The 57,671-nt window shown below is 71.2% G+C and carries 48 protein-coding genes (2 of these 48 cut by a window edge); 14 read left to right on the top strand and 34 right to left on the bottom strand.

Annotated elements, in window-relative coordinates:
• The 5 genes from CUC05_RS17600 to CUC05_RS17580 all read right to left on the bottom strand — a co-directional run.
• Positions 1–1,098: the 5' portion of an NADH-quinone oxidoreductase subunit D gene (locus CUC05_RS17600; protein WP_240606275.1), read on the bottom strand. 84 nt of this gene lie to the left of the window's left edge; the window shows 1,098 of its 1,182 coding nt (coding positions 1–1,098); its start codon is at positions 1,096–1,098; the stop codon falls past the left edge of the window.
• Positions 1,091–2,059: an NADH-quinone oxidoreductase subunit C gene (locus tag CUC05_RS17595; RefSeq protein WP_108667434.1), complete on the bottom strand. Its 969-nt coding sequence runs from the start codon at positions 2,057–2,059 to the stop codon at positions 1,091–1,093. Before CUC05_RS17595 ends, CUC05_RS17600 begins: the two co-directional genes overlap by 8 nt.
• 13 nt (positions 2,060–2,072) lie before the next feature.
• On the bottom strand, positions 2,073–2,642 hold the full coding sequence (locus tag CUC05_RS17590; RefSeq protein ID WP_108667455.1) for an NADH-quinone oxidoreductase subunit B: 570 nt from the start codon (positions 2,640–2,642) through the stop codon (positions 2,073–2,075).
• Complete coding sequence (locus CUC05_RS17585) at positions 2,612–2,995, bottom strand: NADH-quinone oxidoreductase subunit A (RefSeq protein ID WP_108667433.1); 384 nt, start codon at positions 2,993–2,995, stop codon at positions 2,612–2,614. Before CUC05_RS17585 ends, CUC05_RS17590 begins: the two co-directional genes overlap by 31 nt.
• A gap of 230 nt (positions 2,996–3,225) precedes the next feature.
• Positions 3,226–4,584 (bottom strand): S8/S53 family peptidase, encoded by a 1,359-nt coding sequence (locus CUC05_RS17580; protein ID WP_157965701.1) that lies wholly within the window; start codon positions 4,582–4,584, stop codon positions 3,226–3,228.
• A 125-nt stretch (positions 4,585–4,709) separates the two neighbouring features.
• Between CUC05_RS17580 and CUC05_RS17575 the strand changes: the two genes are divergently transcribed.
• The gene (locus tag CUC05_RS17575; protein WP_108667431.1) at positions 4,710–7,421 is read left to right on the top strand and encodes a CHAT domain-containing protein; all 2,712 of its coding nucleotides are present in this window, start codon (positions 4,710–4,712) and stop codon (positions 7,419–7,421) included.
• A 436-nt stretch (positions 7,422–7,857) separates the two neighbouring features.
• Here CUC05_RS17575 and CUC05_RS17570 read toward each other — a convergent pair whose 3' ends face one another.
• Positions 7,858–8,553 carry a hypothetical protein gene (locus CUC05_RS17570; protein WP_108667430.1) on the bottom strand — a complete coding sequence of 232 codons (696 nt, stop codon included), beginning with the start codon at positions 8,551–8,553 and terminating at the stop codon, positions 7,858–7,860.
• Between the two features lie 109 nt (positions 8,554–8,662).
• Between CUC05_RS17570 and CUC05_RS17565 the strand changes: the two genes are divergently transcribed.
• Both CUC05_RS17565 and CUC05_RS17560 read left to right on the top strand, forming a co-directional pair.
• Positions 8,663–9,106 (top strand): SRPBCC family protein, encoded by a 444-nt coding sequence (locus tag CUC05_RS17565; protein WP_108667429.1) that lies wholly within the window; start codon positions 8,663–8,665, stop codon positions 9,104–9,106.
• 115 nt (positions 9,107–9,221) lie between these two features.
• A complete protein-coding gene (locus CUC05_RS17560) occupies positions 9,222–10,610 on the top strand; it encodes a glycoside hydrolase family 10-like protein (protein WP_108667428.1) in 1,389 nt (462 codons plus the stop codon).
• A gap of 24 nt (positions 10,611–10,634) precedes the next feature.
• On the opposite strand, the gene CUC05_RS17555 is transcribed toward CUC05_RS17560, so the two are convergent.
• From CUC05_RS17555 to CUC05_RS17480, 16 genes are all read right to left on the bottom strand, one after another.
• Complete coding sequence (locus tag CUC05_RS17555) at positions 10,635–11,339, bottom strand: hypothetical protein (RefSeq protein WP_157965700.1); 705 nt, start codon at positions 11,337–11,339, stop codon at positions 10,635–10,637.
• 63 nt (positions 11,340–11,402) lie between these two features.
• Complete coding sequence (locus CUC05_RS17550) at positions 11,403–12,440, bottom strand: polyprenyl synthetase family protein (RefSeq protein ID WP_108667426.1); 1,038 nt, start codon at positions 12,438–12,440, stop codon at positions 11,403–11,405.
• Positions 12,441–12,504: 64 nt separating this feature from the next.
• Positions 12,505–14,277, bottom strand: a complete 1,773-nt coding sequence (locus CUC05_RS17545) for an NADH-quinone oxidoreductase subunit N (RefSeq protein ID WP_108667425.1) — start codon at positions 14,275–14,277, stop codon at positions 12,505–12,507.
• The gene (locus tag CUC05_RS17540) at positions 14,274–15,797 is read right to left on the bottom strand and encodes an NADH-quinone oxidoreductase subunit M (protein WP_108667424.1); all 1,524 of its coding nucleotides are present in this window, start codon (positions 15,795–15,797) and stop codon (positions 14,274–14,276) included. The genes CUC05_RS17545 and CUC05_RS17540 overlap by 4 nt, the downstream gene beginning before the upstream one ends.
• Positions 15,797–17,812 (bottom strand): NADH-quinone oxidoreductase subunit L, encoded by a 2,016-nt coding sequence (nuoL, locus tag CUC05_RS17535; RefSeq protein WP_108667423.1) that lies wholly within the window; start codon positions 17,810–17,812, stop codon positions 15,797–15,799. The genes CUC05_RS17540 and nuoL overlap by 1 nt, the downstream gene beginning before the upstream one ends.
• Entirely contained in the window at positions 17,809–18,126 is a 318-nt protein-coding gene (nuoK, locus tag CUC05_RS17530) for an NADH-quinone oxidoreductase subunit NuoK (RefSeq protein WP_108667422.1), read from the bottom strand. The genes nuoL and nuoK overlap by 4 nt, the downstream gene beginning before the upstream one ends.
• Complete coding sequence (locus CUC05_RS17525) at positions 18,123–18,899, bottom strand: NADH-quinone oxidoreductase subunit J (protein ID WP_108667421.1); 777 nt, start codon at positions 18,897–18,899, stop codon at positions 18,123–18,125. Before CUC05_RS17525 ends, nuoK begins: the two co-directional genes overlap by 4 nt.
• The gene (nuoI, locus tag CUC05_RS25400) at positions 18,896–19,564 is read right to left on the bottom strand and encodes an NADH-quinone oxidoreductase subunit NuoI (RefSeq protein WP_205712408.1); all 669 of its coding nucleotides are present in this window, start codon (positions 19,562–19,564) and stop codon (positions 18,896–18,898) included. The genes CUC05_RS17525 and nuoI overlap by 4 nt, the downstream gene beginning before the upstream one ends.
• 4 nt (positions 19,565–19,568) lie before the next feature.
• Complete coding sequence (locus CUC05_RS17515; protein ID WP_108667420.1) at positions 19,569–20,981, bottom strand: complex I subunit 1/NuoH family protein; 1,413 nt, start codon at positions 20,979–20,981, stop codon at positions 19,569–19,571.
• Positions 20,981–23,422: an NADH-quinone oxidoreductase subunit G gene (locus CUC05_RS17510; protein WP_108667419.1), complete on the bottom strand. Its 2,442-nt coding sequence runs from the start codon at positions 23,420–23,422 to the stop codon at positions 20,981–20,983. Before CUC05_RS17510 ends, CUC05_RS17515 begins: the two co-directional genes overlap by 1 nt.
• On the bottom strand, positions 23,415–24,758 hold the full coding sequence (gene nuoF, locus CUC05_RS17505) for an NADH-quinone oxidoreductase subunit NuoF (RefSeq protein WP_108667418.1): 1,344 nt from the start codon (positions 24,756–24,758) through the stop codon (positions 23,415–23,417). The genes CUC05_RS17510 and nuoF overlap by 8 nt, the downstream gene beginning before the upstream one ends.
• Positions 24,758–25,657, bottom strand: a complete 900-nt coding sequence (locus CUC05_RS25395) for an NADH-quinone oxidoreductase subunit NuoE family protein (RefSeq protein WP_205712407.1) — start codon at positions 25,655–25,657, stop codon at positions 24,758–24,760. The genes nuoF and CUC05_RS25395 overlap by 1 nt, the downstream gene beginning before the upstream one ends.
• Before the next feature lie 235 nt (positions 25,658–25,892).
• Positions 25,893–27,242, bottom strand: coding sequence for an NADH-quinone oxidoreductase subunit D (locus tag CUC05_RS17495; RefSeq protein WP_108667417.1), 1,350 nt, complete (start codon positions 27,240–27,242; stop codon positions 25,893–25,895).
• A 90-nt stretch (positions 27,243–27,332) separates the two neighbouring features.
• Complete coding sequence (locus tag CUC05_RS17490) at positions 27,333–27,974, bottom strand: NADH-quinone oxidoreductase subunit C (protein WP_108667416.1); 642 nt, start codon at positions 27,972–27,974, stop codon at positions 27,333–27,335.
• A gap of 67 nt (positions 27,975–28,041) precedes the next feature.
• Positions 28,042–28,749: an NADH-quinone oxidoreductase subunit NuoB gene (locus CUC05_RS26045; RefSeq protein ID WP_205712406.1), complete on the bottom strand. Its 708-nt coding sequence runs from the start codon at positions 28,747–28,749 to the stop codon at positions 28,042–28,044.
• 4 nt (positions 28,750–28,753) lie between these two features.
• Positions 28,754–29,119, bottom strand: coding sequence for an NADH-quinone oxidoreductase subunit A (locus tag CUC05_RS17480; protein WP_108667415.1), 366 nt, complete (start codon positions 29,117–29,119; stop codon positions 28,754–28,756).
• Between the two features lie 258 nt (positions 29,120–29,377).
• Here CUC05_RS17480 and CUC05_RS17475 point away from each other — a divergent pair, with 258 nt between their 5' ends.
• From CUC05_RS17475 to CUC05_RS17460, 4 genes are all read left to right on the top strand, one after another.
• Positions 29,378–30,829 carry an MFS transporter gene (locus CUC05_RS17475; protein WP_108667414.1) on the top strand — a complete coding sequence of 484 codons (1,452 nt, stop codon included), beginning with the start codon at positions 29,378–29,380 and terminating at the stop codon, positions 30,827–30,829.
• A 176-nt stretch (positions 30,830–31,005) separates the two neighbouring features.
• Positions 31,006–33,285, top strand: a complete 2,280-nt coding sequence (locus CUC05_RS17470; RefSeq protein ID WP_108667413.1) for a cell wall-binding repeat-containing protein — start codon at positions 31,006–31,008, stop codon at positions 33,283–33,285.
• A gap of 99 nt (positions 33,286–33,384) precedes the next feature.
• Entirely contained in the window at positions 33,385–34,215 is an 831-nt protein-coding gene (ppk2, locus tag CUC05_RS17465; RefSeq protein WP_108667412.1) for a polyphosphate kinase 2, read from the top strand.
• Positions 34,216–34,257: 42 nt separating this feature from the next.
• Positions 34,258–35,967 (top strand): S8 family serine peptidase, encoded by a 1,710-nt coding sequence (locus CUC05_RS17460; protein ID WP_108667411.1) that lies wholly within the window; start codon positions 34,258–34,260, stop codon positions 35,965–35,967.
• Here the strand turns inward: CUC05_RS17460 and CUC05_RS17455 are convergent, their stop codons facing one another.
• A complete protein-coding gene (locus tag CUC05_RS17455; protein WP_157965699.1) occupies positions 35,968–37,248 on the bottom strand; it encodes a BaiN/RdsA family NAD(P)/FAD-dependent oxidoreductase in 1,281 nt (426 codons plus the stop codon).
• Between the two features lie 56 nt (positions 37,249–37,304).
• Here CUC05_RS17455 and CUC05_RS17450 point away from each other — a divergent pair, with 56 nt between their 5' ends.
• The gene (locus tag CUC05_RS17450) at positions 37,305–39,722 is read left to right on the top strand and encodes a WD40/YVTN/BNR-like repeat-containing protein (protein ID WP_157965698.1); all 2,418 of its coding nucleotides are present in this window, start codon (positions 37,305–37,307) and stop codon (positions 39,720–39,722) included.
• Between the two features lie 44 nt (positions 39,723–39,766).
• Here CUC05_RS17450 and CUC05_RS17445 read toward each other — a convergent pair whose 3' ends face one another.
• Entirely contained in the window at positions 39,767–40,285 is a 519-nt protein-coding gene (locus CUC05_RS17445) for a phosphonate C-P lyase system protein PhnH (RefSeq protein ID WP_157965697.1), read from the bottom strand.
• A gap of 234 nt (positions 40,286–40,519) precedes the next feature.
• Here CUC05_RS17445 and CUC05_RS17440 point away from each other — a divergent pair, with 234 nt between their 5' ends.
• Positions 40,520–43,081 carry a cell wall-binding repeat-containing protein gene (locus tag CUC05_RS17440; RefSeq protein ID WP_108667407.1) on the top strand — a complete coding sequence of 854 codons (2,562 nt, stop codon included), beginning with the start codon at positions 40,520–40,522 and terminating at the stop codon, positions 43,079–43,081.
• Between the two features lie 15 nt (positions 43,082–43,096).
• Here CUC05_RS17440 and CUC05_RS17435 read toward each other — a convergent pair whose 3' ends face one another.
• Positions 43,097–44,830 carry an acyl-CoA dehydrogenase family protein gene (locus CUC05_RS17435; RefSeq protein WP_108667406.1) on the bottom strand — a complete coding sequence of 578 codons (1,734 nt, stop codon included), beginning with the start codon at positions 44,828–44,830 and terminating at the stop codon, positions 43,097–43,099.
• A 190-nt stretch (positions 44,831–45,020) separates the two neighbouring features.
• On the opposite strand from CUC05_RS17435, the gene CUC05_RS17430 reads away from it, so the two are divergent.
• Entirely contained in the window at positions 45,021–45,989 is a 969-nt protein-coding gene (locus CUC05_RS17430; RefSeq protein ID WP_108667405.1) for a glycine betaine ABC transporter substrate-binding protein, read from the top strand.
• A gap of 73 nt (positions 45,990–46,062) precedes the next feature.
• On the opposite strand, the gene CUC05_RS17425 is transcribed toward CUC05_RS17430, so the two are convergent.
• Genes CUC05_RS17425 through CUC05_RS17415 form a run of 3 tightly spaced genes read right to left on the bottom strand, consistent with a single transcriptional unit; the run spans position 46,063 to position 48,793 of the window.
• Positions 46,063–46,866: an ABC transporter permease gene (locus CUC05_RS17425; protein ID WP_205712404.1), complete on the bottom strand. Its 804-nt coding sequence runs from the start codon at positions 46,864–46,866 to the stop codon at positions 46,063–46,065.
• Positions 46,863–48,071, bottom strand: a complete 1,209-nt coding sequence (locus CUC05_RS17420; protein WP_276308915.1) for an ABC transporter ATP-binding protein — start codon at positions 48,069–48,071, stop codon at positions 46,863–46,865. The genes CUC05_RS17425 and CUC05_RS17420 overlap by 4 nt, the downstream gene beginning before the upstream one ends.
• Positions 48,068–48,793 carry an ABC transporter permease gene (locus tag CUC05_RS17415; RefSeq protein ID WP_205712403.1) on the bottom strand — a complete coding sequence of 242 codons (726 nt, stop codon included), beginning with the start codon at positions 48,791–48,793 and terminating at the stop codon, positions 48,068–48,070. Before CUC05_RS17415 ends, CUC05_RS17420 begins: the two co-directional genes overlap by 4 nt.
• 145 nt (positions 48,794–48,938) lie before the next feature.
• On the opposite strand from CUC05_RS17415, the gene CUC05_RS17410 reads away from it, so the two are divergent.
• Positions 48,939–49,736: a DUF427 domain-containing protein gene (locus CUC05_RS17410; protein WP_108667403.1), complete on the top strand. Its 798-nt coding sequence runs from the start codon at positions 48,939–48,941 to the stop codon at positions 49,734–49,736.
• A 202-nt stretch (positions 49,737–49,938) separates the two neighbouring features.
• Here the strand turns inward: CUC05_RS17410 and CUC05_RS17405 are convergent, their stop codons facing one another.
• Positions 49,939–50,214, bottom strand: coding sequence for a hypothetical protein (locus CUC05_RS17405; RefSeq protein ID WP_108667402.1), 276 nt, complete (start codon positions 50,212–50,214; stop codon positions 49,939–49,941).
• Positions 50,215–50,304: 90 nt separating this feature from the next.
• Between CUC05_RS17405 and CUC05_RS17400 the strand changes: the two genes are divergently transcribed.
• From CUC05_RS17400 to CUC05_RS17390, 3 genes are all read left to right on the top strand, one after another.
• Entirely contained in the window at positions 50,305–50,568 is a 264-nt protein-coding gene (locus CUC05_RS17400) for a hypothetical protein (RefSeq protein ID WP_108667401.1), read from the top strand.
• 63 nt (positions 50,569–50,631) lie between these two features.
• The gene (locus CUC05_RS17395; RefSeq protein ID WP_108667400.1) at positions 50,632–51,162 is read left to right on the top strand and encodes a hypothetical protein; all 531 of its coding nucleotides are present in this window, start codon (positions 50,632–50,634) and stop codon (positions 51,160–51,162) included.
• A 75-nt stretch (positions 51,163–51,237) separates the two neighbouring features.
• Complete coding sequence (locus CUC05_RS17390) at positions 51,238–52,515, top strand: acetyl-CoA hydrolase/transferase family protein (RefSeq protein ID WP_108667399.1); 1,278 nt, start codon at positions 51,238–51,240, stop codon at positions 52,513–52,515.
• A 32-nt stretch (positions 52,516–52,547) separates the two neighbouring features.
• Here CUC05_RS17390 and CUC05_RS17385 read toward each other — a convergent pair whose 3' ends face one another.
• The 5 genes from CUC05_RS17385 to CUC05_RS17365 form a co-directional block, all read right to left on the bottom strand.
• Positions 52,548–52,913, bottom strand: a complete 366-nt coding sequence (locus CUC05_RS17385) for an Hpt domain-containing protein (RefSeq protein ID WP_108667398.1) — start codon at positions 52,911–52,913, stop codon at positions 52,548–52,550.
• A complete protein-coding gene (locus CUC05_RS17380; RefSeq protein WP_108667397.1) occupies positions 52,906–54,468 on the bottom strand; it encodes an EAL domain-containing protein in 1,563 nt (520 codons plus the stop codon). The genes CUC05_RS17385 and CUC05_RS17380 overlap by 8 nt, the downstream gene beginning before the upstream one ends.
• A gap of 57 nt (positions 54,469–54,525) precedes the next feature.
• The gene (locus tag CUC05_RS17375) at positions 54,526–56,757 is read right to left on the bottom strand and encodes a hybrid sensor histidine kinase/response regulator (protein WP_108667396.1); all 2,232 of its coding nucleotides are present in this window, start codon (positions 56,755–56,757) and stop codon (positions 54,526–54,528) included.
• A gap of 2 nt (positions 56,758–56,759) precedes the next feature.
• Positions 56,760–57,350, bottom strand: coding sequence for a putative pterin-binding protein (locus tag CUC05_RS17370; RefSeq protein WP_108667395.1), 591 nt, complete (start codon positions 57,348–57,350; stop codon positions 56,760–56,762).
• Positions 57,351–57,456: 106 nt separating this feature from the next.
• Positions 57,457–57,671 carry the end of a signal peptidase I gene (locus CUC05_RS17365; RefSeq protein WP_157965696.1) on the bottom strand. Its footprint extends 1,030 nt past the window's final position, so only the last 215 of its 1,245 coding nucleotides appear in the window; its start codon lies off the right edge, out of view; the stop codon is at positions 57,457–57,459.

The raw sequence follows: 57,671 nt of genomic DNA, 5'->3' as shown, positions 1-57,671 counted from the left end.
CGGGATGGCCTGGACGTTGGAGAACGAGGGCGTGCGCATCTTCATGCGCCACGGGGTCTTCTGCCCGTCGCTGACCAGGTAGTAGCCGCCCTGGCCGAGGGGGTTCTCGGTGCGGACGTGGATGGCGCCCTCGGGGGCCTTCACGATCTTGGGCAGCTTGACGTTGACCGGGCCGGCCGGGATGTTGTCGAGGACCTGCTCGATGATGTCGACGCTGGCCTTCATCCGCTCGATGAGGCAGTAGAAGCGGTCGTAGCTGTCGCCGTTGGTGCCGGTCGGCACGTGGACGTCGACCTTGTCGTAGGCGGCGTAGGGCTGGGAGACCCGGACGTCCTCGTTGATGCCGGTGGCGTGCAGGGCGCACCCGCTCACGCCGTAGTCCAGCGCGACGTCCTGCGGCAGGATGCCGACGTTCTTGGTGCGGGCGATGAAGATCTCGTTGCCCAGCAGCAGGTCCTCGTACTGCTGGATTGCGCCCTTCATGCGCTGGGCCATGTCGGCGCTGGCCTGCAGGAAGCCGCGGGGCAGGTCCTCCTTGAGGCCACCCACACGTGTATAGGTGTAGTGCAGGCGCCCGCCGGTGGCGGCCTCGAGGATGTTCTGGATGTCCTCGCGCTCACGGACCGTGTAGAACATCGGCGTCAGCGCGCCGAGCTCCAGGGCGTAGGAGCCCAGCAGCAGCAGGTGGTTGAGGATCCTGTTCCACTCCGCCATCATCACGCGGATCCACTGGGCCCGTTCGGGGACCTCCAGCTCCATCATGGTCTCCACCGCGATGGCGACGCCGAGCTCGTTGCAGAACGCGCTCAGCCAGTCGTGGCGGTTGACCAGGGCGATGATCTGGCGGTAGTCACGCGCCTCGGCGAGCTTCTCGAAGCCGCGGTGCATGTACCCGATGACCGGCTGGGCCTTCTTGATCTGCTCGCCGTCGAGGTCGATGACCAGGCGGAGCACACCGTGGGTGGCCGGGTGGGCGGGGCCCACGTTGAGGTTCATCGACGTGGTGTCGAGCTCCGCTCCGCGGAACTCCACCAGCATGCCCTCCTGCGGACCGCCGGGGATGACCGGGGCGTTGGGTCGGGCCAGGGTCTCACTCATCGGTGCTGCCCTTCTCGTCGGGGTTCTCGTCGTCGTGGACCGAGGGACGCGCGGAGGAGTCCTCGAGGTCGTGGACGCCCTCGGCCTCCACGCCGGGCGTGCCGCTGTCCTGGGCGGGGCCGCCCTCGGCGACCTCTGCCTCGCGCTCGGGTTCGATCACGGGTTCGTCGGCGCCGGGTGCGTCACCCGGTGCCGGTGTGGCGGTGTCGCCGTCGACGGCACCAGCGGCCGCGTCCTTGGCCTCCGGGGTGTCGGCGATCTCCGCTGCCCCCTCGGGCTCGCCGGCGTCGGCGGCGGGGGCTGCCCCGGCCTGCTCGGCAGCCTTCTGCTCGGCCTTCCGCTTCCGCGCCTCCGCGGCCTTGGCCTTGGCGCGCTCGGCCTTGGCCTTGGCGGCAGCAGCACGGTCGCCCGGGTCGGCACCGGGGGCGGGGGCGGCGGCCTTCGGCTTGGCGTCGGCGTCGTCGTCGTCGCCGCCCGGTTCCTTGGCGCCCGGCCACGGCTTGACCTCCCGGGAGGTCAGCAGGAACTCCTTGCGGAGGGGCCAGCCCTCGAAGTTCTCCACCGTCAGGATGCGGGGCAGCAGGCCGGGGTGGCCCTCGAACACGATGCCGAACATGTCGTAGGCCTCGCGCTCGTGCCAGTCGGCACCGCGCCACACGTCGGTGAGGGTGGCCACGCGGGGCTCGTCACGGCCGCCGGGGACCATGGTCTTCAGCAGCACGCCGTCGCGGGTGATGTGGTTGTAGACGCGCACCACGACGCTGAAGCCGTCCTCGCGTTCGTCGACCCCACCGAGGAAGTCGAAGAAGGTCATGCCCAGGGTCTGCTTGCAGAACCGGGCGACCTGTGGGTAGGCCTCGGGGTCGACGGTGACCGTCAGCTGGTCGTGGGCGACGTCGGCAGCGAGCACGCGTTCGCCGAGCTCGTCGCGGAAACGATCCGCCAGTGCGTTGGGAGTCATGTGGTCAGCGGGCCTACATCGGGTCCGACAGCGGGTGACGGGTGGGGTCGCCACCGCCGACGACGATCGGCTGGCGGGCGTCGCGCTCGGCGTAGCGGTCCTTCAGGGACTCGTTGCCGATCAGCTCCTGCAGGTGGACGATCCCCTCCAGCAGGGCCTCCGGGCGCGGGGGGCATCCGGGGACGTACACGTCGACGGGGATGATCTGGTCGACGCCCTTGGTGACGGAGTAGCTGTCCCAGTAGGGGCCACCGCAGTTGGAGCAGGACCCGAAGCTGATGACGTACTTCGGCTCGGGCATCTGGTCGTAGAGCCGCTTGACGGCCGGGGCCATCTTGTCGGTCAACGTGCCCGCGACGATCATCACGTCGGCCTGCCGGGGGGCGTGGGCGAACGGGATGACCCCGAGGCGGATGAAGTCGTGACGAGCGGTGGATGCGGCGATGAACTCGATCGCGCAGCACGCCAGCCCGAAGTTGTAGACCCAGAGCGAGTACTTGCGTCCCCAGTTGAGGACGAAGCGCAGCGGCTTCGGGACTTCTACCTGGTCGCTCAGACCCACTTCAGCACACCCTTCTTGTATTCGTACGGCAGCGTGACGGTCACGAAGAACAGGAAGACCAGCATCACGCCGAGCACGAAGCCCTGGTCCGGACCGGCCGTCTCCAGGTAGTTGGCCCAGGGGAACACGAACAGCGTCTCCACGTCGAAGATGACGAACATGAAGGCGAACATGTAGTACCGGATGTTGGTCTGGGACCACCCGAACCCGACGGGATCGATGCCTGACTCGAACGCCACGCGCTTCTCGCCGTATCGGCCGTACTCGCGCTTGGGGCTGACGAGTCGGCCGAGCAGGAAGGCGACAGCGACAAGCGCGATGCCGGCGACCAGCAGCGCGATCACCGTGCCATAGGCCTCGTAGTACTCGGTCATGATTCTCCTGTGGAGGGGGACGTCACGCGCGGCTCGATGGGTGTCGCCGGGTGCAGAGGGCACCGACGCGTGCACCCCATGAGGGGCCGCGGGGGCATGAGTCTACGAAATGGGTAGAGGGGCTGCCGAATCCTCGGCCCCGGCACGCCACGACGGGGCACCCTCGGTGACAGGCGAACGGGCTCCCTGCACGCCCCGCAGCCGCCCGGGGCGCCCCGTTCCTGCGGGGATCACATGTCGTCGCGCCGGATGGCGTACCCGAAGTCTCTCGTGCGCCGACCCCTCCCCCGCAGCCACGTGACGGCGTCCTGGGCCGGAACGGAGGGGTCCTCGGCCATCCTCCGGGCCAGCCAGCCGGCGATCAGCGGGGCGGCGAAGGAGGTGCCGGACCACAGCGCGAGGGGGTCGGTGCCGAAGGTCTCGGGCTGCGGGTCGAAGCGCGGGTTCTCCTCCCCCGGCACATGGGTGCTGACCAGCCCCTCGCCGATGGTGGAGAAGTCCACCCAACGTCCCCGGGTCGACCAGCTGGCCGGGGTGACGCCGTCGTGGGCCAGCGCGGCCACGCCGAGCACACGCTTGGAGGCACCCGGCCACTTGGGTTCGGTGTTGCCCACGTTGCCCGCGGCCGCGACGACGAGGATGTCGGGCGACAGGGCGTCGAGGACCTGCTCGATGGCGACGGGCGGGTTGCCGTCGACGGTGGTGGTCCCGAACGAGAGGTTCAGCACGCCGCGGGGACGCGCCCAGCCGTTGGCGGCCGAGACCGCGGCGATCCAGTCGGCCGCTCGCTGGATGGCGGCGGCGACGTCGGCCTCGCTGCCACCCCCGACCGCGGTGAGGGCCCTGAAGGACCCCAGGTGCACGTCTGGGTAGGCCTGGCGCACCATGCCGAGGGCGAACGCCCCGTGGCCGGCGGCCGGATCCAGCATCGGCGGGGCGGTGACGGTGACGTCGGCCATGGTGATGCGATCCACCGCCGAGGTGCCGTGCTCGACGTGGGCCAGCCAGCCGCCGGGCCCGGCATGCACGCCCTCCGGCACACCGGTGTCGACGACGGCGACCGGCGTGGCCGACTCGTCGTCGCCCTTCGCCGGGTCGTGCGCCCGCATGCCCGACGTGGGGTGCTCCGGGCTGGCCCCGGCCTTGGCGGTCCACCCGCGCAGCGCGACGAAGTGGTTGGCGGAGCCCGCGATCCCCTTGTCGGCCATGACCTCCAGGGCCCTGTCGAGGTCGGCGGGGTCGCCGCCGAACGTCACGATGGCCCCGCTCCGGCTGCGTTCCCGGTACCCGACGCCGGCGAGGACCTCCTCGGCCGTCTCGTGGTCGTCGCGGTCGTCGGCCCGCACGATGACCTCGCCCTCGACGACGGGGATCGGCACGATCGAGCCGCCGGGCGCCTCCACCAGCTGCAGCCGTGGGATCTCGAGCCCGCTGACCGCGCGGCCCGCCCACTCGTTGTGGGCGGCGACGCTCTCGCGCATCACCCGGGCGTGCCACTCGTCGTCGGCGAGTCGCTCCAGCGCCCGCGCCTGCCGGGCGATCCGTTCCTTCTCGTCGGGCGTGCGGTCGTCGATGTTGTCACTGGCCACGTCGGTCACCCCTCAGGTGTCGTGTGTGCGATGGCGTTCGCCATCGAGGGACGATAGACGTCCCCGGCGCCTCCTGAGTGGTGGCGAGCGCTGGTGATACGTGCTGGTCTACCGTGCGAGCCTCGATGGCCGCTTCCACTCCCCTTGCCGAACGCGCCGAGGCCGTTGCCGAGCTCGTCCTGGCCGACCCCCACGCGGGGCTGGCGCTGGCCGAGGAGGTCGCGGATCGGGCGCGTGAGGAGGGCGCCGACGAGCCGCTGGCGGTGGTGCTGCGCGCCGCGGCGTGGGCGGCGAGAGAGGTCTTCAGCCACGACCGTGCCGAGGCCCTCCTCGACGAGTGCATCACCGTGTGCGAACGGGCCGGGCTGGCCGAGCGCCTGGTCGAGGCACTGGTGACCCGGTCGGCCGTCCACCTCGAGCTCGGCCGCACGGAGCTGGCGCGGGCCGACGTCGATCTGGCCGGCGTGCACGCGGCCCCCGCCCAGCAGGCCGAGGTGGCCTTCGCCCGTGCGCTGGTCCTGCAGACCGCCGGGGACACCCCCGCGGCGGTCGCCGGGTACGAACGCGCCCGGGACCTGCTGGTGGGTGACGACGCGAACCTGGCCGGCAAGATCGGCAACAACCTCGGCGAGCTGCTGACGATGCTGGGCCACCACGCACGTGCCGAGGAGGTCCTGGACGAGGCGGCGCGGATCGCCGCACCGTTCCGCGGCGGCCTGTACCTGGCCATCACGGCGAACCGGGCCGAGCTGGCGCTGCGTCGGGGCACACCCGCCCTTGCCATGAGCCGCTACGCCGAGGTCGAGCAGCTGTGCATCGAGCTGGGGGTGCCGCTGGCCGAGCTGTACCGCGAGAAGGCCGACGCGCTGTCGTCGATGTACCTGCTGGAGGAGGCTGCCGAGGCTGCCGCCATGGCCGTCGCCGAGGTCCGCCGGGCGGGTGGCGTCCCGATCCTCCTCGTCGACACGCTCCTGCCCCTCGCCCGGGCGGCGCTTGCCCGCGGCCGGTGGGACGAGGCGGCCGCCGCAGCCGCCGAGGCCGCCGAGCTGGCCGCCGCCCAGGAACGACCCGGACGGCAGGCCGAGGCGACGTTGCTGGCGTTGCGGGCACGGGCGGGCCGCGGCCCCTCGCCCGACCTGCTGCCGGAGATCGAGGCGACCGAGGCACGGCTGCGCACCCTCGGGCATCGGTTCGCCGCCGTCGACGCCGCGCTGCTGCTGGGTGACGTCGCCTTCGAGGTGGACGATCCGGCGGCGGCCGGCCGGGCCTGGCAGCGGGCAGCCGAGGGCGGGGACCCGGACGGTGGCGCGATCGAGGACGGCTCGGCGATGATGCGGGTGCAGCGCCACCGGGCGCTGGCGGGTGCGGCGCGGGTGGGCGGCGACGTGGACCGCTGCCTGCAGCACTGCCGTGCGGGGCTGGTGGAGCTGGAGGGGTACCGCGCGACCGTGGGGTCGGCCGAGCTGCGGTCCCGGGCCGCGGCCCACGGGACGGTCCTTGCATCGACGGGGTTGGCTGCCGCGATGCATGCCGGGGACGCCGAGCTGGTCTGGGAGTGGATGGAGCGCAGCCGGTCGGTCCCGCTCGTCGGGCCGAGGACCGCCGACCCGCAGGTGACCACGTGGCTGGCGGAGATCCGTGCGCTGGAGTCCGCCCTGTCGGACCCCGAGCTGGCCGAGGACGGGCAGGCGGGCGATCGGGTGCGCGAGCTGTCGGCCCTCGAGCGGCGGGTCCGGGAGCGGCTGTGGGCCAGCGACGACGGCCCCGGGAGTGACGGGGTGGGGGCCGGCGGGGTTGGGGGCGGCGGGGTGGGGGCCGGCGGGGTTGGGGCCGACGGTGACGCCGGGGCGTGGCTGGACGGCGTCCACGAGCGGCTGGGCCCCGACCGCGCGCTGGTCCAGGTCCAGCGACACGGCGGGGGGTTGGTGGCGGTCGTCACGTTCGGCGGGGACGTGGACGTGGTCGAGCTCGGGCCGGCTGACGTCGTGTCGTCGGCGACGACGCAGCTGGGGGCGGCGCTGCAGCGGCTGACGACCTCGCGGTCGGCACGGATGGTGGACAGCGCCCGCCGCAGCGCCGGACGGGTGGTGGAGGACCTGGCGCGGGTGGTCTGGTCACCGCTGGTCGCGTCGCTGGCGGGGGCCGAGGAGGTCGTCGTCGTGCCACCCGCGGACCTGCTGGCGGTGCCGTGGTCGATGCTGGGCGGGCTGGCCGACGTCCCGGTCGCCCTGGACGTCTCGGCACGGTCGTGGATGGCGTCGGTGGACCGCCGGGCCGCGTCGGACCGGGTCGTCCTGGTCGCCGGGCCCCGTCTGGACGCGGCCGAGGACGAGACGGCACGGCTGGCGGAGGTGTTCGGCGACGCCACCCTGCTGGTGGGCGAGTCCGCGACGGGCCGGGCGGTGCTGGCTGCCGCCGAGGGTGCCGGGCTGGTGCACCTCGCGTGCCACGGTCGGCTGCGGACGGATTCGCCGTTGTTCTCCTCCGTGGAGCTGGCCGACGGGCCGCTGACCGTGCACGAGGTGACCGCGTTGGGCCGGCCGGCCCATCGCTGGGTGCTCGCCGCGTGCGAGCTGGGCCATCCCGGCGACCTGGTCGGTCCGGAGCTCGAGGGGATGGTCGGTGCGCTGCTGGCCAGCGGGGCTGGCGCCGTCGTCGCGTCCACGGCGAGCCTGCCCGACGGGGTGTCCGGCCCGGTCATGGCCGCCCTGCACACCGAGCTGGCCGCCGGCGCGACGATGGCCCGCGCCCTGTGGACCGCGCGCCGCACCCTCGACCCCTCCTCCCCCCACGCCTGGGCCGCCGCCCTGATGCTGGTCTGCTACGGCGGCGGCTGAGGACCCGAGCCGGCGACGAGGGAGCCTCGTGAGGCCCGGAGGCCGCCGCGCCCCCGGATGGAATCGACTCCACGTCCGGATGGAATCGCCGGGTTCACCGTGTTCGACGGCGTTGTCGCGGGGCCGAGGCCGATGGATTCGCCTCCGCCACGTACGGCACGATGCCAGCTCGGAGGCGATTCCATCCACGGGGGTGGGGTCGGGCGGCGGCCGCCATCCACGGGCTGGGGGTCGGGCGGCCGCAGTGCTGGCGGATCCTGGCCCAGGCCCTGACGGAATCCGACCCGGGCGTCGAGCCGGTGGTGCGTGACCCCCGGGGGTGCCCCGACGGATGTTGACCCACTCCGGGCCCGAACTACACCGGAGTGGGTCAAGATCCGCCAGGGGAGGGGGGGCTGCGGATGGGCTGCTCGGCGGGAGGAGGAGGGGCGGGGCGTCAGTGGTGGCGGGCGGCCAGGAACGGGATGGCCAGGACGGCGCCGAAGACCAGCCGGGAGGTCAGCAGCAGGGAGGCCTCGCGCAGCTCGAGGACCGGCGACAGGGCCGGTGAGAGGGCGTACAGGTCGACCGCGAAGACGCCGGCCGCGAACACCAGCGCGGCCACCAGCACGACCCGAGGGCCGCGGAGGCGAGGGGCGACCAAGGCGAACAGCGTGCCGAGCACGATGCCGATCACCGCGTTGATGGCCACGCCGAGCAGCGGGCTGCCGCCGGACAGGCCCCCGCCGCCCTCGACCAGCACGGTCAGGAGCCGGAGGGGACGAACCGCTTGGTCGCCGCCCTGGGCCGATGCCCACATCTGCAGCAGCATCGCCGCACCGATGGCGACCGGGCCCCAGAGGACCCCGCGACGCAGGGCACGGTCGAGCCCATCGGATCCCCCGCCGCTGGGCGACGGTGTCGACGACGGCGACGGCGACGGCGAGGACGGTCGCGAGGGAGCTGCGGCCGGCGTGGCGGGCCGGGCGGTCGCGACAGGGGCGGCCTCGGGCGCGGCGGGCGCCGCAGGTGCGGGACGAGGCGCGGGCGCAGGTCGTTGGCTGACGCCCGTGCCCGGCACGGGTGGCGGCATCCCTGCGGGCGCCGGTCCCGGCGGGTCGAGGGTGATGGTGCGGGCGGTGTCGGTGGCCATGGGGGTGTCTCTCGTCGTCGTCATCCATGGTTCGGAGCCGACCCGCCGTCGTCTTGCCGTTGGATCCGAGGAATCGTCCGACGCGGCCCACGTCGGTACAACTGACGCCATGACCGACACCCTCACCGCATCCGCGTCCGCCGTCGTCGACGCCCCGGCCGACGAGGTCTTCGCGTACATCTGCCGACCGACCGCCCACCCCGACATCAGCGGCGACCGCTCCGTCAGGGGAGGGGTCACGGGCCCCGAGCAGCTGTCGGCCGAGGGCGACCGCTTCGGCATGCGGATGAAGATGTACGGCCTGCCGTACCGCATCACCAGCACGGTCGTGGAGTTCGAGCCCGGCCGGAGGATCGCGTGGTGCCACCCCGGCAGGCACCGCTGGCGCTGGGAGGTCGAGCCGCTGGAGGACGGCCGGTCGAAGGTCACCGAGACCTTCGACATGTCGACATCCCCCATCAAGCCGGCCCTTCGCCTGCTGGGCTACCCGGGGGCACACCAGGCCAACGTCGAGCGCAGCGTCGCCAACGTCGCCCGGCACTTCGCCGACTGACCGGTCCGCGACCATCCGCGGGGTCGGCCACCCCTCGACCGCGTTACTGTTGGGCCGATCAGGTAGTGGCGGGCCGGAACAGGCGGCCGACCCCGAGCAGGACTCCTCCCCAACGATGGTCTCCAGAGACGTCGACCGCGTGGTCGTCGCGATGGCAGCAGCGATCCTGTCGCTGCTGCTCGCGGGTGTGCTCGTCCTCCAGCAGTCCACGCCCGCGCCCGCCCTCAGCCTGATCACGCTGGACCGCGACCTGCCGGAGGAAGCCGCGACGGCCCTGGCGGAGGTGCCCCCGTCGTTGCCCCTGGTCGGTCCCGAGGAGGTCGCAGCGCCCACACCCGCGCCCGTCCCGGCGCCCACGGCCCAGCCGACTCCCGTCGTGACGGCCGCGCCGACCGCGCAGCCGGCCGCGGTGGCCGGGCCGAGCTTCCCCTCCCCCATCCGTGGGGTCTGGGTCCACGTGCTCGACGGCACCCTGCTGACGCGCGGCTCGATCGACCGGATGCTCGACGACGTGGTCAACGCGGGCGGCAACACGGTCGTGGTGGAGGTGGCCCGTCGCTACGACGCCTACTACTCCTCGAACTTCCTCGACCGGGGGCAGGACCCCGGCTTCGAGCCGGGCCTGGACGTCCTGCAGGCCGTCATCGACGGGGCGGCGCCGCGGAACCTCAGCGTGCACGCCTGGTTCACCGCGATGCCGGCATGGCAGCCCGAGACGGCCACCACCCCCGAACCGCACAACTGGACCTACACCCAGCACGGCGCACCGGCCCCCGACGAACAGAAGTGGCTGACCCGCAGCGCCACCGGCGAGTGGGGCGACTACCTGGACCCCGGCCACCCCGATGTGCAGAACCTCGTCATCGCCACCGCGGCCGAGCTGGCGAGCTACGACGTCGACGCGGTGCACGTGGACTACCTGCGCTACCCGGGTGCGGAGTGGGGCTACAACCCCGTCGCCCTGGGCCGGTTCCAGGCCGAGACGGGCCGCACCGACATCCCCGCGCCCGAGGACCCGCAGTTCTCCGACTGGCGGCGACAGCAGACGACCGACATCGCCATCCGCATGCGCGAGGCGGTGCAGCAGGTCGACCCCACCGTGGGCGTGTCGGCGGCCCTGATCGCCTGGGGCGACGGCCCGGTCAACGGCCGTGTCTTCGAGCAGACCCCCGCGTGGACCCAGGTGTTCCAGCCCTGGCCGCAGTGGATGGCCGCCGGGATCATCGACGTGGCCATGCCGATGGCCTACTTCCGCGAGTCACGGCACGCCAGCTTCCACCGCAACTGGATGTCCTACATCGCGGGACTCCGGCAGGCCACCGGCGTGCTGACCGCGCCGGGCCAGGGGTCCTGGCTGAACGACGTGGACCAGTCGTTGCTGCAGCTGACCGAGGCGGCGCCGTTCATGGACGGCGAGGTGCTGTTCAGCTACCAGCAGACCGCCGCCGGGGATGACCCGAAGGCGCTGCTGCCGGCGCTGGCCGGCTCGCTCTGGAGCCGGTGATCCGACGGGCCCGACACGGGGAGGTCAGGTCGGCAGCTCGGTGTAGAGCTCGCGGACGGTCTCGACGTCCTCGCCGGACAGGTCCACGATCGTTGCGGTGACGACCTGCTCGACCGAGGCGTTGGACAGCCGGGCCGTGTTGGCGACGGCCTGCGACACCAGCCGCTGGGCGTCGGCCAGGTCGAAGCGCCAGCGGTCGTCCTCGAGGTGGAACCGCCAGCGCAACGACGTCGGCTCGAGGGTGCCGTTGGACAGCACCTCGGCGACGGCCAGCTCGTCGTTGACCCGGCTGATGTCCCCCAGCTCGCCGAGGGAACGGTCCTGCCCGGCCAGCCCGGCGTCGACCAACGCGGCGTACGGGTCGTCGGCCTCCAGCAGCTGGGGGCGCAGGCGGTAGGTCAGGACCAGCAGCTGCTCGGCCGCCGGCAGCTGGCGGACGGTCTCCTCGTCGGCGGTACGGGCCAGCTCGACGACGCGGGCCTGGTCCTCCAGCGACTCGCTCGTGACGTGGGCCATCGCCGCCTCCGCGTCGCCGCGGGTCACCGCCGCCCGGTAGGTGATGAACGAGGCGGTCACCTCGGCGTTGAGCTGGCGGTCCGTCGGCAGCTCCTGCGGCGTCGCGTCGGTCAGCTCCTGGGTGTTCCCCGTGCACCCCGCGAGCACGAGCAGCACGATCAGCAGAAGGCTCGCGGGCGTCGGTCGTCCACTCCGGGACAGGCACGGCGTCATCGGGGAGACTCTACCCGTCCCGCCGGGACGGCCCGGTCGACCTTTCGTGCCCCCGACCGTGGGTCAGCTGGCGCGGTCGGCGGCGTAGGCCGTCAGGTAGCGCAGGCCGTCGAGGGCTGCCTGGCGCTCGGCGGGGACGACGAGCTCGGCCAGGGCGTCGGTCGCCGCAGCTGCTTCGTCCCGAGCGGCCTGGCGTGCCCGCTCCAGCGCCGGGTGGGCACGGAGGATGCCCAGCGCCTTGTCGACGTTGGCCTCGGTCGGGTCGTCCAGCAGCGCCGCGAGCGGCGAGTCCGGCCCCTCCTCCTCCAGCGCCATCAGGACCGGCAGCGTGTGCACGCCCTCGCGGAGGTCGGTGCCGGGCACCTTGCCGGACTCCGTGGACTCCGAGGCGATGTCCAGCACGTCGTCGGCCAGCTGGAACGCAAGCCCGAGGTGGGTGCCGAAGCTGGTCAGGGTCTCCACGGCGTTGGGACCCTGACCCGACAGCAGCGCTCCCAGCCGACACGACGAGCGGATCAGCGAGGCGGTCTTGCCGTCCAGCACGGCCATGTAGTGCTCGCGGCTGGGCGGGATGCGGACCGCACCGTGGGTGGCGGCCTCCAGCGACCCCTGCACCTCCAGCACCTGTCCCTCGCACAGCTCGGCGATGGTGCGGGCCATCACGCGAGTGACCTCGACACCGAGCGTCGCGGACAGCTCCGAGGCGCGGGCCAGCAGGAAGTCGCCGGTCAGGATGGCCACGGTGTTGGACCACTTGACGTGGGTGGCCGGGGTGCCGCGACGGGTGTCGGCCGCGTCGATGACGTCGTCGTGGTACAGCGTCGAGAGGTGCACCAGCTCGACGATGACGCCAGCGGAGATCAGGTCGGGGTGGGTGGCCTGCGCGCCGCCGAGCATGCCGGACAGCAGCACCAGCATCGGCCGGAACCGCTTGCCGCCTGCGTCGATGAGGTAGCGGGCGGCGTCCTCGACGAAGGGGTTGGTCGCATGGACCGTCTCGCGCATCTGCGCCTCGACGGCCAGCAGGCCCGGGCGCAGGTCGACGCCACGGTCAGCGCCCTTCGCGGTCAGGTCATCCAGGGCAGCAGCGGAGATGGCCATCAGCGGATGATCCTCGGAACCGGACCCACGAGGGTCCGGTCAGCAGGGGTCGGGGCGGGGTGGGTCACCCAGCAAACGTACCTGCCTGCTGCGCGAGGCTCACCAGCGCACCGGGCAGGACACCGAGGACGACCACGGCCACCGCAGCAAGGCCGATTCCGAGCATCGCCGCGTCGGATCGGGGCGGGTCGGCGATGGCCAGGGACGCCGTCGACTCGTCCTCCACGAACATCGAGGCGATGATCCGCAGGTAGAAGAAGGCGGCGATGACGCTGGAGACGACACCGACGATGACCAGCAGCAGCTGACCGGCGTCGATGCCCGCCCGGAAGATCGCGAACTTGGCGGTGAAGCCGGCGGTACCGGGGATGCCGGCGAGGGAGATCAGGAACAGGCCCATCGCCATGGCGGGCTGCGGGTACCGGCGGCCGAGACCACGGAGGTCGTCGAGGGTGACGGCCTTCTTGAGGCGACGCTCGAAGAACGCCACGACCCCGAACGAGCCGACCGACATGAAGGTGTAGACCAGCAGGTACAGCAGGATCGCGCCGACGGACTCGCGGCCGGCGTTGCGGGTGCCGTCCGCCCCGAGGGGGCTGATGGACACCAGGCCGATGGCGACGTAGCCGGCGTGGGCGACCGCGGAGTAGGCGAGGATGCGCTTGACGTCGGTCTGCACGATCGCCAGCACCGCACCGCCGATCATGGTGACGACGGCCACGCCGATGATGACCGGCGCCCAGATCCACTGGAGGGGCGCCAGGGCACCGACGAACACCCGGACGAACGCGGCGAACGCGGCGGCCTTGGTGGCCGCGGCCATGAAGCCGGTGACCGGCGTCGGGGCGCCCTGGTAGACGTCGGGGGTCCAGAAGTGGAACGGCACCAGCGCGGTCTTGAACGCGAAGCCGACCAGCAGCATGACGAGCGCGACGACGGTCAGGCCGTCGGGGGCGGTCAGCGACGCGAGCGCCCGACCGACCTCGGGGATGTTCGTCGACCCGGCCACGCCGTAGCACAGCGCGATGCCGTACAGCAGCAGGGCCGAGGAGAACGCCCCCAGCAGGAAGTACTTCATCGCCGACTCCTGGCTGTTGAGGTCACGCTTGGCGAGGCCAGCCATGACGTACAGCGCGAGGGAGAGGATCTCCACGGCGATGAAGACGAGGATCAGGTCGTTGGCGGCGGCCAGCAGCGTCATGCCGGTCGCGGCGAACAGCAGCAGCGGGTAGTACTCGCCGCGGTGGATCTGGCGCTCCTCCATGTAGGCGAAGCCGATGGGGATGGTGATCATCCCGGCCAGGCACACCGAGAAGCGGGTGAACAGGGCGACACCGTCGACGGCGGCCATGCCGGCCAGCAACGAGTCGGTGCCGACCAGGGCCACGGCGTCCTGCCCGCCGCTGACGGCGACGAGCTGCCCGGCGTAGGTCTGCCACTGCCAGATGGTCACGCCCAGCGCGGCGGCGAAGCCGAGGAAGCTGATGACGGCGCCGAGGCGGCGGGGCGTGTCCTTGAGCCATGCGGTCAGGCCGAACTGCACGACCGCGCCGATGGCGACGATGCCCGCCAGCAGGGGCACGTTGGACCCGCTGGTGGAGGCGTTCTGCCAGTAGGCCGCCCCGCAGCACGCGAGGATGACGCCACCGGCGACGAAGGAGGCCTGCAGGCGGTTGCGGTTGTTGCGGCCGGTCGGGGTGACGCCGGCGGTGTCCAGCAGCAGCGCCAGGATGCCGACGCCGAACAGCACCAGCTCGGGGCTGATCGCCGCCCACGGGAAGTCGACGATCTGGGCGCCCGTCTGGGCCAGCACGGGGTGCACGAACAGGGAGGTCACTGGTCCTCACCCTCCAGGGCGGTCTCCGCCTCGGTGGCGGGGGCGTCCGCGGCGGCCAGATCTGCGTCCACCTGCTGGATCACCGCCTCGACCGAGGGGTTGACGATGTCGTACAGGGGCTTGGGGTACAGGCCGATGGCCAGCATCAGCACCACGAGCGGCGCCATGACGGCGATCTCCCGGGTGTTGAGGTCGGTCATGGTGGTGGCGTGGCCACCGATGGGCCCGTGGAACATGCGCTGGTAGGCCCACAGCAGGTACAGGGCGGCGAAGATCACGCCGAACGCGGCGGTGATCGCGGCCCACGGCACCGTCTGGTAGGTCCCCATCAGGATCGGGAACTCGCCCACGAAGCCGTTCAGGCCCGGCAGGGCGATCGAGGACATCGTGGTCAGCAGGAACAGCCCACCGAAGATCGGGGTGGCCTTCATCAGGCCGGAGTACGCCGCGATCTCCCGTGAGTGGGTGCGCTCGTACATGAACCCGATCAGCAGGAACAGCGCGCCCGTGGTGATGCCGTGGTTGACCATCTGCACCACCGACCCGCTGGCCGCGGTGGGCTGCAGCGCGAAGATGCCGATGGCGACGAAGCCGAGGTGGGCGACCGAGGAGTAGGCGACGAGCTTCTTGATGTCGGACTGCACCATGGCGACCAGCGCCCCGTACAGCACGCCGATCACGCCGGCGGCCAGGATCGGCCCGACGTAGAGGTCGGTGGCCTCGGGGAACAGCGGCAGGTTGAACCGCAGGAAGCCGTAGCCGCCGATCTTCAGCATGACCGCTGCGAGGACGACCGAGCCGACCGTGGGCGCCTCGGTGTGGGCGTCGGGCAGCCAGGTGTGCAGCGGGAACAGCGGAAGCTTGATGGCGAAGGCCAGGAAGAAGGCCCAGAACAGCCAGATCTGCTCGCCCCGGGTCAGGTCGACCGCCAGCACGTCGGCGTAGGCGAAGGATCCACCGGCCTGGAACGACAGGTACAGGATGCCGATGAGCATCAGCAGCCCGCCGACCAGGGTGTACAGGAAGAACTTGACCGATGCGTAGCGCCGGTTGGCCCCGCCCCACACGCCGATCAGCGCGTACATCGGGACCAGCATGATCTCGAAGAACAGGTAGAAGAGCACCAGGTCCAGCGCCATGAAGACGCCGATCAGGGCGGCTTCGAGGACGAGGAGGGCGATGAAGAAGCCCTTGGCCCGGTCGGTGTGCTCCCACGAGGCCAGCACGACCAACGGGAAGATGAACGTGGTCAGCAGGACCAGCAGGACGCTGATGCCGTCGAGCCCGAGGATGTAGGTGATGCCCCACTCGGGGATCCACGACTTGGACTCGATCATCTGCATGTCCGCGGTGCCGACGGCGAAGTCGGCCATGACCACGATCGACACCAAGAAGGTGGCGACGGTGCCGACCGCAGCGCCGAGGCGGAACACGGGGACGTTCTCGCGCGGCACGAAGGCCAGCAGGAGCGCCGCGACCGCGGGCACCGCGACCAGCAGGGTGAGGATGTTGCCGGACATCAGACGGAGCCTCCGATGAAGGCGAACGCCACGAGCGCGCCGAGGAAGATGGTTCCCGCGACGATGCCCAGGGCGTAGGAGCGGACGTAGCCGGTCTGGGTGCGACGTGCCTGGCCGGCGAAGGATCGGGTCAGGCCGGCGGCGCCGTTGACGATGCCGTCCACCCCGCCCTTGTCGACGCGGGACAGGCCGCGGGCCAGCGCCCCGCCGACCCGGACGGTGAAGAACTCGTAGAACTCGTCGACGTAGAACTTGTCACGGGCGATGGACACGAGGCCGCCACCCACGCCGATGGTCCGGACCTTCTCGGCGTCGGTGCCGCGGAACATCCAGATGGAGATCACGACGCCGATCGCGGCGACGGCGAGGGCGGCCGGCAGGTGCCAGCTGACGGGGATGATCTCGCTGGTGTGGTGGAAGGCCTCGACGGTGTCGCCGAGCCAGCCGTGCAGCCAGCCGTCCTTGGGGGAGGTGTTGAGCAGGCCACCGAAGGCCGCCGCGACGGCCAGGAGCAGCAGCGGCAACGTCATGGACGGCGGGGACTCGTGCGGGTGGAAGACCGCCTTGCCCGCGTCGTCGGTGACCCCCTCCCAGCGCGAGGGACCGGTGAAGATCAGCAGGAACCAGCGGACCATGTAGAAGGCCGTCATGCCGGCGACCACCAGGCCGAGCACCCAGAGCGCCTCGGTGCCGGCGGTCTCGGCCGCAGCCGCGAGGATCTCCTCCTTGGAGAAGAAGCCCGAGGAGAACGGGAAGCCGGCGATCGCGAGGACCGCGATCAGCGAGGTCGTGCCGGTGATCGGCATCTTCTTCCAGAGGCCGCCCATCTGGCGGATGTCGGTGCGGTCGGCCATGGCGTGCATCACCGAGCCGGCCGCGAGGAACAGCAGCGCCTTGAAGAAGCCGTGGGTCAGCAGGTGGAACACGCCGGCGGTGTAGTCGCCCACGCCGACGCCGATGAACATGTAGCCCAGCTGGCTGACGGTGGAGTACGCGAGGATCTTCTTGAGGTCGACCTGTGCGCAGGCGATGGCGGCCGCGACGAAGGCGGTGGCCCCGCCGACCCAGGCGACGATCAGCCCGATGTCGGGGATCGCGGCGTACAGCGGTGAGGTGCGGGCGATGAGGTACACACCCGCGGTCACCATCGTGGCCGCGTGGATCAGCGCCGACACGGGGGTCGGGCCGGCCATGGCGTCGGGCAGCCAGACGTACAGCGGGATCTGGGCGGACTTGCCCGTCGCGCCGACGAACAGCAGCAGCCCGATGGCGACCAGCGTGCCGGTCGCGGCGGTGCCGATCGCCGGGAGGACCTCGGCGAACTCCAGGGACCCGAAGGTCGCGAAGACGATGAACATCGCGACCATGAAGCCGACGTCACCGATGCGGTTGGTGACGAACGCCTTCTTGGCCGCGGCGGCGTACTCCTTCTTCTCGAACCAGAAGCCGATGAGGAGGTAGGAGGAGAGCCCGACCAGCTCCCAGCCGACGAACAGGACGAGGAAGCTCGATCCGAGGACCAGCACCAGCATCGAGGCGGCGAACAGGTTCAGGTAGGCGAAGAACCGTTCGTACCGCGCGTCGTGGGACATGTAGCCCAGCGAGTAGATGTGGATCAGCAGGCCGACCCAGGTGACCAGCATCAGCATCACGGCCGAGAGCGGGTCGACGAGCATCGACCAGTTGACCGTGAAGCCGGCGATGTCCAGCCAGGCAGCGACGTCGACCACGAAGGTGCGGTCGCCCGAGGGGTGGCTCAGCAGCTCCAGCAGCACCAGCGTCGCCATGGTGGCGGAGAAGCCGATGGCGGTGATCGCCACGCCGGAGGTCAGGCGCCCGAGGCGGCGACCGAACAGCAGCAGCAGGCCGGCGCTGATGGCGGGCACGACCGGGATCAGCCACGCCAGGTCGATGACCGACCCGGCAGCTGCGGTGGAGATGTGCTCGAAGGGATGCCCGCCGGCCTCGGTCGCGAGGACGGGGACGAGCAGCGGGGACAGCAGGGAGCCGGTCACGAGCGGAGCCGATCTGCGTCGTCGGCGTCGATGGACGCCCGGAGTCGGAACAGGTTCACGATGAGGGCGAGCCCGACGGTGACCTCGGCCGCAGCGACGACCATGACGAAGAAGGACAGGACCTGTCCGTCGAGGTTGCCGTTGATGCGGCTGAAGGCGACCAGGGTCAGGTTGACCGAGTTCAGCATCAGCTCGATGCACATGAACATCACGATCAGGTTCCGGCGCACGAGGACGCCCACGAGGCCGATCGAGAACAGGGCAGCAGCCAGCAGCAGGTAGTAGCCGGCCGGGACGCCCGCAGCGGGACTCACAGCCCACCCCCTTCGGTGTGGTCGTCGAGCTCGGCGGCCGGGGTGGCGGTCTCGCCGGAGGGGATGGACACGGGCACGTGGGGGGTGCCCGGCTCGGCGGCGATGCCGGAGTCGACGAGGTCGGTCAGGTTGTCGGTGCGTCGGCCGAGGACCATCGCGCCGATGGCGGCGATGACCAGCAGGACGCTCGTGACCTCGAACGGCCACACGTACTTGCCGAAGATCAGGCGGCCGAGCTGGGCGACGTTGCCACCCTCGGCGGCGTTCTGGCCCTCCAGCCCCACGCAGGGTCGGGCGGCCGCACCCTGGTCGGCGATGGACTCCTCGACGGCCCCGGAGATGTTGCAGGCGCTGTCGGTGCCCATGTAGGGCCCGGCCACGGTCGCGGTCAGCCCCATGAACAGGCCGACGCCGAGCACGATGGCCGCGAGCTTCTGCCCGCGGAGCCTGCCCGGACCTGCTTCGACGCCCTTGTCGACGCCCAGCAGCATCAGCACGAACAGGAAGAGGATCATGATCGCGCCGGCGTAGACGATCACCTGGATGGTGGCCAGGAACTGCGCCTGCAGCACGGCGTAGAAGACCGCGAACGTGAAGAAGTTGATGACCAGCATCAGCGCGGCGTGGACCGGGTTCTTCAGCACCACGACGCTGACGGCGGCGGCCAGGGAGAGGGGGGCGATCAGCCAGAAGACCCAGAACTCCGCCGCACCCGAGGTGGACTGGGTGGCCGTCTGGGCAAGCGTGACGACGGCCGGCACGAGCCCGCTCATGCCACGACCTCACCGTCGTCGTCGATGCCGTCCTCGTTGCCGGGTCGGGTCTGGGTGCCGGGGATGGGCTGGGTGGCGACGGCGCCCATGGTCTCGCCGTCGGCGGCCTTGGTCATGCGCTTGTCGTACACGTAGGCGCTGCCCTTGCTGACCAACGGCTCCTGGCCGGCGAAGTTGTTCTCGTAGTACTCCAGCCCCCGGGCTGCGACCTCCGCGTCGGTGTGCGGGGTTTCGTTGGCACCCTCTGGCAGCGGTGCCAGCAGCTGGTCCTTGGTGAAGATCAGGTCGTCGCGGTTGTCACCGGCGATCTCGTACTCGTTGGACATCGTCAGCGCCCGGGTGGGGCAGGCCTCGATGCACAGGCCGCAGAAGATGCAGCGCAGGTAGTTGATCTGGTAGTCCACGCCGTACCGCTCACCGGGGGAGAACCGGGCGTCAGGGCTGTTGTCGGCGCCCATCACGAAGATGGCGTCGGCGGGGCAGGCCCAGGCGCACAGCTCGCAGCCGACGCACTTCTCCAGCCCGTCGGGGTGCCGGTTGAGGACGTGGCGCCCGTGGAAGCGCGGTTGGGTGGGCCGCTTGACCTCGGGGTACTGGGTGGTGACTGGCGGCCTGAACATCGTCTTGAACGTCAGACCGAAGCCCTTGAGCATCGCGTTGAACATCGCGTCAGGCTCCCACGGGTTCGGGGGCGGAGGAGGACTCGTCGTCGCTGGAGGCCGGGTCGGCCGAGGTGGTCGCGACGGGGTCGGGATCGGGGGTGGCGGTCGCGCCGCCGCTGGGACCGGCAGGCGGGGTCGGGCGGCGGGTGCCGCCACCTCCGCCACCACCGGATCCGTCGTCGGTCACCACGTCGTCGTCCTCGCGTGCACCGGCGAAGACCGGTGCGACGAAGGCGATGAAGGCCAGGGCCCCGAAGATCAAGGCACCGAAGGGCGCGATCTGGCCGAGCGCGTCGTCGGTGGTGGACACGTAGCTGCGGACGACGACGGCGAAGCCGGTCAGGAAGACCCAGACGATGCCGAGCGGCAGCATGACGCGCCAGCCCAGGTCCATCAGGCGGTCGTAGCGCATGCGGGGGAGGGTCGCCCGGAGCCACACGAAGACGAAGATGAAGATCAGGACCTTGCCGAGGAAGTAGCCGATCGGCAGCAGCAGCTGCAGGGCGATCTGCCACCAGGCGTCACCGGAGGGAACCGGACCGGAGGGGCCGCCGAGGAACATGGTGACCACGAGCGCGCTCATGGTGATCACGTTCATGAACTCGGCCAGGAAGAACATCGCGAACTTCGCGCCGGAGTACTCGGTGTGGAAGCCGGCGACCAGCTCGCCCTCGGCCTCGGGGAGGTCGAAGGGCGGCCGCTGGGTCTCGGCGATGGCGCTGATGAAGAACAGCACGAACGCCGGGAACATCGGCACGAGGTTGAAGGCGGGGATCAGGTCCAGGCCCGGGACGACCACGCCGAAGACGCTGCCGCCGGGGATCAGCGAACCGGCCTGCCCCGCGACGATGTCGGAGGAGCGCAGCGACCCGGTGTAGATGAACACCGCCGCGGCGCCCAGGCCCATGGCGAGCTCGTAGGACACCATCTGCGCCGACGACCGGACGCCGCCGAGCAGGGGGTACTTCGAGCCGGAGGACCAACCGGCGAGCACGATGCCGTAGACGCCGATGGACCCCATGGCGAGGGTCCAGAGGATGCCGATGGTGGGGTCCCACACCTGCAGGCTGACGACTCGGTCACCGATCTCGATGCCGCTGCCGCCGAAGGGGATGACGGCGAAGGTCATCATCGCGACGATGGCGCTTACCAGCGGTGCGGTGAAGTAGACGACCTTGTCGACGTTCTTGGGGGTGATGTCCTCCTTGAAGAAGAACTTCGCGCCGTCGGCGAGCGTCTGCAGGATGCCGAACGGCCCCAAGCGGTTGGGGCCGATGCGGGACTGCATCTTGGAGACCAGCCGTCGTTCGCCCCAGATGAGCAGGGCGGTGGAGATCAGCCACAGCGCGAAGGCCACGACGACGACCACCAGGACGATGACGAAGTCGACCCAGTCGTTGATCTGCGGGACGGGCAACATCAGCTCTCGCCTCCGTCGGTGTTGGCGGACCCAGCGGTCACGGGTTCGGCCGGTTGTGCGTCGGCGATGGTGATGCCGCCGCGGCCGATGTCGCCGGCGTGGATGCGTGGCAGGACCACGGTGCCGGGGGCCACGGCCGGGGTGACCCGCAGGACCAGGTCGGCGCCGCCGCGGTCACCGGTGACGGCCACGGTGTGCCCGTCGATGGCGGTGCCGGCATCGGCCGGGTTGACCCAGATCGACGGGGCCGGACGGCTGTCGATCAGCTCCTTGGCGCCGGTCAGCATGGTGCCGCCCTGCAGCAGGAACGGCAGGTACACCGGGGTCAGGCCATCGGTGGCGGTCGCAACGGCGACCTCGGTCGCCGCGGCCGTCGAGGCACCGCGTTCGGGCGTGGGGGCCATCAGCGGGGCGGCCTCGCGACGGACGTCGTTGGCGGTCTCCCACCCGAGGTCGGTGCCCATGCCGCGGGCGACCTGGCGGACGACGTCCCAGTCCTGGAGGGACTGGCCGACGGCGCCGACGGCCTGTGGCCAGGCCTGGCGACGACCCTCCCAGCTGGTGAAGCTGCCGACTCGTTCGGGCGGCGCGGTGACCGGGAAGACGACGTCGGCACGCCGGACGGACTCCGTCGGCATGGTGTCGCTGGCGATGACGGTCGGGCAGGTCTCCAGCGCACGGCGGGCCAGGTCGGTGTCGTCGAAGTCGGTGGCCGGGTCGACGCCGATCAGCCACAGCGTGGTGATCGTGCCGTCGACGACGCCCTGCAGGATGCCGGTGGCGTCCAGGCCGGGCTCGGCGGGCACGCGGCCCCACGTCTCGGCGACGGGACCGGGGGCGTCCAGGGGACGACCGCCGGGCAGGGTGCCCGGCAGCAGGCCGGCCTCGATCGCGCCGCGTGCGCCGGGACGCCGGGGGACCCAGGCGAAGCCGGCGCCGCGTGCCTCGGCAAGGGCCTTGGCGGCGGGCAGCGCGCCGGGGCTGGCGGACAGGCGCTCGCCGGCCAGCACGACGGCCGGGGCCTTCGACAGGTCGGTGCCGTCACCCAGCACGTCGACGATCGGGGCGAGCTCCTCCGCGCCGTCGGCGAGGGCCTGCAGCGCGGCGGCCTCGCCACCGGCCTCGGTGGGGATCCACTGCCAGGCGATCTCCTCGAGGCGGCCGAGGACCGGCCCGACGACGACGATCTTCTGGTTGCGCTGCCGCCATGCCTTGCGCATGCGCAGGAACAGCAGCGGCAGCTCCTCGTGGGGCTCCAGGCCCGCCACGACGACGACGGGCGCCTGCTCGACGACGTCGTAGGTGACGTCGTGGTCACCGGCGATGGTCGGCAGGACGGTCAGGTCGTCGGCCTGGGGACTGGTACGGAAGTCGACGTGGTCGGTGCCGACGACGTCACGGGCGAACCGGCTGACGGCGTAGGCGTCCTCGTCGGTCAGGCGACCGCCGGTGAGGATGGCCACCGAGCCGGGCCCGTCGGCCTCGATCGCAGCGGTCAGCTTCGCGGCCGCGGTGTCGACGGCGGAGACCCAGGTTGCGCGTTCGAGCGCACCGGTCTCGCCACGGACGAGGGGGGCGTCGAGGCGGTCGGGGTGGGACACGAACGCGTAGCCGTAGCGGTTCTTGTCGTCCAGCCATGCCTCGTTGACCGCCAGGTTGGTGCGGGCGAGCGTGCGCTGGATGACGCCGCGGCGGATGTCGTGGCGGACGTTGGCACCGGAGGCGTCGTGGAAGGCGATGCCGGGGATCCGACGGATGTCGAACGGCCTGGCGCCGAAGCGGTAGCTGTTGGACGTCAGGGCGCCGACCGGGCAGATCTGGACGACGTTGCCGGCGAAGTAGGACTCGTAGGGCTGGTCGCCGTAGATGGAGACCTGCTCCAGGGCGCCGCGCTCGAACAGCTCGATGAAGGGGTCACCGGAGATCTGCTGGGAGAAGCGGGTGCAACGGGCGCACAGCACGCAGCGTTCGCGGTCGAGCGCGATCTGGGCGTTGATCGGCAGGGCCTTGGAGAAGACGCGCTTCTTCTCGTACATGCGCGACTCGCCGGGCCCGTGCTTGAGGGCCTGGTCCTGCAGGGGGCACTCGCCGCCCTTGTCGCACTGCGGGCAGTCCAGGGGGTGGTTGACCAGCAGGAACTCCAGCTGGGACTCCTGGTACTGCCGGGCCACCTCGGAGGTCTCCTGGGTCCGGATGACCATGTCGGGGCGCACGGCCTCGGAGCACGAGGCCACCGGCTTGCGGGCACCCTCGACGTCGACGAGGCACTGGCGGCACGCGGCAACGGGGTCCAGCAACGGGTGGTCGCAGAACCGCGGGATGGTGATGCCGATCTGCTCGGCAGCACGGATCACCAGGGTGCCGGGCTCGACCTCGAGGGCCTGCCCGTCGATGGTGATCGGGATCAGCTTGGGCTTCGTGGCCTCGGTGGCATCAGACATGCCCGACTCCCACCTTCATCTCGGGACGATCGGTCTGGGCGTTGTCGGTGATGACGCCCGCGTGCGGCTCGATGTGGTCGGGCAGCCTGCCGTTGGCGATCACGTACTCGTACTCGTCACGGAAGTACTTGATGCCGGACTTGACCGAGCTGGTCGCGCCGTCGGCCAGCGCGCAGAACGAGCGGCCGAAGATGTTGTCGGCCAGCTCGTCGAGCGTGGCGATGTCCTCGGGACGTCCGCGGCCGCCGAGGATGCGCTCGAGGATCTGCCCGACCCAGAAGTTGCCCTCCCGGCAGGGGGTGCACTTGCCGCAGGACTCGTGCTCGTAGAAGCGGATCCAGTTGAGGGTCGCCTCGATCACCGACGTCCTGTCGGAGTACATCATCATCGCGCCGGTGCCCATGAGGCTGCCGGCGGCGGCGATGGAGTCGAAGTCCATCGGGATGTCGTAGTGCTCGGCGGTCAGCAGCGGGGTCGACGACCCACCGGGCGCCCAGAACTTGAGCTCGCGGCCGTCCAGCATCCCGCCGCAGGCCTCCTCCACGATCTCGCGGGCGGAGGTGCCCATGGGGAACTCGTAGTTGCCGGGCCGCTTGACCTCACCGGAGACGCAGAACAGCTTGGTTCCCGGCGAGCGCTCGGGCCCCCACTGCTTCCACCAGTTGGCGCCGTGCTCGATGATGTGGCCGGCGGCGGCGATGGACTCGACGTTGTTGATGACCGTCGGGCAGGCGTACAGGCCGGCGACGGCGGGGAACGGCGGGCGCAGGCGCGGCTGGCCACGACGGCCTTCCAGCGCCTCGAGCAGCGCGGTCTCCTCGCCGCAGATGTAGGCGCCGGAGCCGTAGTGCAGCGTGATGTGGTGGGAGAAGCCCGACCCCAGGATGTCGTCGCCGAGGTATCCAGCGGCGTAGGCCTCGGCGAGGGCTTCCTCGATGCGGATGCCGGACCACAGGTACTCACCGCGCAGGAAGATGAAGCTGCGGGGGGAGTTCAGCGCGTAGGCCGAGCAGATGATCCCCTCGATCAGCTGGAACGGGTCGCGCTCCATGAGCTCGCGGTCCTTGAAGGTCCCGGGCTCGCCCTCGTCGGCGTTGATGACGAGGTAGATCGGCTTGCCGGTGTCCTGGGGCACGAACGACCACTTCAGGCCGGTCGGGAACCCTGCGCCACCACGGCCGCGCAGGCCGGAGTCCTTGACGACGTCGCGCAGGGCGGCGGGGTCCTGGTTGAGGGCGCGCTTGAGGGCCTTCCAGCCGTCGGTGCGCGTGTAGCCCTCGAGGGTGTGGGCGTCCGGGACGTCGTAGCGCTTGGACAGCACCTTGACCTGCGGCATCAGCTGATCCCTTCCTCTTCACCGATCGTGGAGTCGTCGGCGTCGTCGGGGGTGGTGGTGTCGTCGGCGACCGGCTGGGCCTCGGGGTCGGCCTGCGGGTCGGTGTCGGCGGGCTCGGCCACGTCGGCGTCGCCGGGCTCGGCCGGTGGTTCGGGATCGGTGATGACGCCCGCGTCCTGCTCGGGAGCAGGGACCTCGTCGGGAACCCTGCCGTTGCTGGCGGGTGGGGTGGCGGCCGCCCCGAAGCTGATCACGCCGACCGTCCCGGATCCCACGCCTGCGTCGGGCGTCGGCACGGCGCCGTCGTCCTTGGTGGCGAGGCCCAGGCGCTGGCCGGGGCCCTCTGGGTCGATCGGGCCGATGCCGGCGAGGCGGTGGCTCGCCGCGCGCACGCCCGGCGGGACCATGCCGCGGGTTGGCTGCGGCGGGTTGCCGGCACGGACGGCCTCGACGAGCTCCACGGCCGCGTCGGGGTCGACCCACTCGTAGTTGAGGTAGTCCACCGTGACGACCGGCGCACCCTCGCAGTTGCCGAGGCACTCGGCGTGCTCGAGGGTGATCCTGCCGTCCTCGGTCGTCTGGTCGTGCCCGACCCCGAGGTGCTCGCGCAGCCGGTCGTAGGTGGCCTTGCCACCGCGGACGGCGCAGGAGAAGTTGGTGCACACGCTGACGAGGTGCTCGCCCATGGGCTCGCGCTTGTACATCGTGTAGAAGGTCGACACGGCGGCGACCTCGGCCTTGGTCAGGTCGAGCAGCTCGGCGCACTCGGCGACACCGTCATCGCTGACGAAGCCGTCCTGGTGCTGGACGAGGTGCAGCAGGGGCAGCAGAGCGCTCCGCTTCACCGGGAAGCGGTCGACCAGGGCTTCGGCCTTCGCGCGCAGCTCTGGAGAGAACACGACGGTGCCAGGCCTTTCGGAGGTGGGTGACGAGGGGTCCGCGGTTCGGAGGGCGATGGTCCCGCTGACACGGGCGGCCCGGGGGCACATTCAATCGCCTCTGCGCGGGGTTCGCAGGTTAGCAGCGCGACCCTGCATATGTGAAGCCGTTCACAAGGGCACACGCGGGAGCTCCGGGCGCACGGACGTGCGCCCAGCCGAGCCACCCCGTGGGCGCGGGGTGGCGGTCGGGCGGCTAGCGGTCGACGCCGCCCATGACGGGGTCGAGGGAGGCGACGGCCGCGATGACGTCGGCGACCTGCAGGCCTCGGCTGGCTGCGGGGATGGCGCCGATGTGGACGAAGGAGGGTTCGCGCACGTGGACGCGGTACGGCTTGTTCGTGCCGCTGGACGTCACGTGGTACCCGAGCTCTCCACGGGGGGACTCGACCGGCACGTAGACCGTGCCCTTCGGCACCTCGAAGCCCTCGGTCACCAGCTTGAAGTGGTGGATCAGGGCCTCCATCGACTGGCCCATGATCTTGCCGATGTAGGACTTGGCGTTGCCGAGCCCGTCGGGACCGAGCGCCAGCTGTGCCGGCCAGGCGACCTTCTTGTCGGCGACCATGACCGGACCGCCCGGCAGGGACTTGAGGGCCTGCTGGACGATCTTGATCGACTCGCGCATCTCGCGGACGCGGATGAGGAACCGGCCGTAGGCGTCGCCGGTGTCTGTGGTCTGGACCTCGAAGTCGTACTGCTCGATGCCGCAGTAGGGGGCGGACTTGCGCAGGTCGTGGGCCACACCGGCCGAGCGCAGGACCGGGCCGGTGATGCCCAGGTCGAAGCACTGCTCGGCGCTCAGCACGCCGACACCGACGTTGCGCTCCTGCCAGATCGGGTTCTCCGTCAGCAGGTCCTCGAGCTCGTCGATCTTGCCGGGCAGCTCGTCGATGACCTCGCTGACGCGCGGCACGAAGTCCTCGGGGACGTCCTGTGCCAAGCCGCCGGGGCGGATGTAGGCGTGGTTCATCCGCAGGCCGGTGACGTACTCGAAGATGTCCAGCAGCGTCTCGCGCTCGCGGAAGCCGTAGATCATCGCCGACAGGGCACCGAGCTCCATGCCGCCGGTCGCCAGCGCCACCTGGTGGGAGGTGATGCGGTTGATCTCGGTCATGATGACGCGGATGGCCTGGGCGCGCTCGGGGACGTCGTCGCTGATGCCGAGCAGCTTCTCCACGGCCAGGCAGTAGCCGAGCTCGTTGTGGAGCGGCGCGAGGTAGTCCATGCGGGTCACGAAGGTGACACCCTGCACCCACGGGCGGTACTCGGCGTTCTTCTCGATGCCGGTGTGGAGGTAACCGATGACCGGCTGGTTGTCGACGATCATCTCGCCGTCCATGGTCAGCAGCATGCGCAGCACGCCGTGGGTGGACGGGTGCTGCGGCCCCATGTTGATGACCATGAGGTCGTCCTCGACGGCGTCGGGCAGGTTCTGCCAGTCGCCGGTGCCGGCGACGGTGAACTCGCCGTCGACGGGTTCGAGCGTGCCGCTGCGGTCCGTGGTCGCCAGGTCAGCGGTCTCGTCGGCCCATTCGCCGCTCATCGATTCTCCTCCCGGGGCGCCGCCCCAGACCCGCCGGACATCCCGGTTCGGACACCTTCCCGCTGCGCGGGTCCCTTCCGAATCCTCATGTCAGTAGTCCCTCTCGTCCGGCGGGGACACGGTGTGGCCCTTGTACATGACCTCCACGCCACCAAGGGGGTAGTCCTTGCGGTGCGGATGCCCCTCCCAGTCGTCGGGCATCATGATGCGGGTCAGCGCCGGGTGGCCGGTGAACTCCACGCCCATCAGGTCGTAGACCTCGCGCTCGAGGAAGTTGGCCGAGGAGTACTGCGCCGTGGCGCTGGCCACGACGGGGTTGTCGTCGGGCAGCGAGGCACGCAGGCGGAACCAGTGGCCCTTGCTCACCGAACGCAGGATCCAGGACACGTCGATGTGCCCGGTCTCCTCGACCTCGGTGTAGGTCGGCCAGCCGGTGGTCTCCTGGCTGTTGACGTCGCGGGCGCCGGCAGGCCAGTGGACCGCCGAGACGTCCGACAGCAGCTCGCAGGCCAGGACCGGGTCGGACTTGGCGAAGGCGATCACGTCGGGGACGACCTCGGCGCTGGCCTGCAGCGTCAGCTCACCGCGGTACTCCAGCGGCTCCAGCGACGGGAAGGTCGCGACGAGGTGGTCGCGCAGGGTGGCCAGCGTGTCGTCGACCCGGTCGACCTCGTCGGGCAGCTGCCGGTCGTCGGGGATCTCGGCTTGGGGGGTGTGCGTGGTGTCGCTCATCGTGCACTGCTCTCCGTGCCGGCTGCGCCGGCGTGGGCGCGCGTCCGGCCTCGCTCCGCTCCGTGCGTCATCGCGCCCACGTGCTTCCCGGCTTGCCGGCCGCGATCTGTTCCTGCCGCTGCTGGACCGCCTCGGCCTTGGTGTGGCCGCCGCCAGCGACGGTTTCCTTGGGCATGATGCGGTGCAGGGCGGGGGCGGTCATGTCGGGCGACCCGGTCACGTGGCCGGGATCGCCGATGGTCTCCCCGTCGACCCACCCGGTGCGCTTGCGGAAGTCCGCCATCGACTCACCCTTGCGGGGACGCTCGACGAGCTGCTCGTTGCGGATCTTCTCGTGCAGCTTGAGGATGCCGTCCATCAGCAGCTCGGGCCGCGGCGGGCAGCCGGGGACGTACATGTCGACCGGGATGATGTGGTCGACGCCCTGCACGATGGCGTAGTTGTTGAACATGCCACCCGAGGACGCGCAGACACCCATGGAGATGACCCACTTGGGGTCCGCCATCTGGTCGTAGAGGTTGCGCACGATCGGGGCCATCTTCTGGCTCACGCGACCGGCGACGATCATCAGGTCGGCCTGCCGCGGTGAGGCACGGAAGACCTCCATGCCGAAGCGGGCCAGGTCGTAGTGGGCCGCACCGGTCGACATCATCTCGATGGCGCAGCAGGCCAGGCCGAACGTGGCGGGGAACAGCGAGCCTGCGCGGGCGATGCCCAGCAGCTTCTCGGCGCTGGTCAGCAGGATGCCGTCGGGCAGGCGGGACTCTATGCCCATGTGATCACTCCCAGTCCAGGCCGCCCTTGCGGACCACGTAGTAGTAGGACTCCAGCAGCAGGGCGATGAACACGCCCATGGTCGCCAGGCCGTACCACGACAGCTCCGCGAGGACCGTGGCCCACGGGTAGAGGAAGACCGCCTCGACATCGAAGATGATGAAGAGCATGGCGATCAGGTAGAACTTCACCGGAAAGCGCTGGCCGGCGATGGCCGTCTCGGGCTCGGGGATGATGCCGGATTCGTAGGGCGCTTCCTTCGCCGGGCTCGGGTTCTTCGGGCCGAGCTTGGACGACACCGCCACGGACAGCACCACGAACAGCGTGGCGACGACGAAGAGCAGCACGATGGGCAGGTACTCGACCAGCACGGGTGGTGACCTTCTTCCTTGGAGGTGGGGGCGAGGGGTCCGGATCCGTCACGGGGCGAGACCATTGAAGCGCCTCCGCACGGGAGGCGCAGGTTAGCAGCCGTCGCTCGGGCATGTGAAGTCGTTCACAAGAGGTGGACGCCGCCCGTCGCGCCCGTTCGACCGCACCGAACGTCGGCCACCGCACCCCACCGGACCCGACCCGCCGGGCACCACCCGGGCGGTCCTGCCGTCACCCCTCGCCGGTACGCTTCGGCCATGAGCTCCTCCGCCCCACCGACCGGTCCCCCGTGGGACGGTTCGACGGACGGAATCGACCCGCCGGAGGGCAACGGCTTCGGCCCCTACGGACCCGGCGGCGACATGCTCCTGCCGTCGGAGGAGGACCGCGCCAAGCGCCAGCAGAAGGCCGGCCGGCGCGTCGCACGGGCGACCGGCAAGGCCGTCGTCACCCGGGTCCAGGACATGTTCTCCGCGGGCGGGCCGGCGTTCAACAAGCTGGCCAACGCCCATGCCGCGTCGACCGCCGGCGACACCCTGATCGCCATCGCCCTGGCCAACACCCTGTTCTTCTCCGTGCCCTCCAGCGAGGCCCGCGGCAACGTCGCGCTGTACCTGCTGATCACGGTTGCCCCGTTCGCGGTGATCGGGCCCGTCCTCGGCTGGGTCATGGACCGGCCGGGGGCCGAGCGGTTCACGCTGGTCGCCTCGTCGCTGCTGCGCCTGATCGCCGCGATCGGCCTGGTGTTCGAGGCCGACTCGTTCTGGCTGTTCCCGCTGGCCTTCGTGCTCATGGTCCTCTCGCGCGTCCACGGCATCAGCCGGTCGGCGCTGCTGCCGATGGCGCTGACCAACGCCGTGGCGCTGGTGACCGCCAACGCCCGGCTGGCCCAGGTCGGGGTGTTCGCCGGCGGCCTGATCGCCCCGATCGGCGCCGGGCTCGCCGCGCTCGGTCCCGCACCGGTGCTGATCGCAGCCAGCGCCCTGTTCGGCGTGGCGGTGTGGCAGTCGATGGCCCTTCCCGACGTCACGGGTGCCGCGCCGCGCCGTCCGATCATCGCCTCGGAGATGATCGTGCCGATGGACCCCGACGCGCCGCCGGAACCCGAGGTCGAACCGGAGGATGACGAGGCCCCGGAGGAAGACGTGCCCGAGGACCGGCCGGCCAGCGACGCCCAGCTGCGGCTGGCCCGGTTCGCTACCGCCGTGGTCCGCCTGCTGAACGGCTTCCTCGTCCTGGTGCTGGCGTTCGCCTTCCGTGACGTCGACGCGCCCCTGGCCGACTTCGGTGCCGTGCTCGGCGCGGCCGGCGGCGGCTACGCCCTGGCCTCGTTCGCCGCCCCGCGCCTGGAGCGGTCCCTCCGGGAGGAGCCGATGGTGGTCGCGGCGCTGGCCGTCGAGGCCGCCGCAGCGTTCGTCGCCGGGCAGTTCTTCGGCCTGCCTGCCGCCATCTTCCTCGCGCTGGCCGCTGGCTACGCCTGGGGCACGGCCAAGTTCGCCTTCGACGGCCTGCTGCAGGCCACCCTCCCCCAGTCCCTCCGGGGTCGGGCCTTCACCAAGTCCGAGACGGTCTTCCAGGTGGCCTGGGTCATCGGCGCCGTGATCCCCACCGGGCTGACGATCGACATCCGCATCGGGTTGATCATCGCCGGTTGCGTCGCCCTGCTGGCCCAGACCATCTACGTCTCCCGGCTGCTCCAGCGCATCTGAATCGGCCTTACGTGTCGGCCGGGCACTGTCCGGTCGGGGCATACGGGATCGGGCCGGGCGGCCGTCTCCTCCTGTGACGGCGCACGGCCAGCAGTCACATCGACGAGCGGCGCCGGACCGGCGCGCCCTCGTGGCGCCGCCAGCCACAACCCCCCGAGCAAGAGGAGCATCACCGCATGTCAATCTCTGCCACCTCCCGACGGATCACGGGCGTCCTCGCCCTGCTGGTCCTGACCGCGTTGCTGCCGCTGACCGCGGCCAGCGCCCAGGACGAGCGCACCGTCGTCGACCTCGACCTCGTCGCCGACGACGTGTCCGACCCCGTCGAGACCTCGATCCTCTACAGCCGCCAGACGTTCGGCTCGGCCGAGCAGGCCCTGATCGCCACGTCCTTCGACGGCGCCGACGCGCTGGCGTCCGGCTCGCTGCAGTCCGGCGTCGGCGAGGCCGCCGCCACCGACACCGAGGGCAACGCCATCACCGGCCGCCCGCTGCTGTTCGTCGACCCGACCGCCGGCCCCGAGCAGGCCCTGTTCGACGAGCTGTCCCGCCTCGGCGTCACCTCGATCATCCTGCTGGGTGGCGAGAGCGCCATCCCGCCCGCCGTCGCCGACGCCTTCGACGAGGCCGGGTTCGGCGACGTCCAGCGCATGGGCGGCACCACCCGTATCGCCACGGCGAGCCTGATCGCGGAGTACGTGCTGGCCAACAGCGACACCACCACCGCCTACCTCTCCCGTGCGTTCGGCACCGACACCGACACCGACACCGCCTACGCCGACTCCTCCGCCCTCGGCGGATGGGCCGCGTCGTCCGGCAACCCGATCCTCCTGACGGCCACCGAGAGCCTGTCGCTGGAGACCTCCCTGCTGCTGCAGCAGGGCGACGTCGAACGCGTCGAGATCGTCGGCGGGCCCGCCGCCGTCAGCGACGAGGTCGAGCAGGCGCTGGTCGACATGGGCCTGGAGGTCAACCGGACGGAGGGCGACACCCGTGACCAGACCGCCGTGGCCATCGCCGCCGCCCGTGGCGCGGCCGACGCCGGCGATGCGCCGCGCGTGATCGTGACCGAGGGCTTCGCCGAGGACTTCTTCGTCAACGCCTTCGCCGCAGCCGCCCACTCGGGACTGGCCGACGCGCCGATCCTGCTGAGCAACGGCGATGACCTCTCGCCGGCCACCACCACCTACCTGGACGGCGCCGGCTTCGCGGTCGCCGACTCCGGGCTGGTCGGCATCTGCGGCACCGACCTGTCCGCCGCCCTGTGCGGCGACGTCGCGACCGCCCTCGACGCGACGCTCACCACCGTCACCATCGACACCGACCCGACCGACCCCGGCGCCGCCGAGCAGGTCGGTGACCTGGCCGTGACCCCGCAGGAGGAGACCACCACCCAGGTCGCCATCGACGAGGACCGCACCGGTGACAACGACGACGCCGTCACCTTCACCGCCACCGACCTCGACCCGGAGGCGTACTACCGGGTGACCTTGGTCGTGGCCGACAACGTCAGCATCGACGGCGAGGACGCCACGTTCGTGGACGCCGACGACTCGACCCCCGACACCGAAGAGGACGACGGGCAGGGCAACGGCGAGGCCGACGCGGGCCCGTCGGAGGAGATCGCCCTGATCACCGCCATCAACGGCGAGGACCTGGAGACCCCGGCCAAGACCACCCCGGCGACCGATGACGACCCGGCCGAGCCGACCGCCCACCAGCCCGCCGAGGACGGCACCCTGACCGTCACCGTCGACGGTGTGGAGGACTCCAACGGCGGCACCGTGTACGCCGTCGTGTACGTCAACGGCGGCGAGTCCACCTTCCTGGAGGTCGACGAGGACGGCGTGCCGACCGAGGCCTACGGCGTCTCGGGCGCGTTCACCCTGGACCCGGTCGTCGGTGACCTCGACGTCGCGGGCCACGACCCGGTGACCGTGAACGTCGACAGCGTGACCGGCACCGACGCCGAGGGCGACGAGCGGACCTACACCGTGACCGGCCTCGACGACGACACCGCCTATCGCATCACCCTGGTGCCGGGCGACAACATCACCTTCACCGAGGGCGACGACGAAGCCACCTTCGTCGAGGGCGTCGGCGACGACGACGAGCCGAACGGCCTGGCCGACTCCGCCGGTGCGGAGACCGTCGCCACGATCGTGTCGGTCAACGGCGAGGACGTCGCCGAGGAGGAGCAGGGCCGCACCGTGCCGTCCGGCGACGACGACCCGAGCGACCCGTCGGGCATCTTCCCCGTCGACGGCGTGATCACCTTCACCATCGACGGCGTCGACTCCGCGATCCTGCCGACCCCCAACCCGGGGGGCACCATCCGGCCGGTCGTGTACGTCAACGGCGGCGACTCGACGTTCCTCGAGATCGACGAGGACGGCGCCCCGCTGGAGGTCTACGGCGTCGGCGGTGCCTTCACCACCTCGCCCTTCCCCAGCTAGCCGTCACTCCCCTTCCACGGCCCCTTCGCCCTGCGGCGGAGGGGCCGTGCCCGTTCGGGGTCCGTTGACCGCGAGCGGACGAGGGGGGAGGCTCGGGCCATGACCGACGTGACGGACCGCCTGCTGCCCCCCGAGGCCTACACCGGGAAGGGCAAGCTCCGCCGAGGGCCATACGAGGCCGAGCTGGCCCGGCTGCAGGTCGAGCTCGTCAAGCTGCAGGCCTGGATCAAGCACCAGGGCCTGCGCGTCGTGGTGATCTTCGAGGGGCGGGATGCCGCCGGCAAGGGTGGGGTGATCAAGCGCATCACCGAACCCACCAACCCCCGGATCGTGCGGGTCGCGGCGCTGCCGGCGCCGTCGGACCGAGAGAAGACCCAGTGGTACTTCCAGCGGTACGTCGCCCACCTGCCCGCGGCCGGGGAGATGGTCCTGTTCGACCGCTCCTGGTACAACCGCGCCGGTGTCGAGCGGGTGATGGGGTTCGCCACCGAGCTGCAGATCCAGGCGTTCATGCGATCGTGCCCGGAGTTCGAGCGCATGCTCATCCGCAGCGGCATCGTCCTGATCAAGTACTGGTTCAGCGTCTCCGACGAGGAGCAACAACGACGGTTCCAGGGGCGCATCGACGACCCGACGAAACGCTGGAAGCTGTCGGACATGGACATGGCGTCGTGGGACCGCTGGCAGGACTACAGCCGCGCCAAGGACGAGATGTTCGCCCACACCGACACCAAGCAGTCGCCGTGGTGGGTCGTCGACGGCGACATCAAGCGCCACGCCCGGCTGAACTGCATCGCCCATCTGCTGGACCAGATCCCCTACGAGGACCTGACCCCCGAGCCGTTCGAGCTGCCGCCGCGGACCCCGTCGTCGCACGGATACGTCCGTCCGCCGGTGACCGAGCAGACCTTCGTGCCCCAGCGCTACTGACATCCGGCAGGAACCGGGGCAGGTCGTGGCGAACCAGCCGGCATGCCACGACTCCTCGCGCTGCTGTGCACCCTCGCCATCCTTGCCGTCCTCGCCCCCACCGGTGCCGGCGCCGACTCGGAGGCCCCGTTCGGTGACGACGCCGCGGCCCGTCGTGCCGTGGCCGCGCTGACCCGCGCGACCACGGTCAACGACGCCGATGGCGACAAGGTCTTCGACGAGCTCGAGCAGGCGTTCCTTGCCGCGCCGGGCGAACGGCAGCGCACCATCGTGCTGTTCACGGCCGGCACCGCCACCGACGAGGGTGTGGACGCCGTCCGCCGGGCTGCACCGGACGCCGACGTGGCCGACACCTTCACGGTGGTGCCGAGCCTGGTCGCGTGGATGACCGCTGACGAGGCCGACGCCGTCGCCGACCTGTCGGCGGTCCGCCAGGTCGAGCTGGACACCCCCGGCACCCCGGAGCTGGACCAGGCGACCGGCGTCATGGGCGCCGACACCGTCGTGGAGGTCATGGGCGTCACCGGTGACCTCGACGGCAACCCCGCCGTCGTGACCACCGACGACGTCGGCATCGCCATCCTCGACTCGGGCTTCCACGCCGCCCACGAGCAGCTCGACGACGGCAAGCTGACGGCGTTCGTCGACCTCGGCAACGGCCTGGCCGAGCCCTACGACAACAACGGCCACGGCACCCACGTCGCCAACATCGCCGCGGGGTGGGGCAACGAGAACGCGCAGTACCGAGGCGTCGCGCCGGGCGCCGGGGTCATCGGGCTGAAGATCGAGGGTGGCAGCGGGTCGGAGTCCAACGCCATCGCTGGCTTCCAGTGGCTGGTGGACAACCGCGAGGCGTTCAACGTACGCGTCGCCACCATCTCCTACGGCTTCGGCACCGCGACCGACGGCACGACCGCGGTCGAGCTGGCCGTCGACGCCGCGTGGGACGCCGGCATCGTCGTGTTCAAGTCCACGGGCAACTCCGGGCCGGGCAACGGCACGATGACCGTGCCCGCCGCCGCACGCGGGATCATCGCGATGGGCTCGCTGATCGACCCGTTCGGCTCCAGCCGTGCCGGGTTCTCGTTGTCGTCGTTCTCCAGCCGTGGCCCGACCACCGACGGCCGCATCAAGCCCGACCTGGCCGCGCCGGGCGACGGGATCATGGCCGCGCAGACCGGGACCCGCAGCGGCTACGTCTCCAAGTCCGGCACGTCGATGGCAAGCCCGTTCGGCGCCGGCGTCGCCGCGCTGGTGGTCGCCGCCAACCCGGCCCTGAGCCCCGACGAGGTCCGCCAGATCCTGTTCGACACGGCCGAGGACTTCGGTGCCGAGGGTGAGGACAACGACTTCGGCCGCGGCCGCATCCGCGCCGAGGCCGCCGTCGAGGCCGCCCTCGTCGCCGCCGGGGAGGACGTGCCCACCTACACCCCGGTTCCGGTGCCGCTGCACGAGGGCATCGTCGTCACCGCCGACCTCACGGGGCGGGCCACGACCACCGTGGACGTGACCGACACCGTCTACCCGCTGGCCGTCACCGCGATGGGCGAGGACGGTGCGATCGTCCTCGGGGTCGACGTCACCAGCGGCTCGGGCCTGTCGACCGGCGTGGCGATCAACACCGGCGCCCACCGCCACGGGTACGACAGCGTGGCCCGGCCGGCGGTCGGCACCTACACGGTGACGGTGCTGACCCAGCCGCTGGCCGACGTGGTGCTGGCGGTCTCGCACTCCCGGACGGCCCCGCAGTAGTCAGCCGGTCGCACTCCCGGCATCCGTCATGGTCTCGGCGGCTGCGACGCCGGCGAGCCTGCCCGTGACCCATGCCCACAGGAAGTTGTAGCCACCCAGGCGGCCGGTGACGTCGATGATCTCGCCGGCCAGGTGGAGGCCCGGGACGACCCGCGACTCCAGCGTCGTCGTCGACATCTCGGCGAGCGGGACACCGCCGCCCGTGACCTCGGCGGTCCGGTAGCCCTCGGTCCCGGTGACGGGCAGCGGGCACGCCTCGAGCAGGGTGACCAGCCGCTTGCGGTCCTCACGTCGCAGCGCCCCGAGCGTCGTCGAGGGGTCGACGTCGGCCAGTCCGCACAGGTGGTCGGCCAGGCGGCGCGGCAGGGTGTCGCGCAGCACCGCGGCGACCGGCCGGGGGCCACCCTGCTGGAGGTGTGCGTCCCAGTCCGTCGTGCCCCCGTCCGGCGTCCACGCGGCCGTCAACGTCGTCCCTGATCCCCAGGGCGCGGCCACCCGGTGCGAGGCGTCGAGGACGACCGGCCCCGAGAACCCCCTGTGGGTCACCAGCAGGTCCCCCTCCCCCTCCCACACGACCTTGGGGGCGCGGGCGGTCAGGCGCGCCGGGACGGCCAGCCCCGCGAGCCGGTCCCAGCTCCCCGCGTCGGTGAGGAGCGGGACCAGCGCCGGGTAGCGGGGCAGGACGGTGTGGCCGAGCGCCCGTGCCCAGCGATAGCCCGCACCGTCGCTGCCCGTCTTCGGCAACGACAGGCCGCCGGTCGTCAGGACGACCCGATCGGCGTCGACCGTGCCGCCGTCGGCCATGGTGATCGTGAAGCCGTCGACCCCTCGGACGACGTCGGCGACCGTCGCCGCGGTGGCGAGGGTCGCACCTGCCCGGTCCACGGCCCGCAGCAGGGCCGAGACCACGTCGCCGGACCGGTCGCTGACGGGGAAGACCTTGCCGGTGTCCTCCACCTTGAGCGGGATGCCGAGGTCGTCGGCGAAGAAGCCGGTGACGTCCTCCAGCGGCCAGGACCGCAGCACCTTGCGGACGGCCTTCGTCGAGCCCTCGGTGTGGAAGTCGCCCTCGTCGACGGCGGAGGGCAGGACGTTGCAGCGGCCGCCACCGGAGACCTTGATCTTGGCGCCGGGCTTGCGCGCGGACTCGAGGGCGAGGACCGGCACACCCGTCCGAGCGGCATGGATCGCCGTCATCATGCCGGCTGCGCCAGCACCGACGACGACCACCGGCCAGCGCGGATGGCCGTCCGGCGGAGGGGGAAGGGGACGATCGGACACCGCGACGGAGGGTAGCCGTGCAGGAACCGGACACCCCGAGGTCGAACCATGCACCGATGACTTCGATCACCCACTCGTCCCGGCTCCACCCCTCCCGGATCCACCCCTCCCGGATCCAGGAGGCATCCCGCCGGTTCTCCGTCCGCATCTTCGTCGTGCTGCAGGTCGCCATCGTCGTGGCTGCCGCGCTGGCGGGCTTCGCCTCGGGCGCCTCGCCGACGACGGTCGACCCGCGGCTGGCCCTGCCGCCGCTGCAGGCCCCGGGCGAGTGGTTCGACTCCCAGCGGACGGTCGACGGCCAGCCGATCGACTACGCCGGGGCGCTGGACCAGGCGGCGGCGCTGCGGGCCGACGCCATCGACGGGGAGTGGACCAACCTCGGACCGTCCAACATCGGTGGCCGCGTCAACGACGTCGTGACCGACGTTGACGACCCGACGATCGTCTACGCGGCGACCGCCTCGGGCGGCGTCTGGCGCGGGACCGAGCGCGGCCTGGTGTGGGAACGTGCCTGGCCCGACGACCTGACCCAGGCGATCGGCTCGATGGCCCGCAACGACGACATGCTGCTGGCCGGTTCGGGTGAGGCCAACCCCGGCGGCGGGTCGATCGTCTACGGCGGCACCGGCGCCTACCTGTCCTCCGACGACGGGGCGACCTGGACGCTGATCGGCTTGGAGGACTCCGGCGCCATCGGTCGTGTCGTCGAGCACCGCGACGGCTTCCTGATCGCCGCCACGGGCAACCTGTTCGTGCCCGGGGGCCAGCGTGGCCTGTACCGCTGGGACCCGACGATGGACGAACCCGAGCTGTGGCTCGAGGGCCCCAACGACACCACCGGCGCCGTCGACATCGCCGTCGACCCGTCCGACCCCGACCACGTGATGGTCGCGATGTGGGACCACCACCGCACGCCCGACGCGCGCTACTACTCCGGCGAGGGCTCGGGGGTGTACCGCACGCGGGACGGCGGCCAGACCTGGTCGCTGGTCGCCGACATCACGACCGACGACCCAGCCGAGAACGGCCGCATGGCCGTGGCGTTCGCCCCCTCCGACCCCGACCGGGTCTACGCGGAGGTGGCCAACACCGCCAACGGCCGCCACGGCGGGTTCTTCGTCTCCGACGACGGCGGCGACACGTGGACGCCGCGGACCAACTCCACGCTGACCGCGACCAACTCCTCCTACGGCTGGTGGTTCGGGCGGATCTACGTCGACCCGGCCGACGCCGACCGCGTGTTCGTCATGGGCCTGAACCTGACCTACTCCGAGAACGGCGGCACGTCCTTCAGCAACGTCAACACCGGCCTGCTCGGGCTGGCACCGGGCGGCGACCGCATCGATCCCCACTCCGACCAGCACTCGATGGTCTTCGAGACGCGGGAGGAGGGGCTGGTCTACCTCGGCAACGACGGCGGCGTGTACCACTCCACCGACAACGGTGAGTCCTGGCTGTCCTCCCCCGACCAGGGCTGGACCCAGCACTACTCCGTCGACGTCAGCGACGTCGGCGTCGGCAACGCCATCGTGACCGGCCTGCAGGACAACGGCTGCCAGATCACCTACTCCCCGCTGGAGGGCGACTGGCTGCCCAACGGCGTGTGCGGCGACGGGCTGGAGTCGGTCTTCCAGCCCGGCAACCCCGCCGTGTCGTGGTCGTGTTCGCAGTACGGCGGATGCCAGCGCAACGTCGCCGGCGCCGGCGACCTCGGCATCCTCAGCTTCCCCGGTACCACCGCGGACCGGTGGGGTTGGCTGGCCGACATCGAGTACTCCCCCGCCGACGTGACCAACAACACCCTGTACACCGGCTCGCAGTTCCTGTACCGGTCGACCAACAACGGCGTCTCCTGGACACGGTTCACCGGCGACCTGTCCAGCAACCCCGACCAGCTCGACCCAAACACCGGCTACCAGCTGCGCGGGGTGATCACCGCCATCGCGCCGGGCCACGAGGGCCGTCGGGTGTGGGTCGGCACCGACGAGGGCCGGCTGTGGACGGTCGATGCCAGCAACGGGCAGGACGCCACGCTGGTCCAGGCAGCGGGCCTGCCGGACGCCTGGATCACGTCGATCACCACCGACCCGGCCGACGACGACACCGCCTGGGTGACCTACTCCGGGTTCCGTGGCGGCAGCGACGCCGCCCACGTGTTCGTCACCACCGACGGCGGCGCGACGTTCACCGACATCTCCGGCACCCTGCCCAACGCCCCGGTCAACGACATCATCCTGGTCGACGACCTGCTGGTCGTCGGCACCGACGTCGGCGTCCACGCCCTCGACCGGACCAGCGGCGGGACGGACTGGCAGATGCTCGGCACCAACCTTCCGTCGGTCCCGGTGATCCAGGTCGACGGCGACCACGGCTACGTGACCGCGGCGACCTTCGGCCACGGCATCCAGCGGATCGAGCTGCCCGGCGCTGGGCTCACCGCACCCGCACCGCTGGCGGCGGCGCTGGGGCAGTAGCTCGTTCGGGGCCACCTCAGCTCGTTCGGGGTCACGTCCGGAAGTCAGGCGATGGCCACCCTCGTCGTGCGTGGCAAGCCGGTGACCGCGCGACCCTCGACCACGATCAGGTCCAGCCCCAGCGGCGGGAACGCGCAGCGCCGGTTGCGCTGGATGATCGCATCGACGGTCATCGGCAGGGTCGTGGCGCGCACGGTCGGCAGGCCCGGCCCGTCCAGGACGACCGCCGTCCTCGTCTCGACGGGTTCGACCAGCACCGTGGCAGCCAGCTGGGGTGCGGCGGGCGTGCCGATGGTGGCGATCCCCAGGCGGGCCGCGTCGTCGCCGGTCGTGTAGAGGACGGCGGCGTCCGCAGCGCCCACGGGCGTCCCGGGCAGGGCGGTCAGGTCGGGGGCGGTCCAGACCGGCGTCGCCGGATCCCAGATGGCCCGGGCGATGGCGTCGGCCAGCCGCCCCTCCTCCAGCCACAGTGGCACGGCGCAGGGCAGGCCGGGCTCGGCCAGGGCCGACACGACGGTGCGGAAGAGGACGTGATCGATCGCCGACAGCCGGGGCGTCGTCATGCGCCAACCTCCCCGGCTCGCGAGGGTTCGATCATCGGCCAGCATCCTCGGAGGCGGTCGTTGCCATCCGGCTTCCGGACGGCAAGCACGAGGTGAACATCCGGGTGCCGACGCGGGCCGACGCGGGGCCGACGCGGAGGGGTACCCTGCCGGTTCACCGCGCAGCCACCAAGGGGTCATCGAGCCGTCACCCCGTGCACGTGCAGGGCTTCCGTGCGGTGCCACCCTGACCCGATGCCGATCTCCCGCCGTCACCTCCTCCGCTCGACCGCCGCCGTCGGCGCGGGCGCCATCGTGCTCACCCAGCAGTTCGCCGACCTCGCCGCGCTGGCGCTGGACAACGACGACGACTTCGGGACCTCGCGGGTGTCCCGCCTCTTCCCCGGCCCGATCCTCGTGCACGCGGACCTGCACAACCACTCCCACCTCTCCGACGGCGACGGTGACGCGGCGACCTTCTACCCGCTGATCCGCGACGCCGGTGTCGACGTGGCCGCGCTGACCGACCACGCCACCCTGCAGTGGGGGCCGGCGGGCACCCCGGGCGTCGACGTGTGCCAGGCGTTCGGCCCGCTGGCCGGTGACTGCAAGAGCGTCGCCGGGCTGACCAACGACGACTGGGAGCTGACCGAACGGCTGGCCGCGGAGTTCACCGACGAGGCCAACGGGTTCCTGGGCGTCCGTGGCTTCGAGTGGTCCAGCCCCGTGCTCGGCCACGTCAACGTGTGGTTCACCGACCACTGGATCGACCCCCTGCACACCGCCGGGGTGATCGCGCCCGCTGCCGCCGAGGCCTACATCGACCCCGACCAGCTGACCGGGCCGCTCCCGGGCCCGCTGGCGACCGCGCTGGAGGCCATCGTGCAGACCACCGCGGGGGTCGGCGACGCGGCCAGCATGGCCCCGTTCCAGCAGTGGTTGGCCCAGCCGCAGGACACGCCGCTGATCGGGGGCGGCCAGAACGGCGTCGCCGGCTTCAACCACCCGGGCCGCGAACCCGGCCGGTTCGGTGGCTTCACCCACGAACCCAGCCTGCAGGACACCATCGTCTCGATGGAGATCCTCAACAAGCGGGACGACTACCTGTTCGAGGGCGTCGGCGACGGTCGTCCGAGCCCCATCATCGACTGCCTCCGCGCCGGGTGGACACCCGGGCTGATGGGCGCCAGCGACGAGCACGGCACCGACTGGGGCAGCCCGCTGGGGAAGGGGCGCGGCGGCCTGTGGATCAACGGCGGGGTGGTGAACCGGGCAGCGGTGCAGGAGGCCCTGCTGAGCCGCCGGTTCTACGCCGCCCGCGTCAAGGGCCTGCGGCTGGACACCTCCCTCAACGGCGTCCGCATGGGCGAGGTACTCGGCCATCCCGACACCGGCCCCGTCCGCATCCAGGTCGACCTCGACCGCGGCCCGGCCTCGTGGGGGCGCGAGGTCCGCATCCAGGTGCTGGCCACCCCGGCGGATCCCGACCAGCTCGTCCCCGACCTGCTGCACGTCGAGATCGCGCCGATCCCCCGCCCGGACCAGCCGGTCATCGAGTTCGTCGTCGACGGCGTCGACCCCTCGGTCGTGAAGTGGCTCGTGCTGCGCATCTCCGGCCCCAACGACCTGAACGGCGAGTCGCTCGGCATCGACGAGACCGACGGCGAGGCCGGCACCGCGTTCGCCGGCGGCGACGTGTCGTGGGCCTACTCCAGCCCCGTCCACCTCGATCCCGCGCTGGAGCCCCCTGCCGAGGACGTGGCACCCCTGACCCGCGAGCCGGACCCCGAGCCGACCCCCACCCGGCCGCCGGCCACGGGCGGCGGAGGTGGCGGTCAGCCGCCGGCCCCGCAGCCCACCTCGACCCCGACGCCGACCCCCACGCCGGACCCCGGCGAGCCGGGCGGGGTGCCCGCCACGGTGCGCCGCCGGGGTGGCGAGACGCGGGTCGACACCGCCGCAGAGGTCTCGCGCTTCACCTTCACCGCCGCCAGCGGCGTGCCCGTCCTCGTCGCGGGGGCCGACGCGCTGCCCGATGCGCTGTCCGCGGGTCCTGCCGCCGCCGTGATGGGGCCCGGTCCGCTGCTGCTGGTCACCGACGAGGTCCCCGAGGCGACCGCGGCCGAGCTCCGTCGGCTGGAGCCGAGCCGCATCGTCCTCCTCGGTGGCACCGCCGCCGTGTCGACCGAGGTCGAGGAGGCGCTCGGCGCGTTCGCCGCCGTCGAGCGGATCGGTGGACCCACACGGTTCGCCACCTCCGCCCTCATCAGCGAGGCGGCCTTCGGAGCCGACACGGGCGAGGTGTGGATCGCCAACGGTGAACGCGTCGGCGACACCCTCGCCGGGGGTGCCGCGGCCGCACGTGCCGGGGCCCCACTCCTGCTGGTGACCGCCGACGCCGTCCCGGCCGAGGTCGACGCCGAGCTGCGTCGCCTGTCGCCGGACCGCATCGTCCTGCTCGGCGGGACCGGCGCCGTCGGGGCCGACGTGGAGGCCGCCCTCGCCGACATCGCCCCGGTCACCCGGCTGGCCGGGCCCACACGGGTGCACACCGCGGCGGTGGTGGCCGAGCATGCCTTCCCGGACGCCGAGCACGTGATGGTCGTCAGCGGCGAGGCGATCCCCGACGCGCTGTCGGCCACGCCGGCGGCGTTCATGCGGATGGCGCCGGTGCTGCTGGTCGACCTCGACGACATCCCCGAGCCGACCGACGCCCAGCTGCGCCGCCTGGGCCCGCAGCGGATCACCGTCGTCGGTGGCACCGCCGCGGTGTCGGATGCGGTGCTGGACCGCCTCCGCACCTACGACGTGACCTGACGGATCACCCCAGGGCTACAGCGGCATGGCGTACGCGCCGGACTGGCCGTGGACTCGCTTCCACACCCGGTCGTAGCGGTCGTCGTCCGACGCCGGCCGGCGGACCAGGGCAAGCGCACCCTCGGCCTGCTCGGCGGTTGCCCCCTCGCGACCGTTGAGCTGGACCGCCAGGCCGGACAGGTCCCGCACCAGGAAGGAGAAGATCTGGTCGACGAGGTCCGGTGACACGTCGGTCGCGCGGGCCTGCTCGAGCACCAGGTGGGCGTAGGGCACCAGGCTGAACAGCGAACCCAGGGTCATCATCAGGTCGAGGTCCTCGAACTGCTCCGTCGACGCCGGGGCGGCCATCAGCAGCTGGCGGAACGCCTCGACCTGCTCGGTGAACACCGCGACGTTGGGCAGGTCCCATGACGCCAGCTCGTCGGCGAAGGAGTGGAAGGTGATCCGCGACAACCCGCGGGCAGGACCCTGGTCGAACAGGAAGGCGTCGTCGCGGGGGGTGGTGTCGCGGACGACGGCCGGCTGGGGCTGGGGGTTGAACAGGTAGGCCGGCAGGAACTTCAGGGCGAGCGCGATGTTGACGTGCACGGTGCCCTCGAGCTTGGGCAGCGCCCGGATGTCCCGTGCGGCCATCTCGAAGTACGTCTCGTTCTCGAACCCCTTCGCGGCGATGACGTCCCACAGGTCGTTGATGACCTTCTCCCCCTCCAGGGAGACCTGCATCTTCACCAGCGGGTTGTAGAGCAGGTAGCGCCGGTCCTCCGCCGAGGCCGCGCGCATGTAGTCCTCGGCCCGGTGGGCGAACAGCCGCATCGCCGCGAGGCGGGCGTAGGCGTCGGTCATCAGCCGCTTGACGTGGGGGAAGTCGGTGACCATCTTCCCGTACAGCTCGCGGTTGGCGGCGTGGGTGATCGCCTCGTAGAAGGCGTGGGTGGCGATCCCGATCGATGCCCAGCCCAGGTTGAACTTGCCGACGTTGACGGTGTTGAGGGCGGCGTTCCAGGCGTCGTCGCCCGTGTGCAGGATGTCCTCGTCGGCCACAGGGTGGTCGGTCAGCCGGTAGTTGGCGACGTAGCTCTGGCTGTTGATGACGTTGCGGATGCACTCGTAGCTGTCCGCCGCGCTGTCGGCGGCGAAGAACACGTAGGTGTCGTCGTCGGTGCGCTTGCCGAACGTCGAGACCATCCGGGCGACGTTGGCGTTGCCGATGTAGTACTTCTCGCCGTCGGCGCGCAGGGTCCCGTCGTCGTCGGCGGTCAGCAGCATGTCGGTGGAGTAGATGTCGGCGCCGTGGGCCTTCTCCGACAGGCCGAACGCGAAGACCTCACCGTTGCGGAGGTGCTCGGCGGCGCGGTGCTTGGCGGCCTCGTTGTCGCTCATCCAGATCGGGCCGAGGCCCAGGATCGAGACCTGCCACGTGTACCAGTACGCCAGGCCGTAGAAGCCGAGCACCTCGTTGACCGCGTCGATGCGGGTGGTGTCCCAGCGGGCGTCGGGGTCGTCGCTGTACGCCGAGGGCGTCAGGAACTTCGCGAACAGGCCGAGCTCGGCCTGCGCGGCGATGAAGTCGGTGTAGAAGACCCGTTCGTGGTCGTCGTGCTTCAGCGCCGTCTTGCCCTTGGCCTCGAACCAGTCGACCAGCCCTCGCACGACCGCACGCGACGGCTCGTCGAGGTGGTCGAAGGTGGTCTGCTGGGGATGGAAGATGTCGGCCACGCGGAATGCTCCCTGTCGATGAACGGCCGTCATCCTAGGCGGACCGGTCGGTGGGGCGACAACCGACGGACCGTGCCTCGCGCGTGGCCGAACGTGTAGGGACTGGCATGGTGGGCATGGTCAGCCACCGGGCAGCCCGCGTGCCCCCCTTTCTCCATGTCCGTCTTTTTCGCGTGGGCGCCCACCCAAGGAGGAACCTGTCATCCAACGCTTCACCCCCCGCATGTTCATCGCCCTTCTCGCGGTCCTCGCGATCCTGGGCGCCGCCTGCTCCGACTCCGGCAGCGACGGCGGCGACGAGTCCACCAGCGGCGAAGGAGGTGAGAGCAGCGGAGAGGGTGCCCTGGCCGAGTTCGACCTCGAGGGCCAGGCCGTGACCGTCGGATCCAAGGACTTCACCGAGCAGCTCGTGCTCGGGGAGATCTACGTCCAGGCGCTCGAGGCCGCAGGCGCCAGCGTGACCAACCAGGTCAACCTCGGTGGGACCGCGGTGGCCCGTGAGGCCCTGCTGGCCGGCGAGATCGACCTGTACCCGGAGTACAACGGCACCGGCTGGACGGTGCACCTCGGCAACGAGGACCCCTCCTTCGACTCCGAGGAGCTGACCACGAACGTCCGCGAGGCGGACCTCGAGGAGAACGGCATCCGCTGGGTGTCCCAGGCCCCGTTCAACAACACCTACGGCTTCGCGGCCGGTCCGGCCTTCGTCGAGGAGAACGGCGAGCTCGACCTGCAGGGCATGGCCGATTACCTGGCGGAGAACCCCAGCGCCACGGTCTGCATGGAGTCGGAGTTCCCGTCCCGTCCCGACGGCCTGGTCCTGTTCGAGAACGAGACCGGCTTCTCCATCCCCCAGGACCAGATCGTGATCCTGGACACCGGCATCATCTACAACGACACCGCCACCGGTGAGTGCACCTTCGGTGAGATCTTCACCACCGACGGCCGCATCCCGGCGCTGGAGCTCGACGTCATCGACGCCGAGGGTGTCTTCATCCTCTACAACGTCTCCGCCAACCTGCGTGACGAGGTCTACACCGAGCACCCGGAGGCCTACGAGGAGATCTTCGCGATGATCCACGAGCCGCTGACCAAGGAGCGCATGGCCGAGCTGAACAGCTTCGTGTCCGTCGAGGGCGAGGAGCCCGCCGACGTCGCCCGTCAGTACCTCGAGGCAGAGGGCCTGGTCTAGGCCCTCCGCCAGACGCGACGAAGGGGTGCGACCGGTTCGGTCGCACCCCTTCTGCGTGTCTCGATGGGGCTGCTCAGCCCAGGCCGCGGGGGGTCAGGACCTTCTCCACCAGCGCGGCGATCCAGTCGACGCTCAGCGCCACCAGGGCGGTCATGGCCGCACCCACGATGATGATGACGTCGCGCTGCAGCTTCAGGCCGGTGTTGATGGTCTCGCCGAGCCCGCCACCGCCGATCAGGAAGGCCAGCGCCGCGGTCCCGACGTTGATGACCAGCGCGGTACGGATGCCGGCAAGGATCACCGGGACGGCCAGCGGCAGCTCGATCTTCCGCAGGACCTGCCGCTTGGTCATGCCCATCCCGCGGGCGGCCTCGATGGTGGAGGTGTCGACCTGCTGCAGCCCGACCATGGTGTTGCGCAGCACCGGCAGGATCGAGTAGACGACCAGGGCGATGATGGCGGAGGAGAACGTCGTGCCGAACGTGATGGCCAGCAGGACCAGCAGGCCGTAGGCAGGGATGGCCTGTCCGCTGGACGCGATGCCCTGGATCAGTCCGGAGATCCGCCTGGCCGAGGGCCGTGTGACGAAGACCCCGAGCGGGATGGCGATGGCGATCACGAAGAACGTGGAGATACCCGCGAGCAGGAGGTGCTCGACCAGCTGGCCGCGGATCAGCTCGGCGCGCAGGGCGTCGGCCTCGATGGACCCGAGCTCCTGGGTGGTCACCCACGTGTAGAGCAGCAGCGACAGGGCCGCGATGGCAACGGGCGCCCCGAGGAGGGACACCCACGGGTTGCTGCGCACCCACTGGTAGGCGCGGAGCAGGGGGCCCTCGCCCGTGGTCCGGTAGCTGGCGTCGGCGGTGGTGGCGGTCACGATGTGGCGGCCTCCTCGTAGTGGCGGGCGGCGGCGGCCTGCATGCGGGTGATGACGTCGGTCAGGGTGTTGATGCTGATCGACCCCAGGTAGGTCCCGTCACGATCGATGACGGTGGCCATCGACGCGGTGGAGTGCAGCATCTGCTCGAGGGCGTCGCGCAGGGTGGCGTTGGGTTCCACGGTGGCGGTCACCCGGGGCCCGACCTCGTGCAGGGGGCGGTCGGTGCGCTGCAGGTGGTGCTCACCGATCCAGCGATGCGGACGGTTCTTCTCGTCCAGCAGCAGGACCCAGCCGTCGTCGGACTGCCGCAGCTTGCGCTGCACCTCGTCCCTGCTCTCACCGGGGAGGATCGTCAGGACCGGCGCGAGGTCGAGGTCACGAACCCGCTCGAGGTCCAGCCCCTTCAGGGTGGCACCGCTGCCGATGAAGTCCTCGACGAAGTCGTCGATCGGGTGGGCGAGGATGCGCTCGGGGGTGTCGAACTGCGCGATCTGCGACCGCTCCTTCAGCACCACGATCCGGTCACCCATCTTGATGGCCTCGTCGATGTCGTGGGTCACGAAGACGATGGTCTTCTTCAGGTCGGCCTGCACGCGCAGGAACTCGTTCTGCAGCCGGTCGCGGGTGATCGGGTCGATCGCCCCGAACGGCTCGTCCATCAGCATGACGGGCGGGTCGGCAGCGAGCGCACGGGCCACGCCGACGCGCTGCGCCTGGCCGCCCGACAGCTCCTTGGGGTACCGGTCGCGGTAGAGCGAGGGGTCCATGCCCACCAGGTCCAGCAGCTCGTCGACCCGCGAGGAGATGCGGGTGTCGTCCCAGCCGAGCATGCGCGGCACCGTCGCGATGTTGTCGGTGATCGTCATGTGGGGGAACAGGCCGATCTGCTGGATGACGTAGCCGATGCGGCGACGCAGCCGGTCGGCGTCGACGTCGGTGACGTCCTCGCCGTCGAAGACGATGCGTCCCGACGACGGCTCGATCATCCGGTTGATCAGGCGCAGGGTCGTGGACTTCCCGCAGCCGGACGGGCCGACGAGGACGAGGATCTCGCCCTCGGGGATGTCCAGCGTCAGGTCCTCCACCGCAGGCACGGCGGTACCGGGGTAGACCTTGGACACCTTGTCGAGGTGGATCATGGTCCGGGGTGCCGCGTCGGATGTGAGGCCCGACGTCGGCTCGGTGGTGGGGATGGCGGTCACTGGAGTCCCTTCGAGGTGGTGACCTTGGTCAGCAGCGCGAAGAGGCGCTCGAAGACCAGGGCGAGGAGGATGATGAAGACGGTGCCGGTCCAGATGCGCTCCACCGACGTGGGCAGCGGGAAGCGGGCGAGGCCGTCCTTGATGAAGTCGCCCAGCCCCCCGCCGGCGACGAGGGTGGCGATGGCGGCGATCGAGATCGTCAGCACCGTGGCCACGCGGATGCCGGTCAGGATGACCGGCCACGCCAGGGGCAGCTGCACCTTTCGGATGCGCTGCATGTTGGACAGCCCCATGCCCTTGGCGGCCTCCACGATCGCCGGGTCGACCTGGTCGAGGCCCGTGATGGTGTTCCGCAGGATCGGCAGGATCGAGTAGATCGTCAGCGCGAGGTACGGCGGCATGAAGCCGATGCCGACCAGCGGGATGAACACCGCGAACAGGGCCAGGGACGGGATCGTCAGGGCGATGCTCGACAGGGTCAGCGCGACCTGCTTCCCGACCGGGCTGCGATGCACGGCCACCCCGAGCGGGATGGCGATCGCCGCGCCGGTCAGCATCGCGGTGACCGTCAGGACCGTGTGCTCGATCGTCAGCTGGAGGATGTCGTCGGGCCGGCTGGCCACGAACTCCACCCAGCTGACCACGCCGTCGAAGGCGGTGACCAGCCTCCAGGCGAGCAGCAGCAGCAGAACGCCGCCGAGAGCGGCGGCGATGGTGAGCACTTTCCGCTCCCCTTCGGGAACAAGAGCGTCGTTGTCGCGTTGTCGAACCATGGGGCGACCCTATCCGGCGTCCGCCGACCCTCGGCACGACGCAAGGCCCCCATGCCCATGTTCACGCCATGCCAAACCCCATCAGGAGCTCCCCATGACGCTGTCGTTGTCCGACGGACCCCTCGGCACCAACCCGCCCGAGACCACCAACTACACCATCGAGGGGCCGGCCCACCGGATCCTGTTCAGCGGATTCCCCCGGCGCGTGCGTGGCGTGGTGAACGGCGAGGTCGTCATCGACACGACGCGCGGCATGCTGCTGCACGAGTCCAACATCCTGCCGGCCCTGTACGTGCCGGTCGAGGACGTGCGCATGGACCTGCTGCAGCCGACCGAGCTGTCGACCCACTGCCCGTTCAAGGGCGACGCCAGCTACTGGTCGGTCGTCGTCGGCGATCGAACGCTGGAGAACGCCGTCTGGGGCTACCCCGAGCCCAACGCCGACGCCCCGTGGTTGGCGGGCTACGTCGCCCCGTACTTCGACCGGTTCGACGCCTGGTTCGACGAGGACGAGCAGGTGGAGGGGCACCTGCGCGACCCGTACCACCGGGTCGACGTCCGCCGCAGCAGTCGCACCGTCGTCGTCCGCGTCGGCGACGTGGAGGTCGCTCGGTCGGGCCGCCCGATGGTGCTCAGCGAGACCGGCCTGCCGAACCGCTTCTACCTGCCCGAGGCCGACATCCGCACCGACCTCCTCGTCGGGTCGACCACCCGCACGCACTGCGCCTACAAGGGCGACGCCGCGTACTGGTCGATGGCCGACGGCTCGGCGGACGACGTGGCCTGGGGGTACCCCGACCCGCTGGACGACGCCGCCCGCATCGCCGACCACCGCTGCTTCTTCGGTGACGCGGTGACCACGGAGGTCGACGGCGTCGTCATCGACGCCTAGGGGTGCTCGGCCGGCCCGTCCGGGATCACCGCGCGATTGTGCACTTCGGCCGACGTGGGCGCCGAGGTGCACCAGCACCCGGCCGAGTTGTGCAGCTTCGCCGCCGGGGCGGCGGAGCTGCACATCGGCCGTGGGGTGGGCCAGCGCCTGTGCGTCGGTGGTGGTCTCCGGGTGGCTCGTCGTCGGTCCCCGTCGGGGCCGGTCAGCCGTCGCCCTCCAGCGGGGTCAACGGACGCGGTGCGTCCTCGCCGATCACCCACGCCCGTGACACCGGTTCCCCGGCGGGCAGCTCGCGGATGGTGACGCCCTCGACCACGCAGCCGTCGGCGTCGACGGAACCGCCGAGCTGCAGGACGGCCTCCATCGTGTCGTCCAGCAGGTCGCCCGGGACGTCGAGTCGTCCGACGGCGTCCGCCCCGAACCGGGTGCGGGCGTCGGTGATCAGCTGGCTGACGATGGTGATGGCCGTGGGCTCCATGTCGGGCAGGGTAACGGGATGCCTCCGGTGTGTCCCCGACAGGGATGTCCCCGATGGTGTCCCGCCGGGGCGAGGAGGAGGGTTGGCTGCATGATCGTTCCCTTCCTCACCGTGACCGCCATCGGCCTGTGGACCGCGTTCTCCCGTCGGGGAGGTCGCGTGTCGGCGGGCCCCATCGCCGGCGCCGGCCTGGTCGGCGCCTGGCTCGGGTTCCTCGTCGGCGCCGTCGCCGGCGGCGTGGTCGACCTCGTCCTCTTCGGTGGCTTCTGGCCGGTCCTCGTCGGCCACGTCGGCGCGGTCGCCGTCTCCCGCCTGGCCGTGGACAACCGGTCGCGAGCCGCGCTGCCGGGCTGACCCGCCCGTCCCCTGGCCCTCGAGCCGTGTCCAGGGCCGGCCGATCGGGGACACTCGGCCGTCGTGGACGACGACGCGACACCCGGGACCCTCGTCGGGGTCGACCTCGGCCTGCGCACCGGTGTCGCCGTCTACGCCCCCGATGCAGCCGGCGTCGTGCGCCTGCGTCGGTACTCCTCCACGCACCTGGGATCCCGCGCGACGCTCAGGCGGGCTGCACCACGCATGCTGCGCGACGTCGCGCCGGTCGACGAGGTCGTGGTCGAGGGCGACCGTGCCATGGGCGAGATCTGGGCGAGGGCCGCCGGGCGGCTGGGGGCAACCACCGCCAACGTGACCCCCGAACGATGGCGTGCGGTGCTCCTCTGGCCTCGCGACCGGACGCCGTCGGCCACGGCCAAGGCGGCCGCGAAGGACCGCGCCGTGCAGGTCATCGAGTGGTCACGGGCCACAGGAGGGCCGGACGTGCCACCTGCCCCGAAGGGGCCCCTCCGCAGCGACACCGCCGACGCGATCATGGTCGGCCTGTGGGGGGTGCTGGACCGCGGGTGGGTGCGGCCGGCCGACCTGCCGTTCCCCGTCCCCCGCACCTGAGTCGGACACGGGCAGGGGCTCGGATACGCCGGCGATCCGGGCACGAGCCCCCCCATCTGGGCGAGGATCGAGGACATGGACCACATCCAGCAGCTGCTCGACCGCCGGCGAGGTGCCGCCGACGCCGTCCTGGACCACCTGCGACCCGATGTCGATGTCGTCGTGCCGATCGCCAACGGCGAGCCGGTGACGGTGCTCGACGCGATCGAACTGGCCGGACGGGCCGGACGACTGCGGGACGTGCGGCTGCACCAGATGCACGCGCTCCACGACCGCGACTACCTGCACGGACGCATCGATGGCCTGCGCCACATCTCCTACTTCCTGTCCCACGTCACCCGTCCGGCCTTCCACGCGGGCACGATCGACCTGATCCCCAACCACTTCAGCGAGGTCCCGGTGCTGCTGGACACCGCACGGGACGTCGAGCTGGTCGTTGCGTCGGCCGCGCCACCCGACGAGCACGGCTTCTTCTCCCTGGGCACGACGGGCGGCTACACCTCGGCGCTGATCGGCAAGGTGCCGTTCTTCATCGAGGCCAACGCCCGCATGCCGGCCACCCGGGGCCGCAACCGCGTGCACATCAACGACGTCGTCGGCTGGTGCGACGCCGACTACCCGCTGGTCGAGGTCCCGCCGCCCGTGCCCGACGCGACCGCCAACCGGATCGCCGACCACGTCGCCGAGCGCGTGCCCAACGGGGCGACGATCCAGGCCGGGATCGGCGCGGTCCCGGAGGCCCTGCTGGCGAAGCTGGCCGGCCATCGCGACCTGTCGATCCACACCGAGCTGTTCGCCGACGGGCTGATGGGGTTGGCCACCTCTGGAGCCGTGCGCCTCGATCGGCCGGCCATCACGACGTTCGCCCTCGGCACCCAGGCCCTCTACGACTACATCGAGGACAACCCGACGGTGCAGTTCCACCGGGTCGACGTGGTGAACAGCCGCGAGGAGATCGCCCAGCACCCCAGCTTCGTGTCGATCAACGCGACCGTCGAGGTCGACCTGTACGGCCAGTGCGCGTCGGAGACCATCAACGGCAGGTACTGGTCGTCCTCGGGAGGGCAGGCCGACTTCGCGAGGGGGGCGTTGCACTCGCCCGGGGGCAAGGGGTTCATCGTGCTTCCCTCCACGGCCCGGGGCGGCAACGTCTCGCGCATCGTCGGCCGGCTGACGACCGGTTCGGTGGTCACCACCCTCAAGAACACCGTGGACCACGTCGTGACCGAGCACGGGGTCGCCGAGCTGCGTGGCCGATCGCTGCGCGAGCGAGCCGCCCAGCTGATCGGGATCGCCGATCCTGCCCATCGCGAGGAGCTCCTCCGAGCCGCGAGGGAGATGGACCTGGCCTGACGCCCCACGAGCGCGACGGTCCCCGGTGGGGGTCAGCCGGCCCGGAGGTCAGCCATGCCCATGCGGAGCGGCGCCGTGCAGGCCCGCAGCGCAGCACGCACGTCGGCGAGGTGGCCGGCGTCGGCGGGGGCCAGCTCGAGCGCCTGCGCCCGGGCCGAGAGCCCGTGCAGCCCGACGAGGGCGGCCGCGGACTTGAGCGTGTGCGCCGTCCGTCCCACCCCGTCGTGGTCCCCTGCGGTGGCGGCGGCGGCCAGCGCGTCCAGTCGACCCGCCAGTCCGTCGAGGAACGTGGTCACGATCATCGACACCACGTCCGGCCCACCGACCTGCTCCTGGAGGACCCCGAGCGTCTCGGCGACCAGGCCGGCGTCGTCGTACGCCACCGGCGACTCAGCCACGGGACACCGCCGCCTCGCCGACCGGTGCCGGGCGCCCCAGGTGGTACCCCTGCCCGTAGTCCACGCCCAGGGCCCGGGCAGCCTGCATCTCATCGGCGTCCTCGATGCCCTCCGCGACGATCCGGGCCCCCGTCCGGCCAGCGAAGTGCACGAGCCCCGCCACCATCGCCTCCTGTCCCGGATCGGTGTGCAACCCCGCGACCAGGGACCGGTCGAGCTTGATCAAGTCCGGACGCAGCGAGAGGATGTGCTGGAGGGAGGAGTAGCCGGCCCCGGCGTCGTCCACGGCGAGGCGAACCCGCGGACCCAGCCCTCGGACGGCGGTGACGAGGCGGTCGTAGTCCTCGACCCGGTCGTGCTCGGTGATCTCCACGACGACGTCGCGGTCCGTCGGCAGCAGCCCGGTCAGGTGCCCTCCGACGACGACATCGGGCGAGGCGTTGATCGCCACGTAGCAGTGGTCGGGCAGTCCCGCGGCGGCATCGAGCATCGAGGTGACGGTCGCACGGTGGAGCAGCGCAGACAGCCCGACCCTGGCCGCGTCGGCGAAGACCAGGTCAGGGCGTCCGTCGGGGAATCTGGTCAGCCCCTCGTACCCGACGACCTCGCCCGACCCGAGGTCCACGATCGGCTGGAACACGGGCTTGTGTGCGCTCGACTCGATGATCCGGCTGATCCGGTCATGGGTGACGGCAAGGGCGCTCGGGCCCAGCACGTGCTCGGCCAGCACCGGCGCGATGACCGTGGCCGCATCGATGCACGATGCCAGCAGCCGGTCCGCGGACACACCGGAACTCCTGTCGCGCTCCACGAGCAGCAGCCCACCCGTGCGGTCCCCGATGCCGAGCGGGGCGCAGGCCAGGGACCGGTCGTCGTGGGCGAACACGAAGGCCCCCTGCTGGCGGTGGTGGGCCAGCACGGCGGCGGTGACGGCGCCGTCGTCGCGTCCGGCGCCGGTGGCGGCGTCGGTCCCGGCGGCGGTCAGCGGGACGACGATGGCTCGTCGCGCCCCGGGCAGGTCGGCGACGAGCGCCTCGATGACGTCGCGAACCCGTTCGGGCCCGGCGTCCACGGCCGCCGCGGCGACGGCCTCGCCGAGGGCCGCACGGCGGGTGAGGTCGTCCTGCAGCACGGTGTTCCACGAGGTGGTCGTGCGCAGGTGGGCATCAATGCGTGCTCGTAGCTCGCGGGGATGGACGGGCTTGCCGACGTAGTCGTTGGCCCCGGCACCGAGCCCCGCCACGCGGGCGTCGACGTCGTCGTGTCCCGTCAGCAGGATCACCGGCACCGTGGCCAGCTGCCGTCGGCCGCGAGCCCACCGCAGGACGTCGAGGCCGCTGCCCGTACCGAGGTCGACGTCGAGGACCATCAGGGCGACCTCGGCGTCGTCGGCGGTGTCGAGGTGTGCGATGACCGACTCGGCGTCGGGGAAGTCCAGGACGTCCAGGCCGGTGAGTCCGGCCATCGCGGCGTAGGTGAGGCGTTGGGTCGGGTCGTCCTCGACGACCAGGACGCACCCGGTGCGGGCGCGGTCGGGGGAAGGTGCCGTGATCATGGTCCAAGGTGTACGCGGGGGGCCTCAAGCCCATGCGGACGGATCCTCAAGATCACCTCACGACTGGGTGGCTCCCACCGCACGCAGGGTCGTGGCCAGGTCGCCGAGGCGGACCGGCTTGGCCACGTAGTCGTCCATGTCCGCGGCGAGGAGTCGTTCGCGGTCGCCGGGCATGGCGTTGGCCGTCATCGCCACGATCGTGGGCTGCCGGGCCGCCGGCAGCTCCTGCCGGATGTGCCGTGCTGCGGTCGGCCCGTCCATGACCGGCATGTGCACGTCCATGAGCACCACGTCGTAGTCGCAACGGTGGACCGCCTCGAGGGCGGCCTGTCCGTTGTCGGCCACGTCGGCGGTCAACCCGAGCCGGTCCAGCATGTGGAACGCCACCATCTGGTTGACCGGATCGTCCTCGACCAGCAGCACCCTGAGGTCGGCTGACGGCGGGGCGTCCACCTCGGCGGTCGACGCCAGTCCCGGCGACGCGTCCCGGCCGACGGGGAGGTCCAGCTGGATCACGACCTCGGTCCCCGTCCCCGGGGTGCTTTCGACGTCGATCCGACCGCCCATGAGCGCCACCAGGTCGTTGCTGATGGCCAGCCCGAGGCCGGTGCCGCCGTACCTCCTCGTCGTCGAGGCATCGGCCTGGCTGAAGGGCAGGAAGAGCCGATCGACCTGGTCCGCGGGGATGCCGATCCCGGTGTCGACCACCCGGATCCGCACGGGGACGGTGGCCTCGTCCGGGGCGTGGTCGACGATGTCGACGTGCACGGCGACGTGTCCCTCGTCGGTGAACTTCACCGCGTTGCCGACGATGTTGACCAGCACCTGGCGAAGCCGGGTCGGGTCGCCCTCCAGGGTCGTCGGGACGTCGTCGGCCACCGTGCTGGTCACCCGGATGTCCTTGGCTGTGGCGTTCGCACGGGCCAGCTCGACGGTCTGCTCGACGAGCTCCTGCGGACTGAACGGCCGGCGTTCGAGCTCGACCGCATCGAACCCCAGGGCCGACCAGCTGAGGATGTCGTTGATGACGTCGAGCAGCAGCCGGCCCGACGACGCGGCGGTCGTGACGTACTCGCGTTGCTGGTCGTCGAGCGGGGTGCCCTGCAGCAGCGAGGTCAGGCCGATGACGGCGTTCAGCGGCGTGCGGATCTCGTGGCTCATCGTCGCGAGGAAGCTGGACTTGGCCGTGGCGACCTCCTCCGCGACCTCCTTCGCCCGTTCCAGGCGGCGCTGTGCCTCGCGGTCGGCGGTGATGTCGGACTCCACGGCGATGAAGTTGACGAGCGTCCCGTGGTCATCGGTGACCGGCTGGACCTCGATGCGGACCCAGTAGGGCACCCCGTCGGCGGAGTAGTTGACGACCTCGCAGGTGAACGCCTCTCCCGCGGACACGTGACGGGCCATGCGGGCCACCGTGTCCGGGTCGGTCTCGGGGCCCTGCAGCACGTCCCCCGGACGTCGGCCGACGATGGCCTCTGCGGGATAGCCGGTCGACTCGACGAACGCGTCGTTGACCCAGGTGGTGACGCCGTCGGCGTCGGTGATGACCACCATGGCGTTGGTGTGGCTGGCCACGGCGGACAGGATGCGCATCTCGTCGTTGAGCTCCGACATCAGCTGGGCCGTCCGAGCCCGTTGCCGGTCGAAGCGGACGAAGCCGAGGCCAGCGAGGCCAGCACCGGCCAGCAACAGCACCACGCTGACGCCACCACCGACGAGGACCCCTCGGGTCCTGCCCAGCACCTCCGACGTCGCGGTGTTGGCCTCCACGGCGTTGAAGCGACGGTTGATCTCCGCTTCGCTGACCAGCCGGTTGAAGCCCAGCTCGATCTCGTCGATCAGCGCCCTGAGCTCGGCCCGTGCGGTGGGGCTCCCGTCGACTGCCCCGTCGAGCAGGGGTTCGGCCCGGGAGGTCCAGATGAGGCCGAGCGTGCCGGACTGGGCCAGCAGCTCCGGGCTGCCGAGGGTGTTGATCTGATAGGACAGCCCCGCCTCCCTGATCCGTTGGGTCACCAGGTCTGCGTGGAACCGGACCAGCTCTCGGTCCGGGTTCCCCGAGGCGATCAGCGCGTCCAGGCGGAGCAGCTCGCGCTGGGTCTGGCTCAGTACGCGGACGTTGCCGTTGACGATGGGGTCAACCGCGCCGAGCTGCCCCGACAGCGCGCTGTTCTGCTCCAGCAACGCCACACCGACGAAGCCGATGCTGATCAGCAGGCCGGCGACGACCGCGGCGAACGCTCGTCCGTAGAGCCGGGGCGCGCGCTCGGGGCTGGATCTCGGGCCGTGCATGGTCAGCGGACGTCGATGGAGGCCAGCTGCCAGATCCACCGGGGGTCGTGGATGGTGGGGCTGAGGTCGTGGCTGTCGTAGGGGTACACGAGACGGGTCGGGCCGTAGTTGGACACGGGCATGCGGTCCTCGTCGGACATCGTGGCGACCATCACCGGCGACGCCTCTGCGTCGGCGACGGGGACGTCGACCACGTAGTCGTTGAGGGCGGTCATCTCCAGGACCTCGGCATCCTCCGCGATCCCGGCCGCGGCGAGCAGGTCGCTGAGCAGGACCCCGGTGAACATCACACGGCGTCCCTCCGCTTGGTCGTCGTCGACCTCGTAGCTCACCAGTCCGAGCGACTCGAGCGTGTCCATGTCGAGGGCCAGGACGCCGTCGACGTTGGTGGTCGTGATGGCGCCGGTGATGGTCAGCACGACATCGCCGGTCGGTGCGGGGATCGCCTCCCCGGGTCCGATGGCGGCCTCGGTGATCCGCTCGTAGCCCCGGTCCGCCACGGGGTCGGGGTCGGTTGCGGTCGTGCACGCCGTCGCCAGGATGCACAGGGCGATCGTGATGGCGGCCAGCGCCGTGGGTCGTGTGGTCGTCATGTCGTCCTCCTCGATGGGGTCGGGAGCCCGGTGCTCCCCCGTCGAGGAGGACGGTAGGCAGGGGTCCTCACGGCCCCGTCCCCGTTTCCTCAAGACAACCTCAAGATCACTGCGGGTCCCTGCACTTGCCCGGGGCCTGGGCGCCGGGCGGCAGGTTCTTGCACGGATCGGGCGCCGGCTCGAGGGTCGGCTCGGGCGCTGGCGTCGGGGTCGGCTCCGGCGTCGGGGTCGGCTCCGGCGTCGGCTCCGGCGTCGGTTCCGGCGTGGGCTCCGGCGTCGGCTCCGGCGTGGGCTCCGGCGTCGGCTCCGGGGTCGGGTCCG

This window comes from Euzebya rosea (genome assembly GCF_003073135.1).
GTDB lineage: Bacteria > Actinomycetota > Nitriliruptoria > Euzebyales > Euzebyaceae > Euzebya > Euzebya rosea.
This window is presented reverse-complemented; position numbering and strand designations above follow the sequence as displayed.

What these genes read in the sequence shown, in the direction of transcription:
- CUC05_RS17405 (WP_108667402.1), bottom strand. Translation starts at nt 50,214, where the DNA reads ATGGAGCCCACGGCCATCACCATCGTCAGCCAGCTGATCACCGACGCC.
- CUC05_RS17370 (WP_108667395.1), bottom strand. Translation starts at nt 57,350, where the DNA reads ATGACGACCACACGACCCACGGCGCTGGCCGCCATCACGATCGCCCTG.
- CUC05_RS17525 (WP_108667421.1), bottom strand. Translation starts at nt 18,899, where the DNA reads ATGAGCGGGCTCGTGCCGGCCGTCGTCACGCTTGCCCAGACGGCCACC.
- CUC05_RS17475 (WP_108667414.1), top strand. Translation starts at nt 29,378, where the DNA reads ATGAGCTCCTCCGCCCCACCGACCGGTCCCCCGTGGGACGGTTCGACG.
- CUC05_RS17460 (WP_108667411.1), top strand. Translation starts at nt 34,258, where the DNA reads ATGCCACGACTCCTCGCGCTGCTGTGCACCCTCGCCATCCTTGCCGTC.
- CUC05_RS17540 (WP_108667424.1), bottom strand. Translation starts at nt 15,797, where the DNA reads ATGTCCGGCAACATCCTCACCCTGCTGGTCGCGGTGCCCGCGGTCGCG.
- CUC05_RS17585 (WP_108667433.1), bottom strand. Translation starts at nt 2,995, where the DNA reads ATGACCGAGTACTACGAGGCCTATGGCACGGTGATCGCGCTGCTGGTC.
- CUC05_RS17400 (WP_108667401.1), top strand. Translation starts at nt 50,305, where the DNA reads ATGATCGTTCCCTTCCTCACCGTGACCGCCATCGGCCTGTGGACCGCG.
- CUC05_RS17430 (WP_108667405.1), top strand. Translation starts at nt 45,021, where the DNA reads ATGTTCATCGCCCTTCTCGCGGTCCTCGCGATCCTGGGCGCCGCCTGC.
- CUC05_RS17440 (WP_108667407.1), top strand. Translation starts at nt 40,520, where the DNA reads ATGCCGATCTCCCGCCGTCACCTCCTCCGCTCGACCGCCGCCGTCGGC.
- CUC05_RS17450 (WP_157965698.1), top strand. Translation starts at nt 37,305, where the DNA reads ATGACTTCGATCACCCACTCGTCCCGGCTCCACCCCTCCCGGATCCAC.
- nuoI (WP_205712408.1), bottom strand. Translation starts at nt 19,564, where the DNA reads ATGTTCAACGCGATGCTCAAGGGCTTCGGTCTGACGTTCAAGACGATG.
- nuoF (WP_108667418.1), bottom strand. Translation starts at nt 24,758, where the DNA reads ATGCCGCAGGTCAAGGTGCTGTCCAAGCGCTACGACGTCCCGGACGCC.
- ppk2 (WP_108667412.1), top strand. Translation starts at nt 33,385, where the DNA reads ATGACCGACGTGACGGACCGCCTGCTGCCCCCCGAGGCCTACACCGGG.
- CUC05_RS17555 (WP_157965700.1), bottom strand. Translation starts at nt 11,339, where the DNA reads ATGACGCCGTGCCTGTCCCGGAGTGGACGACCGACGCCCGCGAGCCTT.
- CUC05_RS17595 (WP_108667434.1), bottom strand. Translation starts at nt 2,059, where the DNA reads ATGACTCCCAACGCACTGGCGGATCGTTTCCGCGACGAGCTCGGCGAA.
- CUC05_RS17565 (WP_108667429.1), top strand. Translation starts at nt 8,663, where the DNA reads ATGACCGACACCCTCACCGCATCCGCGTCCGCCGTCGTCGACGCCCCG.
- CUC05_RS17575 (WP_108667431.1), top strand. Translation starts at nt 4,710, where the DNA reads ATGGCCGCTTCCACTCCCCTTGCCGAACGCGCCGAGGCCGTTGCCGAG.
- CUC05_RS17510 (WP_108667419.1), bottom strand. Translation starts at nt 23,422, where the DNA reads ATGTCTGATGCCACCGAGGCCACGAAGCCCAAGCTGATCCCGATCACC.
- CUC05_RS17375 (WP_108667396.1), bottom strand. Translation starts at nt 56,757, where the DNA reads ATGCACGGCCCGAGATCCAGCCCCGAGCGCGCGCCCCGGCTCTACGGA.
- CUC05_RS26045 (WP_205712406.1), bottom strand. Translation starts at nt 28,749, where the DNA reads ATGGGCATAGAGTCCCGCCTGCCCGACGGCATCCTGCTGACCAGCGCC.
- CUC05_RS17445 (WP_157965697.1), bottom strand. Translation starts at nt 40,285, where the DNA reads ATGACGACGCCCCGGCTGTCGGCGATCGATCACGTCCTCTTCCGCACC.
- CUC05_RS17390 (WP_108667399.1), top strand. Translation starts at nt 51,238, where the DNA reads ATGGACCACATCCAGCAGCTGCTCGACCGCCGGCGAGGTGCCGCCGAC.
- CUC05_RS17410 (WP_108667403.1), top strand. Translation starts at nt 48,939, where the DNA reads ATGACGCTGTCGTTGTCCGACGGACCCCTCGGCACCAACCCGCCCGAG.
- CUC05_RS17560 (WP_108667428.1), top strand. Translation starts at nt 9,222, where the DNA reads ATGGTCTCCAGAGACGTCGACCGCGTGGTCGTCGCGATGGCAGCAGCG.
- CUC05_RS17495 (WP_108667417.1), bottom strand. Translation starts at nt 27,242, where the DNA reads ATGAGCGGCGAATGGGCCGACGAGACCGCTGACCTGGCGACCACGGAC.
- CUC05_RS17570 (WP_108667430.1), bottom strand. Translation starts at nt 8,553, where the DNA reads ATGGCCACCGACACCGCCCGCACCATCACCCTCGACCCGCCGGGACCG.
- CUC05_RS17435 (WP_108667406.1), bottom strand. Translation starts at nt 44,830, where the DNA reads ATGACGGCCGTTCATCGACAGGGAGCATTCCGCGTGGCCGACATCTTC.
- CUC05_RS17515 (WP_108667420.1), bottom strand. Translation starts at nt 20,981, where the DNA reads ATGTTGCCCGTCCCGCAGATCAACGACTGGGTCGACTTCGTCATCGTC.
- CUC05_RS17490 (WP_108667416.1), bottom strand. Translation starts at nt 27,974, where the DNA reads ATGAGCGACACCACGCACACCCCCCAAGCCGAGATCCCCGACGACCGG.
- CUC05_RS17470 (WP_108667413.1), top strand. Translation starts at nt 31,006, where the DNA reads ATGTCAATCTCTGCCACCTCCCGACGGATCACGGGCGTCCTCGCCCTG.
- CUC05_RS17550 (WP_108667426.1), bottom strand. Translation starts at nt 12,440, where the DNA reads ATGGCCATCTCCGCTGCTGCCCTGGATGACCTGACCGCGAAGGGCGCT.
- CUC05_RS17380 (WP_108667397.1), bottom strand. Translation starts at nt 54,468, where the DNA reads ATGATCACGGCACCTTCCCCCGACCGCGCCCGCACCGGGTGCGTCCTG.